Raw genomic sequence first — 57,671 nt, forward strand, 5'->3', positions numbered from 1 at the left:
CCCGTCCGGCAGATTCGCGATCAGCTGTTCGACCGCGACGGCGGTCGCAAACGGCGTACCGGGGGCGAACGTCGAAACCCATTCGCCGTCAAAGGCTTTGGACGGGCTTACCAAGACCCGGCCCGCGGTGGTGTCGACGAGGCTGACGCCGACCTCGGTGGTGGTGTGCCGACCGTCGCGGTTGCAGCCGGCCACGATTTCGACGTTCGCCCCCGGTACGCCGTTTGCGACCGCCGTCGCGGTCGAACAGCTGATCGCGAATCTGCCGGACGGGCAATGGTTCCCCGAACACCGGCTATCCCGAGACTTCTGCGCCGAACCCTCACAAGTAGCAACGAGATAGAGAAGAGAGCACGATGCACCAGCAAGGGTCCCACCCGAAATCGAGGATCCGATGACGTCGGGAACCGTCATGCCAATAGTCCGCGTCGCCATCCTCGCGGACAGCAGGTTGACGGAGATGGCCCTGCCCGCGGAGTTGCCGCTGCGCGAAATCCTGCCCGCCGTCGAGCGGTTGGCCGCCCCAACCACAGCCGACGGCGACGCGGAGATCTCCGCGGTCCAGCTGAGCCTGGCACCCATCGGTGGCGCGCCGTTCAGTTTGGACGCCAGCCTGGACACCGTGGGCGTGGTCGACGGTGATCTGCTCGCTTTGCAGCCGGTGCCCAGCGGACCGGCGGCGCCGGGCATCGTCGAAGACATCGCCGACGCGGCGATGATCTTCTCCGCCTCCCGGCAAAAGCCATGGGGTGCCCGCGACATTCGGCGCGGCGCGCTGGCCGCGGTGATCGCCGTCGCGCTGGTCGCGTCCGGGTTGGCGGTCAGTCACCGGGTCGCCACCGGTGCGCTGGCCGGACTGCTCGCGGTCAGCGCGATCGCGGTGGTCATCGCCGTGGCCGGCTTGCTGGTGGCCGCCCGCTCGCCGCGGGCCGGCCATGCGCTGACCATCGCCGCGCTGGTGCCCATCGCCGGTGCCCTGGCGCTGGCGGTACCCGGCCGGTTCGGGGCGGCGCAGGTGCTGCTGGCCGCCGCGGGTGTCACCGCCTGGGCGGTGATCGCGCTGATCGTCCCGACGGCTGAACGCGAGCGCGTCGTCGCATTCTTCACCGCGGTCGCGGTCGTCGGCGCCGCAGTGGCGCTGGCCGCCGGTGCCGAATTGCTCTGGCGGCTGTCGCTGTTGAGCATCGGCTGCGGGTTGATCGTGGCGGCGCTGCTGGTCACCATCCAGGCGGCACAGCTCTCGGCGCTGTGGGCGCGATTCCCGTTGCCCAACATTCCGGCGCCCGGGGACCCCACTCCGTCGGCTCCCTCGCTGCGGGTGCTGGAAGACCTGCCGCGGCGGGTCCGGGTCAGCGACGCCCACCAGAACGGGTTCATCGCGGCCGCCGTGTTGCTCAGCGTGCTCGGCTCGGTGGCTATCGCCTGGCGCCCGGACGTGCTCAGCGTGATCGGCTGGTACGTGGTGGCGGCGACGGCGGCCACCGCGACACTGCGGGCCCGGGTATGGGATTCGGCCACCTGCAAGGCGTGGTTGCTGGCGCAGCCGTTCCTGGTGGCCGCGATCTTGCTGGTGATCTACACCGTCACCGGGCACTACGTCGCCGCTTTCGGGGCGGTGCTGGTGCTGACCGTGCTCGCGCTGGCTTGGGTCGTGGTCGCGCTGAACCCGAACATCGCCGCACCGGACAGCTACTCGCTGCCGCTGCGCCGGCTGCTGGGCTTCGTGGCCGCCGGCCTGGACGCGTCCTTGATTCCCGTGATGGCCTATCTGGTCGGTCTGTTCGCCTGGGTTCTCAATCGATGATTCAGCGTGGCTTAGCCTGCCTCACTGCGGCTTTGGCCGTCGTGGTGTGGACTGCACCCGCCGCGTTGGCCGTCACCAAACCGGAAGTGGACCCGGGGGTGCCGCCGCCGAGCGGCAGCCCCGGACCGGTGCAGCCGATGGAGCAGCGCGGCCCGTGCAGCGTCTCGGGGATCATTCCGGGCACCGACCCCGGGGTGCCGACGCCCAGTCAGACGATGCTGAGTCTGCCTTCGGCATGGCAGTTCTCCCGCGGTGACGGCCAACTGGTCGCAATCATCGACACCGGTGTGCGACCCGGCCCGCGCCTGCCCAACGTCGACGCCGGTGGTGACTTCGTGGAATCGACCGACGGCCTCAGTGACTGCGACGGGCACGGCACCCTGGTCGCCGGAGTGATCGCCGGCCAACCAGGTGACGACGGCTTCTCCGGTGTCGCCCCCGCGGCCCGACTGTTGTCGATTCGGGTGACATCGGCCAAGTTCTCGCCGCGCTTGGCCGGTGGCGACCCGACGGTGGCGCGGGCGTCGCTGGACATTGCGGCGCTGGGCCGTGCGATCGTGCACGCCGCCGACCTCGGCGCCCGGGTCATCAACATTTCCGCCATCACCTGCCTGCCCGCTGACCGGCCGGTGGACCAGGCGGCGCTAGGCGCGGCCATCCGCTACGCCGCAGTGGACAAGGACGTGGTGATCGTCGCCGCCGCCGGCAACAGCGGACCCACCGGATCGGTCGCCGGCGGAACGTCGTGCGACTCGAACCCGCTCACCGACCTGAGTCGCCCCGACGATCCGCGCAATTGGGCCGGAGTCACCTCGGTGTCCATCCCGTCGTGGTGGCAGCCCTACGTGCTGTCCGTGGCGTCGCTGAACCCCGAAGGGCGACCGTCCGCCTTCACCATGGCCGGGCCGTGGGTAGGCATCGCCGCGCCGGGGGAAAACATCGCCTCGGTCAGCAACGCCGACGGCGGTGGCCTGGCCAACGGCCTGCCCGACGAACATCAGCAACTCGTCGCGCTCAGCGGCACCAGCTATGCCGCCGGTTATGTCTCCGGTGTCGCGGCCCTGGTGCGCAGCAAGTACCCCGCGATGTCAGCGACCGACGTGGTACGCCGCATCACGGCAACGGCGCACAACGGTGCCCGCGACCCCTCCAACGTCGTCGGCGTCGGCGCCGTCGACCCAGTGGCCGCGCTCACCTGGCAACTGTCCGCCGGCAGCCAACCCGGTGCACCGGCCACCAGGCCGGTCGCCGCGCCGCCCCCGCCGGCACCCAAGGACCCCACGCCGCGCAACGTCGCCTTCGCCGGTGTCGGCGCGCTGGCGTTGCTGGTGACGGCGGTCGCCGCCGCGGTGGCGATCACCCGTCGACGAAAGGAGCCCACCCCGTGAGCCGATCGATCGCTGCGCCCGGCACCGGGCGCATCACCCTGGCGTTGCTTGCCGTCGTGCCGGCGGTGCTCGCTTATCCGTGGCACACCACGCGGGACTATTGGTTGGTCGGCATCGCCGTGGCCGTCGTGGTCGTGTTGTTCGGTTGGTGGAAGGGTCTGCACTGGACGACTCTGCTGCGTCGCCGGCTGGCGATCATGGGCGGGCGTCGATCGGCGCCGGCGGCCGACACCCGCATCACCGCAGTGGTACGTATCGGTGCGCCCCCCTCGGGAACCGACGTGCTGCCGCTGCCGCTGCTCGCCCGCTACCTGAACTGCTACGGCGTCCGCGCCGACACGATCCGAATCACCAACCGTCACACGGGTTCTGGAGCCGTCCAGACCTGGGTCGGGCTGACCGTCGACGCCGCGGACAACCTGGCCGCGTTGCAGGCCCGTTCGCCGCGCATTCCGCTGCAGGAGACCGCGCAGGTGGCCGCCCGGCGGCTGGCCGACCATCTGCGCGAATTAGGCTGGGATGCCAACCCGGTTCCGCCCGACGAGGTGCCCGCATTACTGGCGCCCGGCGCGCACGAAAGCTGGTCAGTGGTCCGCCAGGGCGACTCGAATTACCTTGCCGCATATCGCGTTTCAATAGACGACGCACTGCCCGAGCGGTTGGCCGCCATCCGCGAGCACAAGGCGAACCAAACCTGGACGGCGCTGGAGATCGCTGCAGCGGCGCGGTCGGCAGGCCAATACACGCTCGCGGCGGCCTGCGCCTTTCGCACCGACACGCCCGGCGGTGCCCTGGCGCTGACCGGAGTGACTCCGCAACGCGGGAACCAGCTACCGGCCCTGCGGGCGTTGACCCCGCTGGCCACCCAACGACTCGACGGCCACACGGCAGTGCCCGCCGATGTGTTGACCGGCCTGGACTGGCCGACGCCGTCAGCGGGCTCGCACCGGGCGCCGCTGACCGAAGCCGCTAGTCGAACATGACGCGCTGCAGGAACGGGGTCATGCGCCGCAGGTAGTCCAGCTGACTCACGTGCAAGACGTGGTTGCCCGGAAACCAATGCAGCGCGCAGCGATCCCAATGCTCCCAGAGCAGAGTCGCCTGTTCGGGGGGTGCCATCCGGTCACCGAGTCCGGTGATGATCATCCGGCGGTCCCTCGGTAGCAGCGGTCGGTAGTTCAGCGGGCTGTGATAAGACAACCCCGCGACCATCTCCTCCCGGCTGATACCGGACAACCGCAGCCCCAGCTTGATCAGCTTGTTGGCCGGAAACCACTCGTCGAACATCGTCGTCGGCGTGACGACGGGGCAGTTGGCGATCACCGCTTGCAGCCGCGGCTCTACCGCGGCGATCAGCGCTGAGGTGTAGCCGCCCAACGAGATGCCGGTCAGCGCGATGCGCTGCACGCCACTGTGGCACAAGTAATCGACGACAGATCGAAAGTCGTGCACCGCCTGGGCCATCGCCTCGGCGAAGCCACTCAACCCGGCGGCGAAATAGCCGAATCCGCTGAACGGCGCGAACCTTCCGGCTCGCTTGCCGTGAAACGGCAACGTATACAACAGCACGTCGTACCCGGACCGGTAGTACCACGGCAACGCGAAGAAGCGTCCGTTGACTAGGTAGGACGAGCCCATGAAGCCATGGATCACGCACAGCGTCGGCCGGGGACCGTCGGCGTGACGCCAATGCTGCGCTCGCACAGTGGTGTTGGCGCGAAAGCCGCTCCAGCGTCGGCGCAACGCGGGATTGATCGCCCGGAAGCTGCTGGTGAAGAAGATGTTGTCGACGGTGCCACCGGCCACCCGTTCGGCCAGCGGGCTGGCCCGCCGCGACACGACCTCGGGTAGCGCCGTCGGCGCCGGGAACGACTGCTGGGCATCGCCGTGCGCGGCGAGTTCGGCGTAGAACTGCAGATCGCTGCGCTCGTCCCCGCCGTCAGCGCGCCGCAGTGAACCGGCCAGCACCGCCGGGGCCACTGTGACCGACAGTATCGAGGCGACCGCGGTGCGCAACGCGATGTCGCTGAGCGACGACGACTCGACCACCAGGCGCTGCCTCGGTGACAGCGCCTCGAGCGGAGGTAGACCCTCAGCGCCGGCATCGGCACCGGGCACCTCGGGGAGCGGCACGGGCAGTGTGATCGGATCCGATTGCGGCGACCGCCCGGAAGTCTCGGACATCTCGGTGATGGTAGCGCCGGGAATAGGCGTTGGGTGGGTGTACGGACGGGTCCGGTAATACGGTTGAGTTAGCACCCGCCGGGCGAGGTGTAGATCAGGAGGACCGACATGTGGGATCCCGACGTCTACCTGGCTTTCGCAGACCATCGCAGCCGTCCGTTCTACGACCTGGTGTCACGGGTAGGCGCAGAGCGCGCGCGGCGGGTGGTCGACCTGGGCTGCGGACCGGGCCACTTGACCAAATACCTGGCGCGTCGGTGGCCCGGCGCGGTGATCGAGGCGCTGGACAGCTCACCGGAGATGGTCGCGGCCGCGCGGGAACGCGGTATCGAGGCGACCACCGGAGACTTGCGGGACTGGAAGCCGCAACCCGACACCGACGTGGTGGTCAGCAACGCCGCGCTGCACTGGGTTCCCGAACACGCCGACCTGCTGCTGCGCTGGGTCAGCCAGCTGCCGGCCGGATCCTGGATCGGAGCTCAGCTGCCCGGAAACTTCGACACCCCGTCGCATGCCGCGGTGCGCGCCCTGGCCCGTCGGGAACCGTACGCAAAGATCATGCGCGACATACCGTTTCGCGTCGGGGCGGTGGTTCATCCGCCGACCCACTATGCCGATCTGCTGATGGACGCCGGCTGCCGCGTCGATGTCTGGGAGACCACCTATCTCCACCAGCTGACCGGTGCGCACCCGGTGCTGGAATGGATCACCGGCACCGCGCTGGTGCCGGTGCGGGACCGGCTCGACGACGAGGGCTGGGAACGGTTCCGCAGCGAGCTCATCCCGCTGCTCGACGACGCCTACCCGCCCCGGCCGGACGGGACGACGATCTTCCCGTTCCGGCGGGTGTTCATCGTGGCCGAGGTAGGCGGCGGTCACCGATCCTGACTCGGCGGCGCGGCCTCTTCCTCGATGCCGCGGTCGACGGCAATCGCCGACCTGCTGGTCGGTGCGGTGCGGTGAATCCGCAAATAGGTCTCGGTATAGCGCTCGGCAATCCGGGTTCCGGCGAAGTCTGACGGTATGACGTCGCCGGTGCGTTGCCGCCAGTCGTAGAGCTGATCGGCCAGATCCGCGGCGATCGCATTGGCCTGTTGGGTGGTCTCACCGGCGAGCAGGTTGTTGGTTTCGGTGGGATCGGCTTGTAGGTCGTACAGTTCGCGTTGCGGCCGCGGCGTCTTGACGAACGGGGCGACGGCCACTCCGGACGGGCTGGCCTCGATATCCCACGGCAAGTCCAACATCGGGCGGGGGACATAGTTTTCGATGTAGCTGAATTCCGTTGTGCGAATTGCCCGGATCGGGTCGAAGGAGTCGTGGTAGGTCTTGGCGGAGTACACGTGGTGGCGCACCGGCCCGCCGGGATACTCCGGCGTCAACAAGGCCTGGGCGTGGGACACACCGTCGATGTCGGCCGGCAGGTGCACCCCGAGTAAGCCCAGCAGCGTGGGAACCAGGTCGACGCCGCTGAACAGTTGGTCGTAGACGCGGGGGGCCAGCGACCGGCCGGTGGGCGGCCGCATGATCATGGCGATACCGGTTCCGGCGTCGTACAGCGTGGATTTCGCACGGGGGAACGCCGGGCCGTGATCGGTGAAGAACACCACCCAGGTGTTATCGGCCAGCCCCGTCTCGGTCAGAGTGTCCAGTATTTCGCCGACGGCTGCGTCCGCGGTGGCGATCGAACCGTAGAAGTCGGCGAGGTCTTGCCGCACCTCGGGCGTATCGGGCAGGTAGTCGGGCAGGTCCACCGCCGCGCTGTCGGCCGGTTCGTACCGGTCGTGCGGGTAGGGGCGGTGGGTCTCGAAGAATCCGGCGGTGAGCAGGAACGGTCGGCGACCGCGGGCGACGTCGCTGTGCCGCAACCAATTCCGCACCTTGTCCACCACGTACTCGCAGTAGGAGTTGGACACGTCGAACTCGTTGAAGCCCAGCCGCTTGGGGTAGGACGTCTCGTGCTGCATGCCGAAAAGCGCGGAGTGCCAACCGAAGTCGGACAGTATCTGCGGCAGGGTGCGGACTCCGCTGCGATATTCCCAGCCGTGGTGGGCCAAGCCCAGCAGCCCGTTGCTCTGCGGGTAGCGGCCGGTGAACAGCGAACCTCGCGATGGAGAACACAGCGGCGCGGTGGCGTGAGCCCGGGTGAACAAGATCCCCTCGGCAGCAAGCTGGTCCAGTCGGGGGCTGTCGACGTCAGCGTGACCGTAGGCGCCCAGGTACCGCCCGAGATCGTGCCAGTGCACGATCAGCACGTTGGCGGGGGTGTGCGCCGCCGTCTCAGCCGTCAAAGTCGGTTACCTTTCCCCATTGATTCTCCGAGACGAACTCCGTCAGGGGCCGCCCGAACGCCCAGCCGTCCAGTTCCAATGCCGGTCGGTCCGGAAAGTCGGGCACCGGGCCGATACACAGGATGGCCACCGGTTCGGCGGTGGGGGGCATCTGCAGCAGGGCCGCCAACCGCCCAGGGTCGAACAGCGACACCCACCCCATGCCGAGCCCCTCGGAGCGGGCCGCCAGCCACAGGTTCTGGATGGCGCACGACACCGACGCCAGGTCCATCTGAGGCAGCGTGCGTCGCCCGAAGACGTGCCGGTCGCGGTCGTCGCCCAGCGCCACCACCAGAAGCTCGGCGCATTCCCGGATTCCCTCGACCTTCAAGGCCAGGAATTCGTCGCCGCGGGGACCCAGGGCTTGGGCGGTCAGCGCGCGTTCTTCGTCGACCAGTGCGTGAATACGCAGGCGAAGCTGCTCATCGGTGATGCGGATGAACCGCCACGGCTGCATCAGGCCGACGCTGGGTGCGGCGTGTGCCGCGCGCAGCAAACGCGTCAGCACCTCCTCGGAGACGACGCCGCCGGGGACGAAGCGGCGCATGTCTCGGCGCTGCGAGATCACGCGATAGACGGCCTGCCGCTCTTGGGCAGTGAACGCGTGACCCACGATCACGGACTATAGGTGACGCCCACCGCCCGGAAGACGTACTCCGGCGGCACGTCGAAGGCCAGCGACCGGCGCGGCAGGCGCGCGAGTACCTCCTCGGGCAGCGTGGCCTTGAAGTGCATCGACAGATGACCGTGGAACCGCTCGTCCACCTCGGCGATGTCGAGTTCGAGCTGCAGACCGGTCGCCGAGATCTCCGCGCGGGCCGCCCCGGTCTGTGCCTGGTCCCACCGAACGTCGACGGCACGACCGGCCAGCTTGGGCACCACCGACAGCGTCGCCAGCACGCGCTGGGAGCTGAACGCCAAGCAGCCGACGTAACTGGCGATGCTGCCCTGCGAGCGCAGCCCGGGAATGGCGCCGCTGAACCGCCTGGTGACCGCCACATGCTCGGCGAGGTAGATCAGTCCTTCCGCCTCGACCTGGTCGCGCAGATCCGCGGGCAATTTGCCCAGGCCGATTAACCTCCGAAGAATCACCGCCATGAGGCCAGTATGTAGTGATTTGGTGCTGCGCGCACCGATGCTGGTAACGGTGGAGCGATGACACGACCGCAAAAGGTGGCGGTGCTCTGCGTGGTGGCCGCCCTGGCCGGCTATGCCGCGCTGTGGGTCGGGCACCGCCAGAACTGGGGCTGGCTGCACACCGTCGACTGGTCGTTACTGACGCCGGCGCACGACGTCGGGATCAAACACCCGGGGTGGGTGCAATTCTGGTCGGTGGTCTCCTTCGTGTTCGGCCCAATCCCATTGCGGCTGCTGGGTTTGGCCGCCGCGTTGTTCGCGCTGGTGAAGCGCCAGGTGCGAATCGGGTTGTTGCTGTTGGCCTGTGCGCCGCTCAACGGATTCGTCACGACGGCGGCCAAGGGACTGGCCGGCCGGCCGCGACCGGCCACCGCGCTGGTCTACGCGTCCTCCACGTCGTTCCCTTCCGGACATGCCCTCGAGGCGACGGCCAGCCTGCTGGCACTGCTGACTTTTGCGCTGCCCCTGATGAAAGGCCCGCGGCTGCGCGGCGCCGTGATCGCGGTGTCCGGCCTGGCCGCGGTGCTGGTCGGCATCGCCCGGGTGGCGTTGAACGTGCATCACCCTTCCGACGTGGTCGCCGGCTGGGCGCTGGGTTACGTCTATTTCATGTTGTGTCTGTGGATCTTTCGGCCGGCTGCGACCCGGCGTGCCTTGGTCACGGCGCAGTGACCTAATCGGGTCTCAAGCTTTACTTGACCTCACGGGCAACGGCTTTGACGATGAATTAATGCGCCGACTGGTAGCTCTACTGTGTGCTGCGGTCTGCATCGCCGGTGCGACCGTGGCGCTCGCGCCGGTGACGATGGCGGCCGGCAGTCCGTGGTTCGCGAACTCGGTTGGCAATGCCACACAAGTGGTTTCGGTGGTCAGCACCGGCGGCTCGAACGCCAAGATGGACATTTATCAGCGCACCGCCGCGGGCTGGCAGCCGCTCAAGACCGGCATCACCACCCACGTCGGATCCGCGGGTATGGCACCGCAAGCCAAGAGCGGCTACCCCGCCACCCCGATGGGCGTGTACAGCCTGGACTCCGCATTCGGCACCGCCCCCAATCCTGGCGGTGGGCTGCCGTACACCCAAGTGGGGCCCAATCATTGGTGGAGCGGCGACGACCACAGCCCGACCTTCAACAGCATGCAGGTATGCCAGAAGGCGCAATGCCCGTTCGACACCGCCGAGAGCGAGAATCTGCAGATCCCGCAGTACAAGCACTCGGTGGTGATGGGAGTCAACAAGAACAAGACCCCGGGCGGCGGTTCGGCGTTCTTCTTTCACACCACCGACGGTGGTCCCACCGCGGGCTGCGTGGCGATCGACGACGCCCAATTGGTGCAGATCATCCGCTGGTTGCGCCCCGGCGCGGTCATCGCGATCGCGAAGTAACGCCGGCTACAGGGCTACGGCGCGGCCGGGTTTCAGCTTGAAGTTCAGCCCCTGCAACGACATGGTGGCGTCATAGGTTCGGTCGTAGCCGGTGCCGCTGATCTTCCAGCCCTCATCGGTGCGCCGGTATTCGTCGCGATAGAACGCCGCGCCGATCAGCATGAAATCGAACTCCGCGGCGATCACCCGGTCCTGCAGGTACCAATTGCCCGTCGCAGTGTCACCGGTGACGGTGATCTCCGGGTGGGTGACTCGATGCTCGGTGATGATCCCCGGGCCCAGCGAGTTGCGCATGTAGTCGACCAGGTCGGTCCGATTGGTGAAGTGCAGTTCGTTGCCCAGCGAGGGTCCGTAGTCGCCGCGGACATCCTCGGTCAACGTCTCGGCGAAGTCGTCCCAGTGCTTGGTATCCAGAGCGCGCAGGTAGCGGTACTTGACCCGTTTGATCGCTTCAACATCCTCGACAAGGCTCATCCCGTCATTGCAACACACCCCGTGTCGACTCGATCAGCCGATCCCGGAATCGCCGCCACTTGTCAAGTCGGCATAGGTACCTTTTCGGTGACGACACGGCATCGAGGCGATACCAATAACATTGCTGCCGAATCGGATTCGGGACTGTCGCGGCTATGGTTGACGCTGGCCTTTGACCGATTTCGACGAAGGTAATCGCACTATGTACGACCCGCTGGGGTTGTCGATCGGGTCCACCAACCTGGTCGCGGCAGGTAACGGACGAGCTCCGGTTATACGTCGCGCGGTGCTGACGCTTTACCCGCATTGCGCGCCGAAAGTCGGTGTGTATCCGCAGGATTCGGACTCGACTCAGTCCGGCATGTTGATGAGCGGCTTCGTCGAGCGCATCGGTGACTCGGTGGCGCTGGTGTCACCCGACGGATCCGCGCACGACCCCGACCTGCTGATGGTCGAAGCGCTGGACGCGATGGTGGTGTCGGTCGGCGCCGACGCGAGTTGCTCGGAAATCGTCATCGGGATTCCGGCGCACTGGAAGCCCGCGACGATTCAGGCGCTTCGTAACGGGCTGCGCACGCACGTCGGCTTCGTACGCAGCGGCATGGCGCCTCGATTGGTGCCGGACTCGGTGACGGCGGTGACCGCAGCCCACGCGGAGTTGACCCTGCCGCAGGACGGCATCATCGGGCTCCTCGATTTCGGTGGTACCGGCACCTCGGTCACCCTGTTGGCGCACAAGACCGACTTCGAACCCATCAGCGCCACCGTCCGGTACCGGGATTTCTCCGGCGAGGAGATCGACCAGGCCCTGCTGCAGCATGTGTTCGAGGAGATCGGACACGGCGGCGACCTCGACTCGGCCAGCACCACCGCGCTGGGACGCCTGGCTCAACTCAAGGAGAACTGCCGAGAAGCCAAAGAGCGGCTGTCGACCGACGCCGTTACCGAGCTGGCGGTCGACTTGCCCGGGCGCAACCGCACATTGCAGCTCAGCCGCGACCAGTTGCAGGACCTCATCCAGGACCGGTTGACCGGTTTCATCTACGCGTTCGACGACATGCTGGCACGCAACAACGCGTCCTTCGGTGACCTCGCGGCCGTGGTCACCGTCGGTGGCGGTGCCAACATTCCCCTTGTCACCGAGCGGCTTTCGGTGCACACCCGCCGACCGGTCCTGACTGTGGCGCAGCCCGCCTGCGCGGCCGCGGCGGGCGCACTGGTGCTCGCCGGCCGCGGACGCGAGCTGAGCTTCCGCACTCGAACCTCCATCGGCCTGGCCGTGGCGGCCGCGGGCGCTCCGCGCGCCGACATCCTCGACGTGCCCGCCGGTGACGTCATGGTCATCGACCAGGACGCCCTCACCGACCGCGAATTGGCCTGGTCGCAAACCGAATTCCCGGTCGCACCTCCGGCGCCGTTCGTGGGCGACGCCTTCAGCGAAGAGGGCCCCTGCTTCTCGATGCGGCTGAACTTGATCGAGCCGCCCAAGGACCCACCCTGGCGGCGGTTCCGGTTGTCGCAGCTGCTGATCGGGGCCTGCGCCGTGGTGGCGGTCACCGCCATTGGCGGGGTGGCCATCACACTGACTTCCCTAGAACGGCAACAGGCCCCGCATACTCCTACCGTTCCCACGGTGGCGCCGCTACCCGCGCCGCCCAGCTCCATACCGCCCAGTCCGGTCGCGCCCAGTGCCCTGCTGCCCAGCCCGGCGCCACCCAGCCCGGTCCCGCCGCCCCCGACCGAAGTGCCCGCGCCCAGTGTCGCGCCACCGCCCTCGGTAGAGACGCCACCACCACCACCTCCACCACCATCGCCGCCTCCGCCGCCGCGCACGACCACCAGGCCGCCGGTGGCAACCACGACCCCGCCGCCGGTTCGGGCCACCACCACAGCGCCGACGACCACCGAACCGACGACCACCGAGCCGACGACCACCGAGCCCCCGCCGACCACCACCTCGACGGTCCAGATGACTACCCAGTGGTTGCACCTGCCGCTGGTTCCGGTGCCCATTCCGGTTCCGGTGCCGGCTACTCAGGCCCCCGCGCCGCCACCTGCGGCCCCGGTCATGCCGGCTCCGGTGCCGCAGAATCCGTACTACTACCCCGGGGTTCAGTAGGGCCGTTCGGCCGCCTTGCGACGAGCCGAAAATCGCGTTAAAACTCCAGCAAGCGATGCGCTGGAGGGGTTATGGACATCGTGCTTGGCGTCTCCATGGAGGCCACGGCGGTCCGGCTGGTGTTGATCGAGGGGCAAAACGCCGACGGGGTCACTGTCGAAGAAGAGAATTTCGAGGTGGCGCGGGATGCGGGGGCCTCCGGTGCGGCCGGTGCGGTGCTTGCCGCCATCGTCGGCACCCGGGAAGGGGCCAGCGAAGGTGGCTACCAGCTGACCTCCGTCGGGGTGACCTGGACCCGACCCGACCAGCTGGCGCCGTTGCGCGAGCAACTGGCCCAGCAAGAGGTCGGCAATGTCATGCTGGTCTCCCCGCTGCTGGCGGCGGCCGCGTTGGCGCAGACAGTCGGAGCGGCGCTGGCATACGACCACATCGCGCTGGTGCTCGTGGAGTCCGGTGGTGCGACCCTGGCCGTCGTCGACACCGCCGACGGGTCCATCGTCGACCTGCACCGCCGGTCGGTGGGCGCCGCGCCGAGCGCGCTGGCCGCCGAACTGGCGACCATGGTGGCCGGGCTGGATGCACCCGGGTCGCGCGCCAAAGGTGTTCTTCTGGTCGGTTGCGGAGTCGACATCATGGGCGTCAAGCCCGCGCTGGAGGCCGCCACATCGCTGGTGGTGTCCGTGCCAGAGGAGCCGCACCTGGCCCTGGCCCGAGGTGCGGCGCTGGCATCGGCCAACGCGCCGCTGTTCGCGGCCTCCACCGCCGCGTTGGCCTATGCACTCGACCCCGGCACCGGCGAGGTCAGTACCCGCGGGCTCAGCACCTACCTCGACGTCTGTGCCACCGCCCAACCCGGTGCGCTCGCCTACAGCGCCGTCGACGACGACACCGACCTCTACCAGCCGGAACCGGCGCGGCGCCGGCCGTTGGCGCTGGCGGCGGGCGCCATGGGCGGCATCGCAGCGGTCGTGGCCGGCGCCCTGGTGGTGTCGCTGGCCTCCGATGTCCGGCCCGCCGCTACGCACCCCAGCCAGCATGAAAGCGTCCAGCTGCCGCCGGCCAGTCCCAGCCCCGCAGCGCCCAGCCCAGTTGCTCCCCCAGTTGCTCCTCCCGTTGCTGAGGCGGCCGCACCCCCGGCACCGCCGCCCATCCAGCCGCCCCCGCCGCAAACGGTTACCCAGCCAGCGCCGCAGACGGTGGTCAACATGGCGCCCCCGGCACCTCAACCACGCCGCGCGCCGACCCGCCAGGCGCCGGCACCGGCTCCGGTTCAGCAGGCCCCGCCGGCGGCCACCGCACCACCGGCCGCACCGCCGGCACCACCCCCACCGACGGTGGCGCCGCCGCCGTCACCGGTCATGACGATGTACCTACACCTGCCCTTCGTCAGCGTGCCGATTCCGATCAATCCGCCGCCGCCCCCCGCGCCGCCAGAGCCGTAGCGTGGCGAACCCGGCCGACCAGAGCGCACACTGTGCAGTAACGGTTGGCAACGGCAAGGAGGCCGGTGTGGGTGAGAACGGTCCGTTCGGATTCGATCCCGACGAATTCGATCGAGTGATCAGGGAAGGCAGCGAAAGCCTGCGCGACGTCTTCGAACGAGTCAGCAGGTTCGTCGGCGCGCCCGGCGGTCGCGGCGGGTGGTCGTTCTTGTTCGACGATCCGGGCCGGCGCGCCCGGCCCGAACCGGAGACCACCGGCGAGACCGGTGACGGTGTGTGGGCCATCTTCACCGTCGACGACGACGGCAGCGCGCGAGTCGAACAGGTGTATGCGACCGAACTCGATGCGTTGCGGGCGAACAAGAACAACACCGACCCCAAGCGCAAGGTTCGCTTCCTGCCCTACGGGATCGCGGTCAGCGTCTTGGACGATCCGCCCGGTGAAACGTCCGACGAGCCCACATAACGGCGCCAGCGGCCTATCCTCTGTTGATTGTGGCCGCAACGTCGTCGGTATGTCGTTCCTGCGGCGCTGAACCGCGCAAGGGTGCGCGGTTCTGTGATGCCTGCGGATCGCCCCTGACGGTCGTCGTCGACCCGGCCGAATACAAACAGGTGACGGTGCTGTTCGCCGACGTGGTGCGATCGATGGACATCGCCGCGATGCTGGGGCCGGAGCGGCTGCGCGAGGTGATGACCCAGCTGGTCGACCGGTCGGCGGCCGTCGTACAGCGCTACGGCGGCACCGTCGACAAATTCACCGGCGACGGCATCATGGCGTTGTTCGGAGCGCCGATCACGTTGGAAGATCACGCTTTTCGCGCCTGTCTGGCGGCGCTGGACATTCAGCAGGTGGCTCAGGAGCTGGCCGTTGAAGTGGGGCGCCGCGACGGGATCGATCTGCGCCTGCGGATCGGTCTGAATTCCGGGCAGGTCATCGCCGGTGAAGTCGGCGCCACCCACCTGGGCTACACCGCGGTCGGTGCCCAGGTCGGGATGGCCCAGCGGATGGAGTCGGTGGCACCGGCGGGTGGTGTGATGCTCAGTGAGTCGACGGCCCGGCTGGTGGAGCCCCGCGCGCTGCTCAGTGAGCCCGAGACGGTCCGCATCAAGGGCTCGGACGCCGGTGTCCCGGCGCGCCGGCTGCTGGCCGTCGACCAGGAGTGCCGGCGCAAACCGCGCCACGAATCCCGACTCGTCGGGCGCCAGCGCGAGACCGATGCGATCGCCGAGTTGCTCCGCCAAGCCGTCGACGGCAGTGGAACCATCATCACGGTCGCCGGTCCTCCCGGCGTCGGTAAGACCCGGCTGGCGCGGGAGTCGATCGCCCGAGCGACCAGCCTCGGCTTCGACGTTTTCGTCACCTACTGCGAGTCCCACACCCGTGACATCCCGTTCCACGTCCTGTCGCGGCTGCTGCGCTCCGCCTTCGCCGTCGGCGACCTGACGGCCGAGCAGGCGCGCACGCGCGTGCACGGCAAGATGCTGCAAGCCAGTGCCGAGCACCTGGCCTCCCTCGACGACGTGCTCGGCATCCGCGACACCAACGAGCCGCTGCCCGACATCAGTCCCGATGCCCGCCGCCGCCACCTCATGACGCTGGTCAACACCGTCGCGCTGGCCCGTCCGCAGCCCGCCCTCTACATCATCGAGGATGTGCAGTGGATCGACTGCGTCAGTGAGTCATTGCTCGTCGACTTCGCGGCGGCGGTTCCCCGGATGCGGGCGACGCTGCTCATCATCCATCGACCCGAGTATTCGGGTGTTCTGTCGAAATTGCCCGGCGCACAACATTTCACTCTTGCGCCGCTGAGCGATTCGCACGTCACCGAGTTGCTCACCGAACTGCTGGGCGCGGATCCTTCCGTTCGCAATCTGACGACAGTGATCACCGAACGAGCTGCCGGCATCCCCTTCGCCGCCGAGGAGATCGTGCGGGACCTGGTGGAGCGCGGCGAACTGCAGGGCGCTCCGGGCGAATACCGCTGCCCGCGTGAAGTGCGCGACATCCACGTGCCGGCCAGCTTGCAAGCCATCATCGGTGCCCGCATCGACCGCCTGAGCGCCACGGCCAAACGCACCCTCAACGCGGCAGCGGTGATAGGCGCCCGGTTCGATGTACATCTCCTCGAATCACTCTTGGAGACAATCGATATCGCCCCACTGGTGGAGGCGGAGCTCGTCGAGCAGGTCGGCTTCACCCCACACGCCACCTACGCCTTCTGCCATCCGCTGATCCAAGCGGTGGCCTACGAATCACAGCTGAAGTCCGGACGCTCCGACCTGCATCGGCGGGTCGCGGCCGTGATGCAGCGCACCCGCGGCCATTTCACCGGTCCGGAGGCGGCCATCGTAGCCACCCAGTACGCCGCGGCCGGTGAACTGCGCGACGCATTCGACTGGCACATGCAGGCGGCGACCTGGTACGGCGCGCGCGACATCCAGGCCGCTCGGGACAGCTGGCAACAAGCGCTGCGGGTGGCCGACCAGCTGCCCGACGACGAGCCGGACCGGCTCGCCATGCGCATCGCTCCGCGAGCACTGTTGTGTGGCAGCGCGTTCCAGGTCGGCGGCACACCGGCGGACACCGGCTTCGAGGAGTTGCGCGACCTGACCACGGCCGCCGGTGACAAGAGGTCGCTGGCGTTGGGCATGGCCGGCTATCTGACCACCCTGGCGTTCAACTCTCAACACCGCAAGGCGGCGCAGAAAGCGTCGGAGTTCGCCACACTCGTCGACTCGATCGGTGACCCGGCGATGACGGTCGGGCTGCTTTACGCTGCGGCACAAGCCAAATGGGAGGCCGGTGAAGCCAGCGAAAGTCTGCGGTTGACCCAACACATCATCGATACCGCCGGCGGCGACCCGACCATGGGCGATTTCATCATCGACTCCCCGCTGGCCTGGGCGTTGACCGTCAAGGGCGCCTCCCGCATGTTCCTGGGGCAGCCGGGGTGGCGCGAGGACTTGGAAGCGGGCATCGCCATGGCGTTGTCGGTGCATCCGGCCGCGCCGCCGTTCGTGCACCTGTACAAATACGCTGCCGCGGTGCAGAACTGCGCCGTGCTGCCCGACGAGCGCGATGTCGCCGAGGCTGCGGAGTCGCTCGCAGCCGCACAAAGGTCCGGCAACAACGTCGGGCTGGCCTACGCGCTGCTCAACCGCGCCACCACGCTCATCCACAGCGGCGGTGACCGGGAAGCCGGTTTCGGCTTCCTGCAACAGGCCCGGCAGATCTTCGTCGATCAGAAGCTGATCGTGACGTTGCAGCGCATGTGTGACATCGAAGTGGCTCGGGAGCGCGCCAGGGTCGGGGATCTCAATGGTGCCATCGCCTTGGGCGCAAGGGTTCTCGACGACCAATTCGAGACCGGGGAGATGATCTTCCGCGGCCCTGCCATGACGGTGTTCGTCGAGGCGCTGCTGGCCCGAGGAGCCGAGGGTGACCTCGAGCGCGCGCAGCGGGCGGTCGACCGGCTGGCGGCCGTGCCCACCGAGCCGGGGTTCGTGCTGCACGAATTGCCGGTGCTGCGGCTGCAGGCGCTGCTGTGCCGGGCGCGTGGCGACGATGCCGGTTACGCCGAATCCCTGCAACGCTTCCGGGCCGCGGCGCTCGCGGCCGAATTCCAAGGGGCGTGCGCGCAGGCCGATTCGATGGCGTGACGCGCGAATGTCAGCCTTGCTCGACGACGTTGTTATTACCCGACTTGTTGATCTTCGGTGAACCGGAGTGGTAAGTGATCTTGTTGTTCAGGCCGGACGCCGAGATGGTGTCGGCGGCGTCGACCGTGACGGAGTTGTTCATACCCGTCACAGCGACTTTGGCGCAATGACCGCTGATCACAACGGTATTCGACATCCCACTGATGGTCACCACGTTGTCGTTGCAGGCCAGCGTCCGGTTCTCGTTCATCCCGCTGACGGTCACGCTGGCACCGGGCGCCGCGGTGGGTGAGGTGGTCTGGCTGGGCTCGGCACTGCCCGGTGGGCTGTTGAGCGCCGAGGTGCTCTCGCTTGGGGGAGTGACGACGATGTCGGCACGGTGCAACTGTCGCGAGGCATACAGGGCGATGGCCCCAACCCCAACCAGAACGCCAATGATGAAGAGCGCAGCCAGAATCCAGAACACTCGGGAGCCCGAGGAGGACCGCGGTGTCGCCGCCGGGTATGGGCTGCCGTAGCCGTACGAGGGCCCAGACGTCTGTCCCAGTGGGGGCGGCACCGGGCCCGGCGGCGGAGGAACCGCCCCCGGCGGGGGTCGATAGCCGCCCAGACCACCCATCTCCGACGCGTGCGCCGCGTCGGCCAGCGGCTGTTCCAGCTGCCGAATGCGAGCTTCCGGGTCATCCTCGGGATTCATGAACAGATGCTCCCATACCGGTATCGCTGCCGAATAGGCTTCGCAGCGTGCCTGAATTGTTGAACCGCCAGATCCTGCTGCGTCGTCGCCCCACCGGGCTGGTCGCCCCCGATGACACGGAATTGGTCACCACGCCAGCGCCCGAGCCCGCCGACGGGGAGGCGTTGCTGCGGACCACCTATGTCGGCATCGACGCCGCCGCGCGCACCTGGCTGGACGACCAGCCCAGTTACCTTCCCCCGGTCGGCCTGGGCGAGGTTATCCGCGCGGCGGGGATCGGCGAGGTCGTCGCCTCCCGGTGTGATGCCTACGCGGTGGGCGACATCGTCACCACATTGACCGGATTCCAGGAGTACGTCCTCATCCGCGATGACGTGTTCAGCACGCCGATTCCCGGTGCGGACGATCAGCTGGCCATCATGTCGGTGTATGGACCGACCGGAGCCACCGCGTACTTCGGGATGACCGACATCGGCCGGCCGCAGCCCGGTGAGACGGTGGTGGTGTCGGCGGCCGCCGGCGCCACCGGGTCGGTGGCCGGACAGATCGCCAAGATCGCCGGTGCACGCGTGGTGGGCATCGCGGGTGGTCCGCGCAAATGCCGAGCAGTGGTGGAAGATTTCGGCTTTGACGCGTGCATCGACTACAAGACCGGCGACCTGGCCGCCGCGCTCAAGGAGCATTGCCCCAAGCGGGTCGACGTCTACTTCGACAATGTCGGCGGCCCCATCCTGGACGCGGTGCTGGGCCGGCTGGCGCACAAGGCGCGGGTGGTGCTGTGCGGCGTCATCTCCAGCTACCTGACCGGCGAACATCCCGGACCGGCCAACTATGTGAATCTGCTCGCCAAAACAGCTCTGATGCAAGGGTTTAACGCGCTGGATCAATGGGGCCGCTTCGACGAAGCGTTCGCCAACCTGCGCCAATGGGAGTCCGACGGTCGGCTCAAGCACCGGCAGACCATCTTCGAGGGCATCGAATCCTGCGTCGACGCGCTCAACGGGTTGTTCACCGGCGCCAACATCGGCAAGACGCTGGTCAAGCTCAGCGAACCCAGCTGATATCGTCTGCTGCTTATGCCGCAGATCGATCGTCGCCAGATGATCATGATGGCCGGATTCGGCGCGCTGGCGGCCGCCCTCCCGACGCCGCACGCGGGCGCCCATCCCGTCCCGGCCGCACCGGCTACCGGTGCCGCGGGCGGATTTCTGTGGCACGACGAGTTCGACGGCCCCGCGGGCTCGGCGCCCGACCCGTCGAAGTGGCAGGTCTCCAACTTCCGCACCCCAATCCGAAACCCCGTCGGATTCGACCGGCCCGAGTTCTGGGGCCAGTACCGCGACAACCGGCAGAACGTGTTCCTCGACGGCAAGTCCAATCTGGTGTTGCGGGCCACCAAGGACGGCAACAACTACTTCGGCGGCCTGGTGCACGGGTTGTGGCGCGGCGGGGTGGGGACCACCTGGGAAGCGCGGGTCAAGTTCAACTGCCTGGCACCGGGCATGTGGCCGGCATGGTGGCTGTCCAACGACGACCCCGGGCGCAGCGGCGAAGTCGACCTCATCGAGTGGTACGGCAACGGAACCTGGCCCTCGGGAACCACCGTCCACGCCAACCCCGACGGCACGGCGTTCGAGACCTGCCCGTTCGGTGTGGACAGCGGCTGGCACAACTGGCGCGTGCGCTGGGACCCGGCGGGCATGTACTTCTGGATGGACTACGCCGACGGCGCGCAGCCCTATTTCTCGGTTCCCGCGACCGGCATTGAAGACCTGAACGAGCCCATCCGCGAATGGCCGTTCAACGACCCGGGCTACACCATGTTCCCGGTTCTCAATCTCGCGGTCGGTGGTTCGGGGGGCGGTGATCCTGCGACGGGCAGTTACCCGCAGGAGATGCTCGTCGACTGGGTGCGCGTCTTCTAAAGTCGGTCAACCGTGTCCGCTGACGGCCCTTCGCCCGAACAGATCGACGCTGTGCTGCGGGCGACCCGCGCAATGGTCGGCATCGCCGCGGCGTCCATCGCCGAAGTAGACGACACGGTCACCGTGCCGCAATTGCGGGTGCTGGTGATGGTGGACACCCGGGGGCCGCTCAACCTGGCCGGCGTCGCGGCCGGTTTGAATGTCAACCCGTCCAACGCCAGCCGCATCTGCGACCGCCTGATCAAGGCGGGCCTGCTCAACCGGCAAGAATCCGCCGACGATCGACGCAACATCACATTGACGCTCTCCCCGGCGGGGCGGCAATTGGTGGACAAGGTGATTGAGCATCGACGCACCGCCATCGTGCGGGTGCTCGGCGACATGGAGCCCGACGACCGAGAGGCGCTCAGGACGGCTTTCGACCGGTTCGCCAACGCTGCGGGCGAGCCGATGGCCACCGACGCGGCGACCATGATCTGGCCGGGCGAACCGTCATGACCGAGTTCTTGGTGGTCATGAGCACTCAGGTGCCCGACGGCACCACCGAGGACGAGGTCGCCGAGGTGCGGGCGCGGGAGGCCGCGAACTCGCGCCGGCTCGCGGCGCAGGGGCATCTGCTGCGGTTGTGGCGCCCACCGCTGGAACCCGGCCAGTGGCGCACCCTCGGGTTGTTCGCCGCTGCCGACGCGGATCAACTCGAAGAGCTCCTGGCGGCGATGCCGCTGCGGATCTGGCGCACCGACGAGGTCACGCCGCTGGCCGACCACCCGAACGACCCCACCAGCGCGGGCATCCCGATCCGGCCGGGCCGAGGGCCGGAATTCCTGATCACCATGACGATCACGGTGCCGCCCGACACCCCCGACGACGTGGTGCAGGACACCACCCAGCGCGAGGCAGGGCGCGCCCGCGACCTGGCCGGGCGCGGGCACCTGGTGCGGCTGTGGGCGTTGCCTACGGGGCCGGACGGGCGGCGCAGCCTGGGCTTGTGGCGAGCTCGCGATCCTGGCGAACTCATGGCCATCCTGGAATCGCTACCGCTTTCCGGGTGGATGACCATCGAGACGACGCCGCTGAGCCCGCATCCCAACGACCCGATCCGGCTGGGCTGACCGTCAGTTGGTCAGGTACAGGTACCAGAGCCCGTCGTCGTGTTGCCGACAATCGAAGTGGGTGTAGGCCCCGTCGTTGTGGGTGATCTCGACGTGGGGGCCGTCGGCCTGACAGGCGCCCAACGTGGCGTAGTTGCCCTCCACCTGCACTTCGTCGGCGTTGGCGACCCCCACCCCGGCGGTCAGCAACCCGCCCAGTGCCAGCAACCCTGCCGCAATTACCGTCCTCACCTGCGTCTCCTTTCGTTGGCGACGAAATGCCCAAGTCCTCGCTGAGATAAACCCATCGAACGTATGATCGAACGATGGGCGAGCTCGCCGCGATCGGTTACAACGGGCAGCCGGTGCGCGGGCCGTTTCGCCTGGTGCGCCCGCCGATCCCGGTGCTGGTCGACCTGACCGTGCTCTTCCCGCGTGAGCCGCACCGAACGGGTCGGTACCAGCCCAACGGTCTGCAGCTGCACAAGGTCGTCGAGGGCCGGTTGAGTTGCTGGGGAATCTGCGAACAAGGTGATTGGTGGGGTCTGGTGACCTATCCGGTGCAGTTCGGCGCCAAGCGGAAAACCGTCACCCATTGGGTTCCAGCCTGGACGCTGCGCCGAAAACGCTAGTCGCCGTCGCCCGGGCAGCCGGGGCCCTTAGGGTGGTGCGGGTGAATCGTCGGCCGTGGCAGCGTGCGCGCAGCATCAAACAGATCACGCGGGGCCTTGGGGCCCTGGACCGCGAGCTCTTCGAGGCGATCGCCGAGACGCCCACCCCGCTGCTCGACCGGGTGATGCCCCCGCTGACGCGCGCGGCCGACCATTCCAAGCTGTGGTTCGTCTTTGCCGGGCTGTTGTTCGCCTCGCGGAACAAGTCCGCGCAACGCGGCGCCGTTCGCGGCGTCGCCACCCTCGCGGTGACCAGTTTGTTCGCCAATCAGGTCGCCAAGCGGGTGCGCCCGCGAGCCCGGCCGCTCTACGACACCGTCCCGCTGATCCGACAGGTGCGTCGCCGGCCGACGTCGAATTCCTTCCCGTCCGGACACTCCGCCAGCGCCGCCGCGTTCGCCGTCGGCGTCGGGCTGGAGAACCCACCAATCGGGTTCGGGCTGGCGTTGCTGGCGGGCCTGGTCGGCCTGTCCCGGGTGGCGGTCGGGGCGCACTACCCCGGCGACGTGCTGGCCGGCTTCGGCCTCGGTGCGGGAGTCGCGGTGCTGGGCGGCCGGCTGGTGCCGCCGGTGGTGGAGACGCAATTGCCGAAAACCGAGCCGCTGTGGGTCGATTCGCCCGAACGGCCCGACGGCTCCGGGGTGGTGCTGGTGGTCAACCCGGCCTCGGGCAGCGGCACCGGCGCCCGGGTCGCCGACGAGGTGCGCGCCGAACTGCCCCGAGCCGAAATCATCGAACTGGGTGAGGACGACGAGCCGTTGGACGTCCTGCGCAGCGCCGCCCAACGTGCCGAAGTGCTCGGGGTGGCCGGTGGCGACGGCACGGTATCGACGGCGGCGGCCGTCGCGATCGACGCGGGCCTGCCCTTGGCGGTCTTCCCGGCGGGCACGTTCAACCACTTCGCCAAAGACATCGGCTGCGACACCGTCGCCAAGACCATCAAGGCGATCCGGCGCGGCACGGTGTCGTGTGTGGATCTGGTGTGCCTCAATGAGAGTCGCATGGTCGTCAACACGGCCAGCATCGGCGCCTACCCGTTGTTCGTGCAGAAACGCGAAAAGCTCGAGAAGCGGATCGGCAAACCGCTGGCCGGCCTGTACGCGATGCTGCAGACGCTGCGGCACGACCAGCCGGTGCGAATCACCTACGACAACAAGACCTTACAGACGTCGCTGTTCTTCGTCGGGAATTCGCTTTATCTGCCAACGGGTTTCGCGCCGTCTCGGCGCACCCGCATGGACGACGGCCTGATCGATGTGCGGATCTTGGAGACGGGTCGCCGGTTGGCGCGCACCAGGATCGTGGCGGCGTTGATGTTCGGCCGGCTGGAGCGCAGCCCGCTGTACCACGAGATGCAGGTGCCGCAGTTCACCTTCAAGGTCGTCGACGCGCCGACGGTGATCGCCCGCGACGGCGAGGTCGGCGAGGAATATGACCAGGCCACGTTCGCTGCGATGTACCGGGCGTTGTCGGTGTACCGTCCGCGGGCCTGACCCTCAGTTGCCCTCGGTCAAGTAACGCACTTCGGCGTAGCGCTGCCAGACGGCCGGGGCCGGGTCGGCGGTGTATTCGTCGGTCGCCGGGGGCTGCCAAGGTGGCGGGTGCGGCGATCGGGCCAGTGCCCACGCGGCTTGGCGCGCCGCGCCCAATGCGACGTATTCGGCTGGGGTGGGCACCGACACCGGCATGCCGAACACTGTCGGGGCTATTCGGCGCACGGCCGCAGACTGGGCGCCACCGCCGATCAGCAGGATTCGGCGCACCACGACGCCGTGAGTGGTGAGTTGGGCCAGCCCGTCGGCCAGCGCGCACAGCAGGCCTTCCACCGCGGCGCGGGCCAGGTTCTGCGGTGTGGCGTTGGCTAGACGCAGGCCGTGTAACGCCCCGGAGGCGTTGGGGCGGTTGGGAGTTCGTTCGCCTTCCAGGTACGGCACCAGGACCAGGCCGGCGGCGCCCGGCGCTGCCGCAAGGGCGAGCGTGGACAATTCGTCATGGTCGACCCGCAGCATGGTCGCGGCGGCATCCAGCACGCGGGCGGCGTTGAGCGTGCAGACCAGCGGCAGGTAGCGGCCGGTGCCGTCGGCGAATCCGGCGACGAACCCGGCTTCGTCGCGAATCGGGTCGGCGACCACGGCGGCCACCACACCCGAGGTCCCTATCGAGACGATCACGTCACCCTCTGCGGCGCCCAGCCCGAGCGCCGCGGCGGCGTTGTCGCCCAGTCCGGCACCGAAAGTCGTCGACCCCGCCGTGATTGGGTCCGACGGGCCGAGAACTTCCGGCAGGTGCGGTCGGCGTCCCCGCATGCCCAGCTCGAGTAAGTCGAGGCGGTAGTTGCCGGTTGCGGCGTCGTAGTAGCCGGTGCCACTGGCATCGCTGCGGTCGGTGGTCAGGGCCGCGATGTCGGCGTCACCGCGCAGCCGCCAGGTGAGCCAGTCGTGCGGCAGGCAGACGGCCGCCGTCTGGTCGGCGTGCTCAGGCTCATGGTCGGCGAGCCAACGCAACTTGGCCACCGTGACGGCGGCCAGCGGCACCACACCGACGGCTTGTGCCCAGGCGCGGGCTCCGCCGAACTCCTCGACCAGGGCGCGGGCCGCGTCGGCCGATCGGACATCGTTCCAGAGCAGCGCGGGCCGGACCACTTGACCGGCCGTGTCGAGGCACACCATGCCGTGCTGCTGCGCGCCGACGGCGACCGCGGCGACGTCGTCGAGTCCGCCCGCGGCGACGATCGCGCCGCTCGTGGCGGATTCCCAAGCGTGCGGGTCGATTTCGGTGCCGCCGGGGTGAGGGGCACGCCCGGTACGTACCACCGCGCCGGTGTCGGCGTCACAGATGAGCACCTTGCAGGACTGGGTGGAGGAGTCGATGCCGGCGACCAGCGTCACGGCTGTTCCTCGAGAAGTGCGCGCAGCGTGGCTCGGGCACCGGCGCGGTGCAGTAAGTCGAGCGTCTCGAGATAGGGCGCCACGAAGCGGGGTTGGTCGACGAGGTCACCGAAGATGGACCGGTTCGCCAGGAACGCGGTCGGGTTGTCGCGCTGGGAGCGCGCAATCGGGATCAGCGCCTCGGCCTGCTCGTCCACCACGTCGATCGGATCGCCGTGCTCGTCGATGCCCTCGGCGTAGCGCGCCCAACTGGCGACTATCGCCGCCGAGAACCGGACCGGGCCGTCCGACCGTAGATTGTCGTGAACCACTGGTAGCAACCACTTCACGATGCGGTTGGAAGAGTCGGCACACAACCGGGCGACGGTGTCGCGGACATACGGGTTGGTGAAGCGGCCCAACAGACCGTCCCGGAACTCGGCCAGACCCGGTACCGGCTTGAGAGTCGGCGCGGCCTCCAAATCCAGGTAACGGCGCAGGAATTCGGCGATGGCCGGGTCCTGGGCGGCCTCGTGCACCAAGCGGTACCCGGCCAGGTACGCGAAGTAGCACAGGCCCTGGTGGCTGCCGTTGAGCAGTCGCAACTTCATCCGCTCGTAGGGCGATACGTCGTCGACCACGCGCACCCCCGCCTCATCCAGCGGCGGACGGCCGTCGGCGAAATCGTCTTCCAGTGCCCACATGACGAACGGCTCGGTGATCACCGGCCAGGCATCGTCGATGTGGTGTGTCGAGGCCAGGTGCTCGATCACCTGCGCGGTGGTGACCGGGGTGATCCGGTCGACCATCGAACTGGGGAACTTGACTCGATCTTGGATCCACTGCGCCGCTTGCGGATTCACTCGCTCGGCATAGGAGACGAACGCTCGCCGCGCCACCTGGCCGTTGGCGACGATGTTGTCGCACGACATGATCGTCGGAGCGGGAAGACCTCGTTCGCGCCGCCGGTTCATCGCTGCGGTCACCAGCGGGAACACCGGACTCAACGGCGGTTGGTAGCCGCCCTCGGTGATGGTCAGGGAGATGATCCGGGTGCTCGGCGTGGCGAGCAGTTCGATCACCGCCTCCGGGTCGTCGGGCGCATAGCGGAAGTCGACGATAGAGCCGATGACGCGCGGTTCCTCGGTGCCGTCGGGATGTTTGACGATCAGCGTGTAGAGGTGGTCCTGGCGATCCAGGGCCGCACGCATGCGCTTGTTGTCGGGCAGGACGCCGATACCGCAGATTCCCCAATCGAGGGCCAGGCCGTTGTTCATCAGGTGGTCGAGGTAGTACGCCTGATGCGAGCGATGGAAATTGCCGACGCCGAAATGCACGATGCCGACGGTGACGCGCTCGCGGTCATAACGCGGAACCGGAACCGAGAGGTCACCCAGAATTCCCCGGTTGAGCCGCACCGGTTTGCCGCCTCGTAGGGTCATACCGCGACGATTCTCGCAATCTTTACAACAAAAGGTTTGGCGAAGAGTAATTTAGGGAACTGCCTGCGTGGTTTTCATCGATAGCTAAGGGAAGGACCCCCCGTGAAACTGAGCCTGCAAATCGTTGCCCCCGCCCTGGCCGCGTTGGCCACGGGCGCTGTGGTCTGTGCGCCCGGCGCGTCGGCCGACCCCAATAGTTTCCTCGATGAGTTGCGCACCAACAATGCTCAACCGCCCAACATGACGCCGGCGCAGGTCATCAATGCCGGCTACCAGACGTGCGGCGACATCCGGGGCGGTACCTCCATCCTCGACGAGATGAGCAAGGTCGAGCAGCGGTACCACTTCAGTCAGGGCACGTTGTTCGTCAGCGCCGCGACGACCAACCTGTGTCCCGACGCTCCGCACTAGCCGCTCAGGGATTGCGCACGCAGTCGTAGGTGAGGTTGATGTCGGGGCCCAGTTCGACGACTTCGAACTGGTCGACGCCGATATTGCTGAACGACGCCGGGCTGATTCCGAGGTTTGACCACTTCGCGGTGCTCGTCCGGTCGTCGGCGAAGGTCAGGGGGATTTCGCCGCCGTCGGACAGCAGCATGCCGTAGGTCTTGAGCGCCTTGATGATCACCTTTTCCGACGTGGAGTATTTCGACTCGTCGAAGTCGGCCTTGAGCCGGAATCGCACACCGTACGGCGGGGCGTTCGGGTCGGAGTTCTGCGGGCCACCGGCGTGGGTCGCCGGACGCACGTAAACGCCTTCCTTCATGTGGCTGTTGGGCAGGATGAAGCGCAGCGGGTGGTTCACGGCGCCCGCCGCAACCTCGTCCGCGGTCGGCAGCAGCGCGGCGATCGGGAATCCGGCGGCGTCGGCGCTGGTGCACTGATCGCCCCGCAGCGTCGCGGGATAGGCCTTGCGCAGGTCCCACACGAAAAAGCCTTGCGCGGCAATGGAATCGCCCTTCTTCGAGCCTTGGTAGATTTCGTAGAGTTTGTGCTCGTCGCGCTCGACGACGAGCAGGTGACAGTCACCCTGTCCTTCGGTGTTGCCGGACGGGTCGCACGTCAGGTCCTTCGAACCCTCGATGTAGGCGTTGGCCGGCACCGGCATGCGGGCTGGGACGCGGTCGCAGTCCGGGCCGTTGAAACAGTATTCGTCGGCGCCGACGACTTGCATGCGCGGTGTGTGGCCGTCGGCGTAGAAGACGGGTATGGAGAAGTCGATTTGGAAAGCGTTGCCGTTGCCCCAGCCGCCCGCGGTGGTGAGCGCCTGGATGATCGCTTCGCTGCGTTGCGCGACGGGTGAACCGCTGACGTTGCCGCTGAACGGCTCGGCCACTTCGAACAACGCTCCCGGCGCGGCCGCGGTCGGCCCCGTGCTCGGTTTTGCGCTGCCGGTGCCTCCCGACTTGCTGGTAGCGCCACTGTGGCAGCTGGTGCACACGATGACGACGGTGCAGAGTGTGACGACTACTTTGCTGATACCGCGGCGTAGCATGCGCGCAGATTAGCTGGAAGAGGCGGCGCCGCTACCCGGAATTCGTCGGATTCATATTTCGCGGCTATCCCGGCGTCATCGACACCAACGTGAACGTGCGGACCCGGCCCGGGGTCGAGGCGCGACACATCGACAGCAGCGGCTCGGACATCTGCTCGGCGAGCACCACCTCGGTGGGCTGCTTAGCGCCCGCCAGTACGACGCGGATGGTGTGGTCTTCGTGGCTGACCTCGAGCGGGGACAAGGCGGCGATGTGGTCCTCGCCGGTGGCCTTACGGACGAAGTACTGCGCCGCTTGCACCGCATGGGGAAGCGAAGTGCGCCCCCGCAGGAAGTCGTTGTGCAGCCGGCCGTCCAGATACAACCGCACCAGTTCGGCCGAGTCGGTGGCGTCGACCCGGCCGTAGCACAGCCCTTCGGGCAGGATCAGCATGGTGGCGGCGAATCGATCGCCGCCCAAATGCGAGCATTCCCAGGTGAATTCGGGATATTGCGCCGCGATGGCCTTGGTTGCGCTGCGACCTCGCACGGCGCAGCACTGGTCGTGTTTACCATGGGCGCAGACGGCGATGAGGGGCGCGTCGTGGCGTTGCCCGTCCGATCCGTCCAGCGCGACGTCGAGGAAGTCGGTGGGGGCGGCTACCTCACCGGCCATGAGTGACTCGGTGCCTTCGCGCGCGTCGGCCAGGAACCACCGCCATCGCGGCACGGCGGAGCGGCGGCCGGGGCGACGGATGGCGGTGATCCGCATGCCGGCCGCTTCGACCCGGCGACAGATCGCGCGGCCGAGTGCGGGATCGATGACCGAGGGGGATTGCAGAAACGCCGAAGGTCCCCAGCCGCCGGACAATTCGACCAGCATCCACCGGGCGCCGGCCGACCCGGTGCCGTACATGGGGTCGTTGCGGGCCAGCGACTGGTCACTGCACGGGGTGCGCCTGGCCTCGCTCATCGAGCGACTGGGCCTGCCGGGACGACGACGGCTTCCCGCAGCAGTCGTCGGATCAATACCGTCGCGTCGGCGTGGTCGAGGCCGGGCAGCGAGTCGGCGTCGGCGACGGCGCCCCGATGCAACACGTTGACCGCCGGAGCGCAGAAGGTCGGGAAGGTCATGGTGCGATCGGGGAGGCGCAGAACCAGCTTGCCGTCCTGCTCGTCGAGCGTCGCGATCAGCCCGTGGCGCCACTGCACCGTGGTTGTGCCTGCCTGTTCGGCGGCGGCGAGCATGGCCAGCGGACGCACGGCGACGGGCCGGGTCCGGTTGGCGTGGCGTCCCGACAACCGGGCCGCGGTGCTTTCACCGACTTCGGCAGCGCGGTAGCGCAGGGTGTCGACGACCTCGGCGGCGATTTTGGTGGTCAGCGACGCCATCTCGTCCGGGTCGGCGGGGTCGATGCCCATCGGCAGCGATTTGCGGAACTCGGGCATGGTGGCGAGCACGTCAGCAATGGCGCGTACCACGTCGACCGCGGTCAGCGCGGACACGCCGATGGTCAGATGGATGGACGTGGTGTCCAGTGCTTCGGCCGCGTGCAGCCACCCGCGGGGCAGATACAGCGAATCGCCCGGGGACAGCACGGTGTCGATGACGGGCTCGTTGCGCACCTGCTCGGTGATGGCGTCGCGGTGATCGGTCCACGGCTGTGACGGCAGCGGGTCGACATGGACGGGGTCGTGCACGATCCACCGCTTGCTGCCGGCGATCTGCAACACGAACACGTCGTGGACGTCGTAGTGCGGGTCGAAGCCGCGGTTATCCGGCGGAGTGATGTAGGCATTGGCCTGGGTGGGGTGGCCGAGGTCGTCGACCATGGCGCGGACGAAGTCGATCAGCGGCGGCCACAGGCGGTGCAAGCCCTGCAGCACAATTGTTGCGCCCGAAGAGAATTGGGCGAGAACTTTGGCCGAGTCGACCTGGTCCGGGATCTCCGCGCCGAAGCCGGCTGGGCCGAGGAAGCAGTCTTTGGCCAGCAGTTCACCGTGCTTGGCCATGCGGATGAACGGGGCGCGCACGCCTCGTTCGGCGATCAGCTCGTCGACGGTCGCTGGCGAGAGCAGGTCGTCGAAGTCGCGGGGGAGTTCTTCGGCGCGGCTGAGCAGGGGCCGACGCCCCCAATACCGGGTCGCGAACGACCCGGCATCGGTGGCGATACAGCGGCTCAGCATTGCTGGGCGGTCACGCCGTTCCGTCGGCCCCGCCGTCGTGGCCCTCGGGGTTCGAGCCACCGTCGGCCGTTCCTTCACCGCCTGCGGTGCCGTCGGCGCCGCCGTCGTGGCCCTGCGGGTTCGAGCCGCCGTCAGCGGGTCCTTCGCCGCCTGCGGTGCCGTCGGCGCCGCCGTCGTGGCCTTCGGGGTTCGAGCCGCCGTCGGCGGTGCCTTCGCCGCCTCCGCTGCTGGTGGTGATGTCGTCGTCATCGAGTGCCATGGAGCCTCTCCTTTGTTAGTGGGCTTGCGTCGGCAGGACGTCGGGCTTGGGGTGCCCTGCGGCGGCGGCGCACGCCACGCGGCGCGCGCCATGACGTGTTCCCCGCCGGATGTGCAGATCAAACCGGGCGGGGGAGGGGTGGCTGGAAAACCCTCGGAGAGTCCGATGGCCGGGGTATCAAGTGGAGCCGATGACGGGAATCGAACCCGCGTATTCAGCTTGGGAAGCTGAGTCGAGCCGTCCGCACGGGCCCGACGATGATTGCTGAGCCCCCGAACTGCGGAATCCCAGCCATGTAAGTCCACAGAGATCCGCCGAAGTCGTTCCGAATTGTGTCACCGATGTGTCATCGAGTGCCACCGATATCCGTTTGCTGGACATCGCGGCCGCTGCGACTTACGCAGTGCCGCGACGTCCCCCTAAACGGATCCTTGGTGCGGATGCGGCAGATGCCGGCGGCAGTTAGCTCCTGACCGGGGTGGGTGTCACCACGATCTTTGGAATGAATGCTCCCGTTGTGCAGCCTCGATGGGATGCCACGTCAGCAGGTTCGAATCCTGCCGGGGGCACAGGCTTGACGGGAGGTCAGAGCCTATTGCTGACCATCCTACTGAGTCGCTGGCGATCTAGTGGCTATTACTTGGCGAGGCAAACTACTCGCGAGCCAGCAACGCCGTCTGCTGCCAGGCTAGATCGCGGGCGTCAGGGCGACCACTGGCGTTCCAAGATTGCATTAGCCATGCCTAGCCGTGACTGGTTCAATCCCAGTATCGCGCACCACGTTCCATACAGGTCACATGAGCTTTTCTGACTACGCATCGAACCGCACCACGGCGTCGGCTGGCAGGTGATCTGATGACCGATGTCGCCATGCCTGCCGGAGCCGTGGACGTGTCCAACTGGGCTGATGTCGAAACCACTGCGGAACTTCACCGACCGAGATCCGCCGTGTGGATCCAAGGGACACAGCTTCGAGACGGGACATTCGAAAGTCGGTGTATCAGGGTCGGCGGATTGCACGGGACGACGTGCTCAACAGCGAGAATGCTCGGACGCTCGCGAAAGCACTGCTCGAGGCCGCCGACTGCCTCGACCGGATTGCAGCCGCTAGGAACCAAACCGCCAGCTATACCCGCGTCCTATCTACGGTTCGGCCCGCCACCAACTGCCACTGGTGGAGGGGCCGATCTTCTCTACTTTGGGCTGGATGCAGGGGGACCGGGCGCTTCAGACGTAGCGGTGGTAGCGGTCTCTTTTTCCTGGTCTTGACGATTCCTCTGGAGCATTTCCCTGATCGCACCGTAAACGGCCACAACCGCACCTGAGGAAGCCAAGATTGCGGTGACGGGTTCCACTAGCTGGCCTCCTCGGTCCGACCTCTGCCATCGGCCGATCTAAACATCAGGGTAGCCCACCCGACGACTATCGCAAGGGACCCTAAAAGGAACGACATGCCAGCGACCGACCCTGCGTTCTTCTCACCCCACGTCGCGTCTCCGTCCGGCGACGTCGCCGAAAAGTACTCGACGACTGCGCACGCGAAAACTATCGCTTGGCCGAGAATGATCGCTCCGATGCGGCGACCTTTCACTTTACCCTCGGTCCATGCGTATATGAGATCGCCGAAGGATGCCGCGATCAACACAATCGCGATCAGCAGCAACTCACCCTTCATCAGAAACTTGTTATTGAACATGTGAGCGACGGCGCCCAGTCCAGGGTGGTCATGCATCGCGAGGAAGAACAACGGGACCGTAGATCCGATGCCTGTGCAAAGGAACCAAACGAGGGTCATCCACGCTATGGTTCCTACCTTGCTCCAAAAGCCCTTGTTCTTCGGAGGAGCCGGGTGCCCCGTCTCATCTCCGGGGACGCTGCTCACACCTGGATCCCCTTACCTCGAATTGACTTAGCGCACTAACCGTATGTGAACTAGATCTCACGTGTAACACTTTCCACTCTCTTACGCTGGGCGCATGTAAGTCGTCGGAGATACGTCCGGGCCACGGACGGCAAGTGGATGAGCTGGGCCCGACTCATTGCCCGAACGGCCATCCGCTCGGCCCGAATGAGGTACTGGTCGGTCACGTCGCCTGCCTCGGCCACGGCGGCGGCCACACGTTGTGGCATTGCAGAACCTGCGAAGGCACGGTGTACGGGCCACCGCTCAACAACGCACTGCACGAAGCTCGAAGGGCCAGCGACGGTCAGGATCTCTCTACCCAACCAACTTGATCCCTTCGAGGCTGCCAGCCGGTCATTAAGCCGCCAGGGATTAGAGGCCGCCCGGGTTTGTAATCTTTGGCTATGTACATCAGTGGCGTCGATGTGCCAGCGCCTCTCATTGAGGCTCATGCGGAAGGCAGATTAGTGATTTTCGTCGGCGCGGGCGCGTCGATGGGTCCACCCTCCGCTCTCCCCGGCTTCAAGGACCTTGTGAAGCTAATCCGCGACACGAGCAACCTTGCGGATGTCTTCACAGACGACGACCTGAACGAACAGCCCCTTGACGAAATCCTCGGCAGGATCAACGATGATTACGGAGTCGACGTCCACAGACGCGTACAGGAACTCATCTCAAAAGCGACCTCGCGCCCCACTCCGCTGCACAAGGCGGTAGTCGATCTAGCCTCCGCAGTCAGGGTGCGAATAGTGACGACGAACTACGACCATCACCTATCCACGTTGTTGGAAGGGCAAAACGTCGCCGAGTACCTCGCGCCGGCTCTGCCTATGGGTGATGACTTCGCCGGCATCGCGTACATCCACGGTCGCGTCGACCAGGAGCCCCATCGACTGATAGCTACCGACGAAGACTTCGGCAAAGCGTACTTGAACGACGCCTGGGCGGCCCGGTTCCTGGACCGCATGTTTGGAAAATACCCGGTCCTGTTTGTGGGGTACAGCCACAACGACACGATCATGAAGTACTTGGCACGCGGACTCGGTGGCCGATCCGAGAAGCGTTACGCGTTGACTGACGACCCGGACCCTTCTTTCTGGCGCCGACTGGGTATAACGCCAATCCAATGCGCGCGCAATGACCAACCCAAGTTGCTGAGCGAGTGGGCCACTCGACCTTCCGAGGGACTTCTCGGCAATCGCAGCCGCATCAAAAGCCTTGTTGCCGAACAGGATCCGTCTCCTGTACCAGAAACTACGTCCTACTTGGAGACGGTGGTCGGCGATAAGGACACCCTCAGATTTTTCTGCGAATACGCGCGCGGCGCGGCTTGGTTACAGTGGACTGCCGGAAGACCGGAATTCGCAACGTTGTTTTATCCGTCGCCCCACGTAGATGAGGACGTTCCTCGTCAACTCGCGAACTGGTTCGCCGAAAACTTCGTCACCGACGGTGATTTGACAGACGCCGCGTTTCAAATCGTTGCAGACGCTGGAGCGCCGCCAAGTAGCGATCTGTTGTTCGCCATTAGTCGACAGTTGGCCCGCAATGAATTGCCGTTGTCCGAACGCATGCGACGGTGGCTCCTCATCGTCATCAACAGCCCAGCAAACCGCTTTACGGCCAGTCTTCTCGGCTCGATGCTCGAAAATTCAGCACTAGAAGCCGATCCTGACACAGCGTAGTGTCTACTCGACTACCTGGTCGAGCCACGAATCCTCCCTTCCCGCATGTATTCTCCGAATTTCGGAGCTGCTTTTGAAGCAGTGATGCGAGACAGTGACGTGACCCTGCGCGACGCGTGGCAGATTGCCTTTCGGCCCTTTATCGGCGAGTACGCGAGTCGATTGATCGACATCGCCGAGCGCCACATTCGTCGCGCTGATCTCCAGCTGACCCTCGCAGGTGAATCCGACAGACAACGACCGAGTACTTGGCGCACTTGGATCGTCGCGGACGACCGCGACCTAAGCAGCCCACTAGGACTTCTCGTCGACATGGCCCGCGAGAGCCTGGAATCACTACTCGAAACAGCAAGTTTAAACGCCGATGCACGCCTACGGGCATGGGCTGCAAGCGATGTCACGCTCCTGCGCCGGTTGGCTGTATATGGATGGACGATACGCTCTGACAAAACGGCCGAAGAAAAGATCACCTGGTTGATTTCCACCGGATGGTTGCATAACTACGAACTGCGTGGCGAAGCTACCCGCCTGATCCTAGCCACATGCGGTACTGCCGACGAGGACGCCATTGCTGCACTTGTCGAAGACATCCGTCAACACTGGAACGACGACCAGTACGCGCCTCACCGAGCCTACGAATTGCTGATGTCGCTAGAGAAGGTCCTCAAAGATGAAGCATGAGATCGTCTCAGAGGCACTAGCTGCGCTAGCCGCGGCCCATCCCGAAGTCATAGATCGTCAGCCAAAACGACCAAGCGAAGAGTCAGCGTGGTCCGCAGCGCCGCCTACGGATAAGACAGAGTTGCATCGCAGCCTCACCGAGGACCTCGCAGCAACTGCAGAGGCTTTGATCGCATGCGAAGCTACGGTCACCAATTGGGACGATGAACGCCGATGGGACCAACTTGCTGGCGCAGTCACCGCAGTAGTACAAACGTGGCCCAAAGTCGGCCTCGACCTACTTGAAGCCGTAGGTTCCGGCCATGCGGCGATCGATCAAGCAGTCGTCAGAGGGTGGACGACATCGGATCCCGACACGGAGCTAGTTCCTCGAATACTTCGCCAGATTGCGGCGTTAGAGCTCGAACCGATATTGGGATCAGTGACGGCGATGCTAGGCGGGTTCGCAAACTCAGGTTCAAAGCCAGTGGAATGGTATTCGTTTGCAGAGAGTGACGAACTGGCCAAAAAATGCTGGGACAGCATCCCGCCAACAGCCCACAGCACTTCCCCGTCAACGGGTGACTACACGATGATGGCGATCAACCATCCCGCGGGTCATCTTGAGGAGTTCTGGGTCGAGAAAGTTGGTCATCTATGGCGCTCCGCGAGCGAGAGTTGGAAAGGCATTCCGCCTGACGTCGCCGACTACCTTGCCGAATTGATCGCCGAGGAAGGTACGAGAAGCGAGGTAGTCAAGATCGCTTTTTGCCGCTACTTAGATTTCTTTTATCGATCTGACGCCGAGTGGTGCAAGCAATACTTGTATCCTCTTCTCGACTGGGACAACAGCTCTCATGCAAGGCAAGCGTGGAGCGGTTTCCTACGACATGGTGGTTGGTCGAATAAGCTTCTGGCTGACGGGTTCCTCGAGATGCTCGTACCGGCGACGTCCCATACCGACGACCTCGACACGCATGGGCAACGCAACTTGCCGAGACTGCTGGCCGCTATCGCTATACAGTCGGACATCGAACCACGTTCCTGGATAAGGGGTCTCATCACCAAGAGCTCGGTGCCCAACCGAGTTGTCTGGGCCCAGGCCATCAGATTCCAGATCGACGCTCTCGGCCCCAAAGCGGTGGAGAAGCAATGGGAACGTTGGATGCGCGATTACTTCAGCGATCGGGTGAGCAGCGTCCCCCGCACCCTTGACCCAACCGAAGCAACTGCAATGGCCGGCTGGATCCCATTCTTGACTGACTCGATGCCCGCTGCCATCGACATGGTGCTTCAAGTCGACACTGCAGGATTCAGTCTCCACGACCTGTTTTTTCGCGACCTTTCTGATGACCGCATAGCCCGCGCCCCAGAGAAAGTTGCCGAGCTAGTACATCACCTATTGAAGTCGACCGACGGCCAATTCTTCGGCGGCCACGAGATTCAGCGGGTCTACGAAGTTTTCAAGTCGGCCAGCGTATCCAGCCACATCCTCCACAAGGTCGCTGAGGAAGCCATCCGTCTGGGCTTTACGTTGGAGTAGTCATCCTCTCGTGTCTGGCTGATTCCTTGTGTGGCGAGCGGAGAACGGGTGTTTCCGCTGCAGCCGGGAGACAAGGGCAGGGGCGTCATCGCGGGGGGAACGGCAGAACCTACCCAATCCCGCACTGGGACAAGATAAACCATCCGCAGGACATTGCATGGACCGTTGACATTGGGTGGGAACACGTCCTCCGTCGAGGAAGGTATATCGACAGATGATCTGGAGCAGACGATTCCTGAGTTCTACTGGTCAACCCGGCCAGCGGAAGGTCCATTAAGGATGAGCCTGCCGACCGATTAGAGGAGCTGTGGTCTAACCACCTCGCCGGTCTTGGCCTCAGCGCGTCTCCAGAGGTCGAGGATGCCATCGCTGTCGTCGATCGGAGAGTAATCCGCGACGGCAATTCGGTAGGTGCTTCACCGCAGAGGAGAACGCGGCCATCGAAGCGCGGGCCGTGCTTGTGACGCGCGAGCACTTCGAGAAAAAGTTGGGTTTTACGACTGAGGATGTCGGAGCGACGTTGTCCTACGACGTGCACGCGACCAAGAGGCGAAAGGTCGTCAAGGTTGAGGTGAAGGGCACCACCACGGACGGCGCAGCGGTTGTTTTGACCAGGAACGAGGTGAACCTCCACCGGCTGGAGTATCCGAACAACGCCCTCGCGGTTGTTCGCAACATCACCCTCAATCGAAGTGGTGATCGACCAGTTGCCAGCGGCGGAGAACTGGTCTAGTGATGCCATGGGAGATCAACGAGGGCCGATTGTCACCCATTGCATATGACTACAGCACCGGCATCTAAACCCAAACTCCTAAGAGGACCGCCATTCCTACGCCCCAACGCAATTCAGCCAGGTGAGAACCGACCACGCTTCCCTACCGGTGTACTGATGCGAAACGCATCATCTCGCTCGTCAATCTCGCCCCGCGGGGTCGATCATATCGTCGGCGGTGACCCGCAATCGCCTTGGCGCATCCGCCGCGCGGCCCACTTTGTCCAGTGGAGGCGGCAATGGCAACGGCAACCAGTACCACCACGCGATCACCGGCTTACCGACACCAACACGCTGCGCGAATAGCCGCTCGGCTTGTGCTGCAACGTCACGCTCATGCTGCGCCATCTGCACCGGATCGTCACTAGCCTCTAGCCACGTACCTGAGGCGCGCCGTGACTCGTCAAGACAGGCCTGGCGCAGCACCGACTCGTATACCCCCGGCACACGCAAACTTTCGGAGCCATCAGATTCCTTGCCCTGCAGATAAATTGGCATTGCCCCTCATCCTTTCGCGAGTCCAGCGAGCATTGGCCGCACGTTGCGCCTTCTGGCTCACCACGGACATCGGGGCCGGAGCGGCAGTCGACACCTGCCGGTAGAGCCTCGCGATAGCCTGTTCCGTCAGCCGCAATTCGGTCGCGATCTTCAACTTCGTCGCAAGAGGTGTGCGAGACCGTTCGTACGCCGCTGACAGCTCCACACGCCGATCCACCGCAGCGCCAATCATTCCCAGAATGTCGCGTTCAGCTGCTGACCACACCAGGTCACGCCCATAGCGCTCTGCCGACGCGGCCAGCTCCCCGTCCAACGCGGCCAGAAGCGCTTGCGCCTCTGGGGATTTGCTCATGATCAGGTATTCTAGTCGCTCCCGGCGACAACCACAGCGGAAGAAGGTACGTGGCTAACTCGGAGGTCGAACGCATCGCCATCGAATACGTAATGGCGCTTGAGCGGGCTGCAGGCCGGCGGCCCGAAGACGTCCATCTCCAGGGTGAGCCGTATGACATCGCAAGTCCGCCACGAAAGATTGAGGTAAAGGCATTCGGTGGCTCTGCACGAGGAGCGGCCATCCCCCTCGAAGATCGACAATTCCAGGCCGCTCGCGAAGACCCAGACAACTACTATGTTTACGTGGTGGACAACGTCGCAAGGGAACAGAACGCCACAGAGATACGCGTTCTGCACGGCCGGGCGCTGCAAGACCTGCTGGACCGCGCCCGACCCCACATCACCTATTGGCCGACATTCCGCACAGGCGACTACGACCGCATCAACCACGGCATCGACTGACCCCTTCAGGCCTGCGTTTCTGCGTGCCCCCCCGAATCATCCTGTTTGGCCAGGTGCCCGCTGCCAGGCGGGAGGGGGTGGACCCCCCTCGGGGCTCGGGCAGCGGCGTCCATCCTCGGCGGGTGTGGTATGGGGACGTCCTCATCAGTGTGATGGGGTGGTAAGCGGATTACATTGCAGTAAAGCATCTATCGGGATGGGTGGACGGGCGTCAGATCCCTCACGCTAACAAACGCGACTGCAGTTGCCAGCCAATACCATTGCACCCTAAGGCTGCCGAAGAAGTCACGCGGCGGATCAGCAGCTTGTCTAACCCTCTATCGATCATCTATCAGCGCTTGGATAGCGATTGCTATCTCGCCGATAGTGAATAGCGTGTCATGCATGGTGGCAACGTCGAACTTGAACTCTGGCTCTTCCGTCGCCCAGTAGGAGCCAGTCAGTGTGTGTGCAAAGGCATTTCGGCGCTTACCCACCTTCGACACCATCGCCATGATCTTGTCTTCTTCATCGGAAGTAGCGTCGTGTCGAAGCACGAATGCCTTCGCAAGCTGGTTAAGTCCGCCTCGCAACTCCCCGCCATCCTGTGTTAAGTCCCTTAGCAGGCTTTCTAGCGCCGCCGTCGCGGTAAGCATGGTCGCGCCAATTGAGATTTCCTGGGCGTTCTCAACTATGGACAGCTTCTCGTCAAGGCTCATGTCAGATTCACCCTCCCACCCAGGAACTCGGTGAGAGCCATCTGTCTTTTCTTGCTCGAACTGGGCCTTCAGTTTATCGACCGATTGCCGGGTCGAGTTGGCGACGAGGATCGCCGCACTCAACCTGTCCTTAAAGATCATGAACTCAACTTGGTCGAACTCGTAGAAGTTCACGTAGAGGTCAGCGAGCATGTCAGGGTTGTAATCCGCAGTCTCCCAATAGACCTGCACCATTTCGGGGTGCGTCATTGGGCGGGAGAAATCCGGCCCATCCTCGTCGCCGTGATATCCGGCGCCCTCCTTCCAGAGCTTCCGGATATCAGTCCATTCATTCCCTTCCCCGACGTCATTCACATTACGAGCATATCAATTTCGAGTTGGCCTTCTCTCGCGACGTTTCACGGTTAAGCGCGAACTAGCTGCAAGCTGCAGTGTCCAAGTCGCCACCGAAGAGACCGAGAAAAACAGTTCGCTTGAAGCTTGCAAAGCGCTACACCACGGGTCCACGCGTCGCAGGAGGCCAGCGTTTTATTGTCGGCATGAAAGTCGAGGGAAGGTTCGCTGATGGAGGCCTTGCGTGGCGGGTCGGGTGGGAGGCGAGGGGTGGGCGGTCTTCGCCGTCGCGGAATCGTCGGTGCTGATCGGATGGTCATGCACTCCTCTGAGACGCACCGGCCAGGACGGCCGCCTTCTGTCTCAGGTACCAAGGTGGAACCAAGTAACGCGATGAGTTGAGGCCCCCGGCAGACAGAGACCGACGCAGAAATAATCGCGGAGGGCCGCTACTACTTCTACAAAGGGACGGATCGCCGCCGCGTCGATCCCGTTGCCGTGCCGGCAAACCCTTGCAGCGTCCGAGTAGACCCGAAAAGATGACCGCCACGGGATAGCCGCTGGCATCCCATTTGGCGTCCGCGGACTTCGCCAAGGACGGAATCTGCGACCTTGGACGGCTCGTCGTGTTCCCAGAATCTGAGAACCAGCCACCCTTGCTCTATCAGGTTGTGAGTGGTCTCGAGATCTCGGGCGCTGTTGGCTGCGATCTTGGATGTCCACCATTCGCCGTTGGCGCGAGGACTCGTACCGTGGTCGGGACAACCATGCCAAAAGCAGCCATCGATGAAAACAGCTATCTTTGATCGGGTGAAAGCGATGTCAATCGTCCGTCTTCGATTACCCGGCACCGGGTAATTGACTCGGTAGCGGGCTCCACGAGCAAACAACGCGCGCCGTACCAGAACCTCCGGAAGAGTGTCGCGCCGCCGCTGAACCTTCATCTGCGCAGTAACACGAGTCGAAGATGCTGGCGGCCGGTATGACCCCATAACGCTCGCCATGCTTCGAATTATCGCAGGAGAGTATGGACATGCCGAGCGATCGCGGTAGCGAGTAGCGGAGGGACTGCATTGCCGATCTGCCGAGCGATCTCGATCTTTGTGCCTTCGAACTCGAACGAGTCTGGGAATGACTGCAGGCGGCTGGCCTCGCGATGCGTGATGGGGCGGTCGTGGACCGGGTGCAGATAACGACCTTTCTCGGGTTTGTAGAACTCAGTCCGGATGGTTAACGACGGACGATCCCACCACAGGCGCCCCATGACATCCGCGGTCCCGGTCGGCTTTTCCGCCCAGCAGCGCGGGAGCAGATCAGGTCTGTTACGAGCAAGATCAAATCGGTTGCCGCCCTCCGGAATTGCCCTGTAGCGTTCCAGGCTCATCGGTCTTGGGTTCCTACCGAAATGAAGGTCCTGCTTGCCGTCCGGGCCAGGTGAGACATCGCGGCCACTCGGATAGGCTGCCAAATCGGAGATGGCATCACGCACCGTGACGTAAGTCAGTCCCTTTGGTGAGTCCGGCCCGTGCGTCGGTGTGGGTGGCCAAGGAACTTTGTCGTGGCCCTTTACCGCGATCAGGATTCCTCGGCGTCGGGTCTGAGGTACTCCGTAGTCTGCCGCATTCAACACACCGAATGCGTAGGCGTATTGTGCCAGCTTCGGGTCCTCATCAAGCAAGGCGAGCAGGCGGAGGAACTGCGCACTGCGCTGGAACTCGGGAACATTTTCAATCACGAACGCGCGGGGCTGCACCTCCCGGACGGCCCGGAGATAATGCCGCCACAACTCATTAAGGGCCGCTCGAGAAACATTGTCGCGGTCTCGGCCGAGCGGCGAGAAGCCCTGGCAGGGAGGACCTCCAAGGATCAGGTCTGCGGGCTCGAATCTGTCAACGTCTTCAATGTCGCCATCATGAACGGAGCAATCGAAGTTCCGCTTGTAGGTACGCGCGGCGGCGGAATCATGCTCGACAGCAAAGACAGGAACGAATCCTAAGCCCGACATCTCGAAACCGAGGCTAAGTCCACCAGCACCGGCGAACAGGTCAAGCGTTCGGATTGTCGTCATCCCACCTCCGCCCGCGATCGCGCCTATCGTACGTCGGCCGTACGACACCGGGGGTCAGGACACGCACCTAGTCCGCAGCGGGCACCCCCAGGTCCAGTCGTTCGGAAAATCTGATCCGGATTGTGGAAAATCGTCGGCGGTGGTGGCGATAATCGAGCGCGTGCCGAGTGATTACGGCTGGGGGAAAGCCGACGCAGGCCTCCAGGGGTGGATATCCAGTCATCGAAAACGAGCGATGGACGCCTACAAGGCGAATCCCCTCCTCGTCGGCGAGCATGGCAGGCAGGAGGACAGCTTCCGCACCGGCGGGTACGCCCACCGGCAGGTTCTGGAGCTTGTGCAGAATGCGGCGGACGCGCTGCGTCGGTCGGATACCCGCGGTCGTGTGGAGTTAGTTCTACAGGGTGGGAGCCTCTACTGCGCCAACGAGGGTGCGCCCTTCACGCGCAACGGCCTCGAGGCGGTCTGCCACGCGTACCTGAGCGACAAGCGCGGCGATGATATGGGCCGGTTTGGTCTGGGGTTCAAGTCGGTTCTGGGCGTCACAGATGCTCCCCTGGTACTCAGCCGTTCGATCTCATTTTCATTCGACGCAGAGCAAAGTCGGCGAGCATTGACCTCGGTGGCTCCCAAGACCACCAAATACCCAGTTCTTCGTCTGCCAATCCTCGTCGATGCGCCGGCGGTGCTTGAAGGCGATCCAGTGCTCGAGCAACTCGGCCGGTGGGCGCAGACGATCGTCAAGCTGCCGCTCACCCGCGACATCGACAGGCTGGCCCAAGACCTAACCGACTTTCCGCACGAGTTTCTTTTGTTCGCTCCCTTCGTGAATACGTTGAACATCAATGTCGAGGGCGTTGGCGAGCGCGAGTTCAGATGCGACAGCTGCGGACAAAACCGTTACCAGCTTGTTGGGGCGGACGGAAAGTCGTCTGACTGGATGGTTTGGCATCAAACGCACCGACCATCAGACACAGCACTGGCCGAAGTAAGCGAGGCAATCCGGCGGCCCGAGGTTACAGTCACCTATGCGGCCCCACAGGACGAGACGCAGAAGTTGGGACGCTTCTGGGCCTATTTCCCCCTCATGGATTTCACCTCGGCACGCGGCATCCACAATGCACCGTGGCACATCAGTGACGACCGCACGAACCTGCTGCCCGGTCAATTCAACGATGAACTCCTTGAAGTCCTCGCCGCCCTGGTCGTAAGTGCACTGCCCCACCTTGTTACCGATGAAGATCCGGCCCGCCACCTGGACTACATGCCAGCACGCGATAAGGAGGCCGACAATTTCGGCGACCTGAAGCTAATCGAACGAGTCCCCGCACTTGCTGTTGCCACGGCGTGTGTTCCGGATGCGAACGGAATACTTCGCCAACCGACAAAGCTCGACTACGCCAACACCGACCTGAAGATCGAGGTGGCCTCGTTCATCCAGTGGCACAACGCCCCAGCTCGACCAGTGAGATCGCCCCATTGGACCTGCTACACGACTCACACGCGGCGCGCGCGGTTGCGTCGACTTGTACGGGGCGATTTAACACGGCCGTCCTCCGCGGAACTCAGCGCGTCGGAGTGGTTAGAGGAGCTGGTGCCCGACGGCACCGATGCACAGTGCGACTCCGCCTTGGGCGTGTACTTCTCTGTAACGGATGAATATGCCCGAAACGAGATGGCGCGTGCCGAGGTAATTCCGGATGTCGACGGAATGCTTGCGCGCCTCAACCAGACGTCTGACTTGTTTCTGCGTGGAAATCCGTTGAGTACCGCCGCGGGCATTCGCCTCGTGCGGCCTAGTTTTCTCGCCCGCCAGGATGTGGAAGCACGTCTACGGTCCATTGGCTTCGCCGACGTGGACCCCGCGAACGAACTTCGCAGACTGGCAACGACAGCGGCCAACCGATGGGCCCCAGAGCAGTGGGAGGAATTCTGGCAACTCGTACTTGAGGTGAGCGTGAACGACGCAGAACAAATCCTGCTGGACCACATCAAATCAAGTGCTGTCCTCAAAGTGCGTTGCCAAGACGGGTCGTGGCAGCACGTTGGCGGCGTCGTGGTGCCTGGTGTTGTTGCACCGTTGGCGTCCAACCTTGCGGTCGACGACCAATATCACGAGCTTCACCTGGGCCTACTGGCAGCGATCGGCGTCGGATCCAGACCCGTCATCACGCCGGCGGCAATGCAGGATCTGACTCTTCTCGAATACCGGCGTCTCATAAGAGAAGCAGTTCTTGCGACACTGCCACGTCGCGGTAGACCCAGTCCCGAAACACTTGATTTCGTTGAGAACGCTGGGCCGGCCCCACTCCACGTTCTACGCAGATTTGCGGACACAGGTGACGTAAGGGCTCGCACCGTTTGGACGCGTGAACTTCTGGAGATACGCGCCCATCCCACGTGGACGCTTTGGACTTATGCTTCGAGCAGAGTGGACCCAACGACGGTTACTGCACCGCATCTATGGGCGGCTCAGCACTATGGCCTCATTGACACAGCATGGGGGCCACGCGAACCCGACCAGGCGCTACACCCAGACCAGACCGACCTGGCACCGATGCTTCCTGTTGCAACCTGGGCAGTTGCCAGCAAGTTGGACACCATCGAAAGTAGCGACGATGTACCCCTCGACATGTGGCGGGAGTTTCTATCCCGCATGCCGACCGGCGGAAGCCCGGTGCAGCTTGGCGAGCTCATCGCCGACGCGTTCGTGCGACTGCCGTCCGATGAGACCCCCCAGCGCCTTCCTGCGGTCGAGGGATCAGCCTTCAACTCAGTACCGCCAACGTCACTGATCATTGCCCACGAGGACGATGAGATCCGGGCGTTGACACAGGAAGGCCTGGCCTTCGTAGCGGTCAAAGATGCGGATGCTGCCGAAGCTCTCATCGAAGCTTGGGGATGCAAGCGGGCTTCCGAAACGCTGAGGGTCGAGGTTGTGCCCGACACACCCAGCGAGCCGGTAATAGTCCTGGACCGCTTCCGACGGCTTCGTGACTATGCCAGCGGAAAACTCGATGGGTGGGACATGGTCAGCTGTTCGGCTCTGCAGCTCGTCGTGTCCCAGCCGACAGGCACTGAAAGCCGTTCGTACGAATTCGCCGCTCACGCGAAGACGATCTACTTCGAGAACGCTATGGACAATGAGGATCTCCTCGAACGGATCTCCGATGAGTTCGCGCTCGACCTCGATCTCGCCTCGATCGACCGAATCCTCAAAGACGCCCAGAGTGAGCAAGTGCAGGCTGCGATGGCAGCTTCGCGCGTGCAGCCGGACGCCCCGAGCCGGCTGCTCGCGCTCCTGCCAGCGGCGACACTCGAAGCAAAGCTTCCCATAGGCCTGCTGGAAATCGTTCGTTCAGTGTCAGGCGACGAAGGTGACCGACAGATCGCAGAACTACTGCTTCACGTCCACGGCTACAACGTGCTTGGTGAGCTGCGCCACGAGCTCAAGGCGGCCGGTTACCCGGTCCCCGACAAATGGGCTGGCGCAGGACCTGCAGTTGCCTTCGTGCGTGCGCTCGGGTTCCCGGCCGAGTACGGCGGAGAAGGAGGACAACAACTCGAATCGGATCTCACCATTTTGGGACCGCCCAACCTTGAGTCGCTTCATCCCTATCAGAAGGAGTTGGCAGCCCAGATCCGGGAGCTTCTCCGCCCCACGGACAGTCCGGGCCGAGCGCTGCTCTTTCTCCCGACAGGAGCTGGCAAGACACGAGTCACTGTCGAGGCAATCAGTCGTTCTTTCCTCGATCGCGAACTAATTGGACCGGTGCTCTGGATAGCTCAGACGGAGGAACTGTGCGAACAAGCGGTGCAGACGTGGTCCACGGTTTGGAGAGAATTCGGCGATCGACCCCTCAACCTATCCAGACTGTGGAGCACCAATGAGGTCGCCGCAAGCGATACAGACGCCCATGTGGTCGTGGCGACCGACGCGAAGCTCGATAAGGTTCGCGAGAAAGACGATTACGAGTGGCTGCGCAACGCCGCCGCAGTCGTTATTGACGAGGCCCACGGCGCAACCGCAGTGGGTATCACCGCGACGCTTCGTTGGCTCGGAATAGATCAACGACAAACGAAGAGGCCGTTATTGGGCCTCACAGCGACACCTTTCAAAGGATCGGCAGACGAGTCGCATCGCCTCGCGACCCGTTTCGGCAGCCGCCTACTCAATGTTCTGGGAGACGATCCGTACGGAACGCTTCAGCAGTTTGGCGTGCTGGCCAGAGTCGAGCACAGGGTGCTGCGCGGATCTTCGTATGCGCTCAACGTGGCAGAGCGTGAGAAGTTCGAGACATTTCGCGACGTCCCCCAGTCAGTGCTCGACCGCATCGGTCGCGACCGCGACCGTACGCTCACGCTGCTCCGCGACATTGCTGAACAGCCCGACGACTGGCCCATTCTTGTATTCACTTCGTCGGTCCTGGCCGCGCAGACGCTTTCCGCACTTCTTCGAGTGCGCGGCATCAAGTCGAGCAGCGTCAGTGGTTCGACGCCCCAGCGTGAGCGACGACGCACCATTGATGCATTTCGATCCAACGAGATTCGTGTCTTGACGAATTGCAATGTCTTGACCCAAGGCTTTGATGCACCCGCCGTCAGGGCTCTATACATTGCACGGCCAACCTTCAGTCCAAACGCCTACATACAGATGGTGGGTCGAGGCCTTCGCGGTCCGCTCAACGGAGGTAAGCCCGATTGCCAAGTAGTCAACATGGCTGACACCTTCGAGGCTTTCGGGGAGCAGTTGGCCTACACGCAGTTTGACTACATCTGGGAGCGCCAAGGAGCCGGGCGGTCGTGAAGATCGTCCCCCCCATAGATAGATTCGGAACGATCCAGTCCGCCGCCGAGGCGCGCGTCGCCAAGCTTCTTCATCAGGTCGACCTCGGGGAGCCGGCAACATGCTTTTACTCCGTGCACATGCCACGCCACGAGTACAAGCGGATGGCTGAGATCGATTTCCTGGTCGTGATGAAGGGCGTGATGCTGGTTATCGAAGTCAAGGGAGGTCGAATTTCCCGTCGTGACGGCCTTTGGGTTTTCACGGACCGATACGGCGATAGCCACGAGAAACGAGAAGGGCCGTTCGAACAAGCCAGGACTGCGATGTACGCCCTGAAGAATACGCTCCAACATCGGATCCGTGGGCTTGCAAGCGCTTTCGGCGCTGTGGTGATTACACCCGATCAAGTGCTCGACCCGGACATCGAATGGGACCCAGTCGAGTACATTGGCCCGACGGCCATGACAGTTGGCCACCTCCAAACATCGCTTCGCGCTGCTGCGCGCCACTGGCGAGCCCAAAACCGGCAACGTCCGGCTGAAAACGAGTATCAGCAGATCCTGAAGGTGGTCCGACCCGACTTTGATCGGATTCCACGGCTCTCGCTTCTGGCGCATACCTTCGAAGCCGATTATGTAGCTCTGGCCCGTGAGCAGTACGACATGCTGCGGGGCTGCGAAACGAATACTCGGATCTTCTGCACCGGTGGCGCTGGCTCGGGAAAGACTCTTCTCGCGGTGGAGACTGCGCGCCGAGCCTCCGCCGACGGTGCGAAGGTGCTGCTGACTTGCCGTTCTACCGGAGTAATTGATGTCATGCGGAAGTCACTGTCCGGGAGCGAGGTTACTTGTCTGCCGTGGTCGCAGATTTCGGGTTCTCCTCCCTTCGACGTGATCGTCGTCGACGAGGCTCAGGATATTATGTCGGTTGATGATTGTCTGAAGCTCGATCAACTCGTGGTCGGCGGTCTTGCTGACGGTCGTTGGCGAATATTCTGCGATCCGAACAACCAGGCCAACGTGGACGGGTCATTCGACCAATCCATTTTCGAAGAGCTAAAAAGCCAAGGTGTTCAATACACGCTGCCGTACAACTGCCGTAACACCTCCGCGGTTGTTCAGCAGACACAGCTTTTGACCGGGGCAGACCTCGGAGTCGCCAAGGCCGGCCACGGCCCGGCTGTGGAATACGTCAAGCCCGCTTCTGACGAGGACGCGGCAGCGCTCCTTGACGCACGGCTGAAGCAATTTCGGCAACAGGACGTCGACTTGTCTGACATCGTCGTTGTCACGCTGCGCGACGATGTCAAATCGAGCTCGGCGGTGAAGAGCAAAGCATTTGCGCGCCGGCAGCTGATAGTGGCAGACCCCACCCATGACACCACTAGCGCTGGGATAGCGAAACTGACTACGGCACAACAGATCAAGGGTTTGGAAGCGCCGCACGTCCTGGTTGTCGACGTGGATGACGTCGCCAATGCGACCGGAATGGCGCGGTTCTATGTCGCCATGACAAGACCTCGAATCTCGTTGTGGCTTGCGGTTAACCCCCGCGCATGGCATCAGTTGATTGGCGATCAGAGGTGACTCAGGGATGATTCCAACGCGCACGTTCGCACAGCTCCGCGATGATGTCGCGACGTTTCTGCGCGGCCAATATCTGGGCCCGGCGGGGGGCGACGAGGAAATTGTCCGCGACCGCCCGGACCGGGTCTACCTGGTCGGCACCCTATATCCGCGGGGTGAGGCGGCCCAAAACCTGGATGGTGATGTCCTCGGCGACGACGGCTACGATGACGGACTCGACGAGCCGATCGAACTCGCCAACGCGTGGTACCCGGCATCAGCAGCTGTTTCATTCCTGCACGACGCACCCGAAATTTCATGCGACGTGTCCGCGGCGCGTTACCGACGGCTGCCCGACCGTTCCGGGTGGCAACGGCAGCCGATGACTGAAAGCGATTTGCAGATCGGGCCCGGCACCCAACCGGTCCCGGTCCTCGACCGTGCGGCGCGAATTGTGGCCGCCTGGAGACGGTTGGGCGATGCCTGGCTGGTGACGGTAGCTATCGAGAACACAGCAGTCCACCGCGATGCGCAATCGCCCCCACCGACGGAGCAGTGCCTGTTCCAGGTCCAAATGCGCTGCACAGTCGAAGGCGGTCAAATTCGTCCGTACCCGTCTGTTTCATTGCTCAGCGACGATCAGGAGGACCAGGAACTCAAGCTGCTGTACCGTAACCGGAACGTCTACGGCGTAGGTCACGGATGTTCGGTCACGTGGGACGATTCGGGAACCGCTAAATCCTGGGTCGCGACCGAAATGCTTCCGCGGGTGACGGTGCCCGGCGTATACCCAGGCGACCGAGACCGCAAAGTTCTGGGGCTTAAATTCCTGTCCAACGACACTATCCAGACCAACGACTTGGTCACCGAGCTGACCTCATTCGTCGATGGATACGCCGACTGGATCGATGCGCGCAAAAACGAGGCCGAATCGTTAGGGGCTAACTTCACACCCGCGGCAGGGCGGCTCACAGGGCGCATGGATGTCGCACTGAAACGGATGCGTGAGGGAATCTCCATCTTGGGGTCAGAACCTCAGGTCAGAACTGCGTTCCGACTGGCAAATCGGTCGATGCGCGAGCAAATTCTTCAGTCGAGCCACGTCAAGAGCGCGGCCGGGCGGCGGGGTAGGCCGCTTGAACCGCGGTCGTCGGACTTGCCGGAACCAGCGTGGTACCCGTTCCAGCTAGCCTTTCAACTCCTCACGATCGCCTCGACCGCAAGCGCGTCGCATCCCGACCGCTCCACTGTGGACCTGATCTGGTTTCCCACCGGAGGCGGAAAAACGGAGGCCTATTTAGCCGTTGCGGCGTTCGAGATGATCTATCGCCGCCTAACCCGAGGCTCCCGCGGCGGCGGCACTGCGGTTCTTACTCGCTACACCCTCCGCATGCTGACGGCACAGCAATTTCAACGTGCCGCAACTTTGATCTGTGCACTGCAGCAGCTCAGGGAACTCGATGACCGCTTGGCGGGAACGCCTGCATTCTCGATTGGCTTGTGGGTGGGCGCTGACACCACACCCAATGACTATCGGTCCGCGCGTTCCCTAACGCAGGAGCTTTTCAACGCATCGGAACCCGAGAGCCCATTCCAGATAACCAATTGTCCGTGGTGCGGTACTGAGTTGCTCCCGAAGAAGCGAACGACCGACAAGTCTGCGTATGGCGTCACATCCACCAATTACAGCTTCGACCTCAACTGTCCGCACCCAGAGTGCCCATTCCGCGAAGAACTTCCCATAAAAGTAATCGACGAGCAGATGTTTGCCGATCCTCCGACGTTGATTGTCGCGACGGTTGATAAGTTCGCCAGGCTGCCCTGGCAGGCTGAAGCGGGCGCTATCCTTGGCCAAGGAAATGTGCCTTACGACCCGCCTGGCCTTATCATCCAAGACGAGTTACACCTCCTGTCAGGACCGCTGGGCACGACGGTCGCGCTCTACGAGGCAGCGGTTTTGGGCCTAATCGGCTGGGAGGGCAGCCGCCCCAAGGTGGTTGCGTCTACCGCGACTATCCGGTCTGCACCCGAACAGGTGCAGCGGCTATACGGCTCACAGGTCGCGCTGTTCCCACCGAGCGGACTCGAAGCCGACAACAGTTACTTCGCTCAGGTAGACAAAAATTCCCCCGGCCGTATGTATTTGGGCCTCATGCCACAAGCGCACACCCAGTCATTCGCTACAGTTCTTGCCAGCGCGGCACTCCTGGAGGCACCCCTGGCAGTGGAGTCCGAGCTGTCACAGCTCGACGCGTACTGGACGGTCGTGGCGTACCACAATTCATTGCGTGAACTTGGGCGCACCGTGACCATCGCGCGCGACGATGTCGAAAGCATGCTGACCGCTCGCGCAGCGGTGAAGGGCGTCAATGCCAGGCGAATCCAGCGCGATGGCGTTATCGAACTAACCAGCAACGTCAGCCCCAACCTCGCGGTGAAGTACATGAATCGGCTGGCACGCCGCGTCGACGAGGGAGGCGCCGTAGACCTGGTCGCGACAACCAACCTTTTGTCGGTCGGAATCGATATCAGCCGGCTTGGCCTCATGCTCGTCAACGGCCAACCGAAAACCACCTCCGAGTACATCCAAGCGACCAGTCGCGTGGGTCGCTCAACTGTGCCAGGCCTGGTCGTCACGTTGCTGCGTCCCAGCAAGCCGCGCGACCGCTCTCACTACGAGTCATTCAGGGCCTACCACGAATCCATTTATAGGTACGTTGAACCGACGAGCGTTACGCCGTGGGCGGCCGCCTCGCGCGACCGATCGCTGCGTGCGGCGCTGGTAATGCTGGTCCGACACGGCGCTGGACTACGGGCCAATGAAGACGCCGGGAGATTCAGAGCCGACGACCGAAGCGTTCGCCGCGCCGTAGAGACCTTATTGAGCGCGGTCAACGAAGCCGAACCGGAAGCTCGAGCTCAGACCGAGGTTGAATTGCGCCGGCTCGTCGCTGAGTGGGAACGACGTGCCCTTGAAGCGGAAGCGACAGGGACACCGTTACGTTATCGGAGCAGCGATAGCGACTACCCTGCGTTATTGCGAGACTTCGGCGAGCGAAAGGACGGCTGGCCGGCAATGCATTCGATGCGCTCGGTTGATCGATCCGTCCGCGTTATTGCCATCGGGGAGTCGTTGTGAGAAAGACCCGGCTGAGCCAGACGGTCAGCCCGTTCGGAGTAGGCGCCATCCTCGATGTCGAGGGTGAGTCTTTGATGGCGGCTGACATCAGTCAATGGCAAGTTGCGCGAACCACCATAATTCGTTCGCCGCGCCTGGAACTCAGTCTTGGCGTGTCTGAGCTGCGGACACCGCCAAGCGTGCCGTCGTGGCCGTCGGCACGAACGCCCGGTCTCCCATACAAACGATTTCCATCCTGGCTTTTTTGCCAAAACTGCCGTCGCATGCACCGCATGACACTTCGTGAGGAAACCGGTGAGCCGCCCCGTTGCCAGTACTGCACCGGCCCAATGGTCCCGATGCGTTTCATCGCGGTTGGCACACAATTCGGCCACGCGATGGACGTTCCGTGGGTCTGGTGGGCACATTCGGAACCGGAGGGAGAAGATCAAGCGCGTTGCCGCGAGGAGGATCTACTGTTTCAGACTCGAGGCGGCGGCACAGAGGGTTTGGCCAGCCTCGTGGTTCGCTGCGCAACGTGCTCGGCCAACCGAGACCTGGGAGACCTCACCTCCCGGGAATCCCTGCAAAGGATCGGCTTTCGATGCAGCGGGACTCAACCCTGGCAGGCCTACAACGCCGCCGGGTGCGATGAGCGTGTCGAAGTGCTGCAACGTGGAGCAACGAATGTGACCATAAGCGAGACTACGACCGCTTTGGACGTCCCAGAACCGACTGTCCCGGTGCGGAACGTGGAGGCGGAGATTCGGCAACACCGCAATTTCGAAGACGTGCGGTCCGCGCCAAGCGGGCCCCGGGCCGAAGTCCTCATTGGGCTAATCGCCGAGGACCTGGCGGTGGCACCAGAATTGGTGCTCAGGGTTGCTACGTCGAGCGCGAGCCAGAACGACGAGGTAATGGCTGCGCGTGAGGGCCTGCTCGCCGATGAGTGGATGGCATTTCAGCAGGCGATTGACAACCCGGGGGAGCCGACGGGCACGCCAACGTTCAATGTGTCGGTTACGCCATTTCTGGCTGACAAAGCCAACGCGTCCATGCTGGCGCTGGCAGATCTCATCGGGGATGTGGTCTTGGCGCATCGCCTTCGAGAAGTGCGGGTACTGCACGGGTTTCGCCGCTACGACCTCGAGGCTAACCTCGTCGATGTTGACCTCGGGCCGCGAAGCCGTAGCAGGTGGCTCCCAGCTGTCGAATCCTTTGGCGAGGGAATCCTCTTGACACTAAGAGAATCTCGTCTTACCCAATGGGAGGCTCGTGAGCCCGTCATCGAGCGGGTGCGCGAGATCGAGCGACGGCGTCGGGATTCGCTGATCGGATCTCGGCTTCCCGAGGCAACTCCGCGCCTGGTGCTGTTGCACACCCTTGCGCACATTTTGATGAGGCAACTGGCGTTTTCGTGCGGGTATTCAGCCGCATCGCTGCGCGAAAGGGTCTATGCGTCAACCGGCCCTTCGCCGCAAAGCGGTCTGCTCATCTACACCGCTGCCGGCGATTCAGAGGGAACCCTGGGAGGCCTTGTCCGCCAAGGCGAGGCACCCCGACTTGCCCGGACAGTGTCGTCGGCATTGGAGAGTGCAGCGTGGTGCTCGTCGGATCCCTTATGTCGAGAGAGCCGCGGACAGGGCCTCGGCAGCATGAACCTGGCCGCATGCCATGGTTGCGCCTTGGTTTCGGAGACCTCATGCGAGCGAAGCAATTTGCTGCTAGACCGAGCGCTCCTCGTCGGTGATGGCGACGAAACACCCGGATACTTTGAGCCGGTTATCCAGCTGATGCAGGAGGACGCTGCTCGGAGGATCAACGTGTGAGCCGGTCAGGGCTCTAGTCGAATCGAGACGGCGACCTGAATCAGCATCCGCTAACTGGTAGCACATCGATTGCAGGATGTAGCAAGGCGCGTCAGATCGGATAGACGATCGACGGAGACGTCAACCAGCCGATCGGGGGGCACGTCGAGGTGCCGAACGACCAAGAAGAACGGACTTTCGGCGAGGTGCTTCGCCGTGTACCGATCTTTGTGGCAGGACCAGCACGTATATCGGTCGCGAGAAAACACCTGACGCCGTATGTCCTCCGGGAAGAGTCGTTGCGACGTGCCCAGATGGTCGCGTTCATACGGGGATGCCAATCGATACTGACCTGCAATCAAATCGGGTGCGTCAGCTGAAGATTCGATAGGGAGTAGTTCGCGCTCTCGTAGCTCCCGTGCAAGACGGACCCCGTCTTGCGCCCGAGCGACGCGATCGAGCTCATCAACGTTGACGACCTGTTGAGGTAGCTTCTCGAATAATAATCGAACGCGATCGATTGCCTCACCCGGTGCCTCCCGGAGCGCTGTCACAGTTCGCCACCGTTCGCGACTTTCGGCGTCGGGGTCGGGAGAGCAAAGCCGATATCGGCCAGCGTCCTCTTCGATCTCGTAGCCCTCCTCGACGCGTAGCTCCCGAACGCGCCGTGCCCACTCGCCAATGCCAGAAATCGCCGCAAGTTCCTCGCCGTAGACGAACTCACCGAGATGCTCCAGGAGGTATTCGAGGATGAGTCCACGGGCCCCCCTGCCGTGCGGGTGCCGTGGACGTCTGCCGCCGTAGGCGCGGATGACCGCGAGCCGGAGGCGGACGATGGCGTCGAGTACCTCCTCCTGGGACTGCTGTGCTGCCACTGCTGAGCTCAGATCGCTCAGCCGGTCGATTGCGTGTAAGTAGTCTTCGACCGGGTCCGACTCCACCATGTGCCCAGCCTACGGACCGAGCCAGCGATTGCGGCTAACGTTTAGAAGACGGGCTACGGGCTACCGGCTAAGGCGGTGCAGCATGACGACGCCCCTCAGGCTCGGCGCGCGCCTGTTGACGAAACCAGCGCGTCATCGCTTGCGCGATCTGACCCACTGAAGTCCGTCCCGCTTGGAGAAGTAGTTGCCGTTACCCAGCCGCGTAGGCACGATTTCCCGGCGCATCACGGCGTAGTGGATCATTCGCCGGGTCACCGGCAGGTCCTGCTCATGGTGAAGGTATTCAAATAGCTGCTGTTCAGTCATGTTGGGGCGGTCCAGCTTTCCCATGCCCATGCCGTTGGTGACGGCGTCGTTGATCAGGTCGCGGAGGATGTGCGCGAGCTGATTGGCCGTGTCAGTCATGGTGATCGCCATTTCGTTGCATTGTGTTGCGGTCCAACCATTCAGAGGAGCATCTAGCCGCAGTTGTCGCAGATGCCAGTCGCCGGGAGAACCGTGTTGCATCCCACACAAATCTTCGGCAGCTGATCCCGCTTGGCTTGCGCCCGCTTGTAGTCCCGAGTCGCCCTTACTCGGGGCGTCAGTGTCGGCTTTCCACCGTCGGGCGGGAGTTCCGCGCCGAAGAATTTGTAGCATTCAAGGCGGGCTAGTGCGGCGTGATCGTCCAGAGTGTCAAGATCGTCCGGTATCGGCTCGCCGGCGACTTCGAGAACTTCACGGTAGCCGGCGCCGACTGTCCCTTCCGCGTGCACGACTAGGGACGTGAGGGGTGGCAAACCTTCCTTCGCACACTGCGCCACGAGCGGACCAAGCAACCTCCCAAGCCAATAGAGCTGGGCGTCATACCGAATGCCTGTGGCTTCCTTGACTTTCTGAGCCAACTCTTTGTAAGTGATGACGGCGTTGTAGACCTTTGCCGTCCTGACTAGCTCGTCGAATGCGACAGGCAGAAACACATCAATCGCCGCGTCGAGCGACAGGTAGTTACCGTCTTTGTCATAAGGCACAAGTTTCCCCTCCCCTGCCCGGGCTCAACCATTGCACAGCAATTCAACAACTGATTCGCAGACTGCCGCCTGAGCCTTTATGCTGCTGCAGAGAGGGTGCCCAACCATGCAACCCGCTATGCAATGCCGACCTCGTCGCCGAAGACTGCGGCGGACTGCTGTGGCTGCTAAGAAGAGTAATCGCCCTTTACTCGGCAGCTGCGTCCTCTTGTCGGATGCCGTCAAGCCAGCGGTCAAGTGCTGCCCCCTCGAGTTCCCTGGCAATCAGAATCCGCGCTATGTCGCCGCCAGAAACCAGAACAACTGGATGACCGTCTTCGATGAGTTCCTTCTGCACGCCTATATCGAAATGCGATGTGGTGACGAAGATTCCGAAGTCTCGATGTTTGATGCGGGAAATCAGGCGCATCATTTCCCTGACCCCGATAGCCTTTTTCCAGTGCTTGGCCTCGGCGCAAATGTCCAGCGAAATCAAATGATCGTCGTGGCCCACTCTGTACTTACCTACAACATCTCGCCCCCCGTCAACCACCTTGCGGGTCACTTCAAGATCGAAGAATTTTGGATCCATCAGTCGCAGCAGCGCCTTGGTGAAATATTCGAACTGGCGGTCGCTGAGAGATCGCACCGCCTCCAGCGCCTTTTCCTCCCGTTCCTTGCGTGGCAGCTTGGGAAGCTGGTCGGCTTTCTTGCGGGGTACGCGAGCAGGTGGTGTTGTCAACGGATCGTACTTGCCTGTGTCGACCCACTTTGCGAACGCAGGAGGACAACTCTTGGCCTTGGCTGGCGAGGCGCCTGACACGATCTCTTCTAGCCAGGAATACGGCACCGATTCCGCCTTCAAAATTGTGAACACGGCCCGATAGTTCTGGAACCGTTCGTGGCCTTTGCGCCGCCATACTGCCACGAGGTCTTCCAAGTTTGAGAGGCCCTCTGCACCGGGAACGGCGAGGCCCAAGAAACGCATATAGCTGCCACCAGCACCCACGTAACTTTCGAAGCAGAGGAAGGGGCAGATGGCTTCGCGGTCGCCGTCGTGCCGCAGCTCGAACGCCTTCTCAAGTAACCGGTTGCCGCCGACAGGGGTTTTGTTGATTCTGTTGCCCGGTTTGCGATTATCGCCGTAGTAGGTGAACAGACCTGTCTCGCTATCCAGTGAATCCGGCCACTCTGGCTCACCGAAGTTTGTTACCAGCAGACAGAATCCACAATCTTCGATCGCAGTCGAGCCGTTCTTGAGGCTCTTAGGTCTGAAGCCCTGAGCGTTCGCTATGCCAACCCCGTCTGAGAAACGGAAGAAGCGGTTGAACTCATCGCGCTTGTCCTTCCAGTTGCTCAGGTTGCGATAGGAACCGTCGACGCGCAACTCGTCAGGGCGCTGTACTAGCCCGGCGTCCCCCGAGGTGTTCATGCGACGGAGCCTATCCCTGGTTCGTGCAGGCACCACACTGAAGTCAGGCTGCTGAATGCGCCACTCTAACCGAGCCGCTCACAAATAGATTAGTGGCGACAAGCGAGCTTTATCGTCGTTCACACCGGTGGCTCGGTACAGCGTCGAGCCGCTAATTGCCGAATCGCTCTCCGGTTCAAAAACTGTCGTGTTTGTTGGGCCTACTGGGGTCTCTGGCCGCGTCGGCCCGCTCGCGGAGGCAGCTTATGCAGACCCTGGTGCCGTCGCCTCGGATGAAAATGTTGTCGCCCACAAGTCGGTGGCGGCCGCTCGAGCACAGGCGTTTCGGACGCCGTGCCGGTGGGCATCACGCAGATTGTCGCTGTGGCTGCCGTACCGCAGGTTGGCGATCCAGAGGTTGGTCTTGTCGTCGTCGTCGTGCAGCACCACCTGGCCGGACCGCGCGCCACCCAAGTAGGTCTCGCCCATCAGCCGGTGGACGGCGACGGTCCGCCCGCCCAAGCGCACGGAAGGGTATCGCCCCGACGCGACCAGGATGCGGCCGGTACGGCGGTTGCGGACCCGGCCGAACGTGGAGACGTCGTAAGAGTCCTCGAAACCGCGCGCCGGGAGCCACAGCTCCGCGTCGAAATGCTCCTCCCCTACGCCGCTGTAGAAAAGGATCGACCACCCCGCGGCGTGGCATCGATCACAGCAGCACTGCCCGGCAGGGACCGGCTGGCGGCACATGCCGCACCGCTGGGCTGCCGTCTCCGGCCGGCTAAGTCTTTGGGCCTGGAAAGGGAGCTGGGCCATCAGGTCGCCGGCTCTGGGTCGGTGCGCTCGGCAATGTCCGGCGTCGCGGCGAGATGGCAGCGCTCGCAGAGTCCGCGGTCGATGGATGCCGCCGCCCACAAAGGCTCATCGCACACGGAGCAGTTCCCGGGCGTCGGTGTGTTTGGTCGGGCAGAGGCGAGCACACGCTTGACGTTGTCGGTGTAGCCGGGTGTCTCCGGCGTGGGCGCGTCAGGAGGCAGGTCCGGTTGCACATGCCTCTCGACGCGAGTTGGGGGTTGGAGTTCGTTTGCTGGCGGGTTGGAATTGGCGTGCGTCGGGTCCATCCCGTTGATCGGTGGGGTGAAACCCGTGGGGCGGTGAAGATTCGACGTTTCCCCAGGTCGGGTCTCGGCGTCCGGTGGTGTTGGGGTGGACGGCGTCCACCCTCGTCCACCCTTAGAATCCGCAGGTCGGGTGGGCTGGACAAGGGTGGATGGGGTGGACGCGGTATACCCCTCTCCGCGTTGCGTTGGCACCTTGAAGGCAGCGCCCTCGTCAATCAATTCGCTCATTGCTGGACCGAAGTAATCGCGGCGCAGATCCCCGCGCAGCTTGCCGTACAGATCGCTCTTGGTGATCACCTCGCCCGGGGACAACTTGGCGAGGTACCCCGCGAGCGAACGCTTAACCCGATTGAGTTTGCCGTCCGACACGTATTCGTCGTGCGCGACTGCGTCCGCGGCCCTGGCCAGCCGCTGCTGGCGGCGCTGCTCATCG

The 57,671-nt window shown here is 64.3% G+C and carries 51 protein-coding genes, 1 tRNA gene and 1 pseudogene (1 of these 53 running past the window's edge); 26 read left to right on the forward strand and 27 right to left on the reverse strand.

Annotation, left to right across the window (positions count from 1 at the left end):
* A pseudogene (locus A9W95_RS11685) lies at positions 1–216 on the reverse strand (ESX secretion-associated protein EspG); the annotation flags it as partial.
* Positions 217–394: 178 nt separating this feature from the next.
* Between A9W95_RS11685 and eccD the strand changes: the two are divergent.
* Genes eccD through eccE form a run of 3 tightly spaced genes read left to right on the forward strand, consistent with a single transcriptional unit; the run spans position 395 to position 4,175 of the window.
* The gene (gene eccD / locus A9W95_RS11690; protein WP_067412386.1) at positions 395–1,804 is read left to right on the forward strand and encodes a type VII secretion integral membrane protein EccD; all 1,410 of its coding nucleotides are present in this window, start codon (positions 395–397) and stop codon (positions 1,802–1,804) included.
* Positions 1,801–3,192 (forward strand): type VII secretion-associated serine protease mycosin, encoded by a 1,392-nt coding sequence (gene mycP, locus A9W95_RS11695; RefSeq protein ID WP_067412389.1) that lies wholly within the window; start codon positions 1,801–1,803, stop codon positions 3,190–3,192. Before eccD ends, mycP begins: the two co-directional genes overlap by 4 nt.
* A complete protein-coding gene (eccE, locus tag A9W95_RS11700; protein ID WP_067412392.1) occupies positions 3,189–4,175 on the forward strand; it encodes a type VII secretion protein EccE in 987 nt (328 codons plus the stop codon). Before mycP ends, eccE begins: the two co-directional genes overlap by 4 nt.
* Here eccE and A9W95_RS11705 read toward each other — a convergent pair.
* Positions 4,162–5,376 carry a S9 family peptidase gene (locus tag A9W95_RS11705; protein ID WP_067412395.1) on the reverse strand — a complete coding sequence of 405 codons (1,215 nt, stop codon included), beginning with the start codon at positions 5,374–5,376 and terminating at the stop codon, positions 4,162–4,164. The genes eccE and A9W95_RS11705 overlap by 14 nt on opposite strands.
* A 108-nt stretch (positions 5,377–5,484) precedes the next feature.
* Between A9W95_RS11705 and A9W95_RS11710 the strand changes: the two genes are divergently transcribed.
* Positions 5,485–6,264 (forward strand): trans-aconitate 2-methyltransferase, encoded by a 780-nt coding sequence (locus A9W95_RS11710; protein ID WP_067412398.1) that lies wholly within the window; start codon positions 5,485–5,487, stop codon positions 6,262–6,264.
* Here A9W95_RS11710 and A9W95_RS11715 read toward each other — a convergent pair.
* From A9W95_RS11715 to A9W95_RS11725, 3 genes are read right to left on the reverse strand one after another with little or no spacing between them, the layout of a single operon-like run.
* Positions 6,252–7,664, reverse strand: coding sequence for a sulfatase (locus A9W95_RS11715; protein WP_067412401.1), 1,413 nt, complete (start codon positions 7,662–7,664; stop codon positions 6,252–6,254). The genes A9W95_RS11710 and A9W95_RS11715 overlap by 13 nt on opposite strands.
* Positions 7,654–8,319 carry a 5,6-dimethylbenzimidazole synthase gene (bluB, locus tag A9W95_RS11720; RefSeq protein ID WP_067412534.1) on the reverse strand — a complete coding sequence of 222 codons (666 nt, stop codon included), beginning with the start codon at positions 8,317–8,319 and terminating at the stop codon, positions 7,654–7,656. The genes A9W95_RS11715 and bluB overlap by 11 nt, the downstream gene beginning before the upstream one ends.
* Positions 8,319–8,801: a hypothetical protein gene (locus A9W95_RS11725; RefSeq protein ID WP_067412403.1), complete on the reverse strand. Its 483-nt coding sequence runs from the start codon at positions 8,799–8,801 to the stop codon at positions 8,319–8,321. Before A9W95_RS11725 ends, bluB begins: the two co-directional genes overlap by 1 nt.
* 57 nt (positions 8,802–8,858) lie before the next feature.
* On the opposite strand from A9W95_RS11725, the gene A9W95_RS11730 reads away from it, so the two are divergent.
* Together A9W95_RS11730 and A9W95_RS11735 are read left to right on the forward strand one after the other, a co-directional pair.
* On the forward strand, positions 8,859–9,512 hold the full coding sequence (locus A9W95_RS11730; protein ID WP_067412406.1) for a phosphatase PAP2 family protein: 654 nt from the start codon (positions 8,859–8,861) through the stop codon (positions 9,510–9,512).
* 58 nt (positions 9,513–9,570) lie between these two features.
* Positions 9,571–10,227, forward strand: coding sequence for a L,D-transpeptidase (locus A9W95_RS11735; RefSeq protein WP_067412409.1), 657 nt, complete (start codon positions 9,571–9,573; stop codon positions 10,225–10,227).
* Between the two features lie 6 nt (positions 10,228–10,233).
* On the opposite strand, the gene A9W95_RS11740 is transcribed toward A9W95_RS11735, so the two are convergent.
* Complete coding sequence (locus A9W95_RS11740; RefSeq protein WP_371328059.1) at positions 10,234–10,701, reverse strand: nuclear transport factor 2 family protein; 468 nt, start codon at positions 10,699–10,701, stop codon at positions 10,234–10,236.
* Positions 10,702–10,903: 202 nt separating this feature from the next.
* On the opposite strand from A9W95_RS11740, the gene A9W95_RS11745 reads away from it, so the two are divergent.
* From A9W95_RS11745 to A9W95_RS11760, 4 genes are all read left to right on the forward strand, one after another.
* The gene (locus A9W95_RS11745; protein ID WP_067412414.1) at positions 10,904–12,820 is read left to right on the forward strand and encodes an Hsp70 family protein; all 1,917 of its coding nucleotides are present in this window, start codon (positions 10,904–10,906) and stop codon (positions 12,818–12,820) included.
* A gap of 71 nt (positions 12,821–12,891) precedes the next feature.
* A complete protein-coding gene (locus A9W95_RS11750) occupies positions 12,892–14,262 on the forward strand; it encodes a hypothetical protein (RefSeq protein WP_067412417.1) in 1,371 nt (456 codons plus the stop codon).
* 67 nt (positions 14,263–14,329) lie between these two features.
* On the forward strand, positions 14,330–14,728 hold the full coding sequence (locus A9W95_RS11755; RefSeq protein ID WP_067412536.1) for a hypothetical protein: 399 nt from the start codon (positions 14,330–14,332) through the stop codon (positions 14,726–14,728).
* Between the two features lie 29 nt (positions 14,729–14,757).
* On the forward strand, positions 14,758–17,925 hold the full coding sequence (locus A9W95_RS11760; RefSeq protein ID WP_082983038.1) for an adenylate/guanylate cyclase domain-containing protein: 3,168 nt from the start codon (positions 14,758–14,760) through the stop codon (positions 17,923–17,925).
* A gap of 10 nt (positions 17,926–17,935) precedes the next feature.
* Here the strand turns inward: A9W95_RS11760 and A9W95_RS11765 are convergent, their stop codons facing one another.
* The gene (locus tag A9W95_RS11765) at positions 17,936–18,622 is read right to left on the reverse strand and encodes a DUF3060 domain-containing protein (RefSeq protein WP_067412420.1); all 687 of its coding nucleotides are present in this window, start codon (positions 18,620–18,622) and stop codon (positions 17,936–17,938) included.
* A 47-nt stretch (positions 18,623–18,669) separates the two neighbouring features.
* On the opposite strand from A9W95_RS11765, the gene A9W95_RS11770 reads away from it, so the two are divergent.
* The 4 genes from A9W95_RS11770 to A9W95_RS11785 all read left to right on the forward strand — a co-directional run bounded on the left by A9W95_RS11770 (position 18,670) and on the right by A9W95_RS11785 (position 21,659).
* Positions 18,670–19,683, forward strand: a complete 1,014-nt coding sequence (locus tag A9W95_RS11770; RefSeq protein WP_067412423.1) for an NADP-dependent oxidoreductase — start codon at positions 18,670–18,672, stop codon at positions 19,681–19,683.
* 9 nt (positions 19,684–19,692) lie between these two features.
* On the forward strand, positions 19,693–20,547 hold the full coding sequence (locus A9W95_RS11775; protein WP_067412426.1) for a family 16 glycosylhydrolase: 855 nt from the start codon (positions 19,693–19,695) through the stop codon (positions 20,545–20,547).
* Between the two features lie 72 nt (positions 20,548–20,619).
* Positions 20,620–21,045, forward strand: coding sequence for a MarR family winged helix-turn-helix transcriptional regulator (locus A9W95_RS11780; protein WP_082983047.1), 426 nt, complete (start codon positions 20,620–20,622; stop codon positions 21,043–21,045).
* Positions 21,042–21,659, forward strand: coding sequence for a muconolactone Delta-isomerase family protein (locus tag A9W95_RS11785; RefSeq protein WP_067412431.1), 618 nt, complete (start codon positions 21,042–21,044; stop codon positions 21,657–21,659). The genes A9W95_RS11780 and A9W95_RS11785 overlap by 4 nt, the downstream gene beginning before the upstream one ends.
* Before the next feature lie 3 nt (positions 21,660–21,662).
* Here the strand turns inward: A9W95_RS11785 and A9W95_RS11790 are convergent, their stop codons facing one another.
* Complete coding sequence (locus tag A9W95_RS11790; RefSeq protein ID WP_067412434.1) at positions 21,663–21,890, reverse strand: hypothetical protein; 228 nt, start codon at positions 21,888–21,890, stop codon at positions 21,663–21,665.
* A 74-nt stretch (positions 21,891–21,964) separates the two neighbouring features.
* Here A9W95_RS11790 and A9W95_RS11795 point away from each other — a divergent pair, with 74 nt between their 5' ends.
* Together A9W95_RS11795 and A9W95_RS11800 are read left to right on the forward strand one after the other, a co-directional pair.
* Positions 21,965–22,270 carry a hypothetical protein gene (locus A9W95_RS11795; RefSeq protein ID WP_067412436.1) on the forward strand — a complete coding sequence of 102 codons (306 nt, stop codon included), beginning with the start codon at positions 21,965–21,967 and terminating at the stop codon, positions 22,268–22,270.
* A gap of 41 nt (positions 22,271–22,311) precedes the next feature.
* Positions 22,312–23,802 carry a bifunctional phosphatase PAP2/diacylglycerol kinase family protein gene (locus A9W95_RS11800; protein ID WP_067412542.1) on the forward strand — a complete coding sequence of 497 codons (1,491 nt, stop codon included), beginning with the start codon at positions 22,312–22,314 and terminating at the stop codon, positions 23,800–23,802.
* A gap of 3 nt (positions 23,803–23,805) precedes the next feature.
* On the opposite strand, the gene xylB is transcribed toward A9W95_RS11800, so the two are convergent.
* Together xylB and A9W95_RS11810 are read right to left on the reverse strand one after the other, a co-directional pair.
* Positions 23,806–25,197 (reverse strand): xylulokinase, encoded by a 1,392-nt coding sequence (gene xylB / locus A9W95_RS11805; protein WP_067412438.1) that lies wholly within the window; start codon positions 25,195–25,197, stop codon positions 23,806–23,808.
* Positions 25,194–26,618: a mannitol dehydrogenase family protein gene (locus A9W95_RS11810; protein ID WP_371328060.1), complete on the reverse strand. Its 1,425-nt coding sequence runs from the start codon at positions 26,616–26,618 to the stop codon at positions 25,194–25,196. Before A9W95_RS11810 ends, xylB begins: the two co-directional genes overlap by 4 nt.
* A 102-nt stretch (positions 26,619–26,720) precedes the next feature.
* Between A9W95_RS11810 and A9W95_RS11815 the strand changes: the two genes are divergently transcribed.
* Positions 26,721–27,029, forward strand: a complete 309-nt coding sequence (locus A9W95_RS11815; RefSeq protein ID WP_067412441.1) for a DUF732 domain-containing protein — start codon at positions 26,721–26,723, stop codon at positions 27,027–27,029.
* 4 nt (positions 27,030–27,033) lie between these two features.
* On the opposite strand, the gene A9W95_RS11820 is transcribed toward A9W95_RS11815, so the two are convergent.
* The 6 genes from A9W95_RS11820 to A9W95_RS11840 form a co-directional block, all read right to left on the reverse strand.
* The gene (locus A9W95_RS11820; RefSeq protein WP_067412444.1) at positions 27,034–28,113 is read right to left on the reverse strand and encodes a hypothetical protein; all 1,080 of its coding nucleotides are present in this window, start codon (positions 28,111–28,113) and stop codon (positions 27,034–27,036) included.
* Between the two features lie 64 nt (positions 28,114–28,177).
* A complete protein-coding gene (locus A9W95_RS11825) occupies positions 28,178–29,065 on the reverse strand; it encodes a sucrase ferredoxin (protein WP_067412447.1) in 888 nt (295 codons plus the stop codon).
* Positions 29,062–30,279, reverse strand: a complete 1,218-nt coding sequence (locus A9W95_RS11830) for a cupin domain-containing protein (protein WP_067412449.1) — start codon at positions 30,277–30,279, stop codon at positions 29,062–29,064. The genes A9W95_RS11825 and A9W95_RS11830 overlap by 4 nt, the downstream gene beginning before the upstream one ends.
* Positions 30,280–30,289: 10 nt before the next feature.
* Positions 30,290–30,538, reverse strand: coding sequence for a BatC protein (locus tag A9W95_RS11835; RefSeq protein WP_067412452.1), 249 nt, complete (start codon positions 30,536–30,538; stop codon positions 30,290–30,292).
* 182 nt (positions 30,539–30,720) lie between these two features.
* A tRNA-Ser gene (locus tag A9W95_RS26860) sits at positions 30,721–30,789 on the reverse strand.
* Between the two features lie 1,103 nt (positions 30,790–31,892).
* Complete coding sequence (locus A9W95_RS11840; RefSeq protein ID WP_156746151.1) at positions 31,893–32,420, reverse strand: hypothetical protein; 528 nt, start codon at positions 32,418–32,420, stop codon at positions 31,893–31,895.
* Positions 32,421–32,845: 425 nt separating this feature from the next.
* On the opposite strand from A9W95_RS11840, the gene A9W95_RS11850 reads away from it, so the two are divergent.
* The 4 genes from A9W95_RS11850 (at position 32,846) to A9W95_RS11865 (ending at position 37,062) form a co-directional block, all read left to right on the forward strand.
* A complete protein-coding gene (locus tag A9W95_RS11850) occupies positions 32,846–34,126 on the forward strand; it encodes an SIR2 family protein (protein ID WP_067412460.1) in 1,281 nt (426 codons plus the stop codon).
* A gap of 45 nt (positions 34,127–34,171) precedes the next feature.
* Positions 34,172–34,807 carry a hypothetical protein gene (locus A9W95_RS11855; protein WP_156746152.1) on the forward strand — a complete coding sequence of 212 codons (636 nt, stop codon included), beginning with the start codon at positions 34,172–34,174 and terminating at the stop codon, positions 34,805–34,807.
* Positions 34,797–36,329 carry a DUF4020 domain-containing protein gene (locus A9W95_RS26210; protein ID WP_082983039.1) on the forward strand — a complete coding sequence of 511 codons (1,533 nt, stop codon included), beginning with the start codon at positions 34,797–34,799 and terminating at the stop codon, positions 36,327–36,329. Before A9W95_RS11855 ends, A9W95_RS26210 begins: the two co-directional genes overlap by 11 nt.
* Positions 36,330–36,783: 454 nt before the next feature.
* Positions 36,784–37,062 (forward strand): protein NO VEIN domain-containing protein, encoded by a 279-nt coding sequence (locus A9W95_RS11865; RefSeq protein WP_371328061.1) that lies wholly within the window; start codon positions 36,784–36,786, stop codon positions 37,060–37,062.
* 180 nt (positions 37,063–37,242) lie between these two features.
* On the opposite strand, the gene A9W95_RS26865 is transcribed toward A9W95_RS11865, so the two are convergent.
* Both A9W95_RS26865 and A9W95_RS11875 read right to left on the reverse strand, forming a co-directional pair.
* Positions 37,243–37,599 (reverse strand): hypothetical protein, encoded by a 357-nt coding sequence (locus A9W95_RS26865; RefSeq protein ID WP_156746153.1) that lies wholly within the window; start codon positions 37,597–37,599, stop codon positions 37,243–37,245.
* Complete coding sequence (locus A9W95_RS11875) at positions 37,568–37,951, reverse strand: hypothetical protein (RefSeq protein WP_067412474.1); 384 nt, start codon at positions 37,949–37,951, stop codon at positions 37,568–37,570. The genes A9W95_RS26865 and A9W95_RS11875 overlap by 32 nt, the downstream gene beginning before the upstream one ends.
* 50 nt (positions 37,952–38,001) lie before the next feature.
* Here A9W95_RS11875 and A9W95_RS11880 point away from each other — a divergent pair, with 50 nt between their 5' ends.
* Positions 38,002–38,394 (forward strand): DUF3883 domain-containing protein, encoded by a 393-nt coding sequence (locus tag A9W95_RS11880; RefSeq protein WP_067412477.1) that lies wholly within the window; start codon positions 38,002–38,004, stop codon positions 38,392–38,394.
* 317 nt (positions 38,395–38,711) lie between these two features.
* Here the strand turns inward: A9W95_RS11880 and A9W95_RS11885 are convergent, their stop codons facing one another.
* From A9W95_RS11885 to A9W95_RS11890, 3 genes are all read right to left on the reverse strand, one after another.
* On the reverse strand, positions 38,712–39,446 hold the full coding sequence (locus tag A9W95_RS11885) for a hypothetical protein (RefSeq protein WP_067412479.1): 735 nt from the start codon (positions 39,444–39,446) through the stop codon (positions 38,712–38,714).
* A 437-nt stretch (positions 39,447–39,883) separates the two neighbouring features.
* A complete protein-coding gene (locus tag A9W95_RS26215) occupies positions 39,884–40,429 on the reverse strand; it encodes a very short patch repair endonuclease (RefSeq protein WP_371328062.1) in 546 nt (181 codons plus the stop codon).
* Between the two features lie 8 nt (positions 40,430–40,437).
* Entirely contained in the window at positions 40,438–41,493 is a 1,056-nt protein-coding gene (locus A9W95_RS11890; RefSeq protein ID WP_067412482.1) for a DNA cytosine methyltransferase, read from the reverse strand.
* 235 nt (positions 41,494–41,728) lie between these two features.
* Between A9W95_RS11890 and A9W95_RS11895 the strand changes: the two genes are divergently transcribed.
* The 4 genes from A9W95_RS11895 to drmB are packed head-to-tail and all read left to right on the forward strand — an operon-like array spanning position 41,729 to position 52,794.
* On the forward strand, positions 41,729–46,300 hold the full coding sequence (locus A9W95_RS11895; RefSeq protein WP_067412485.1) for a DEAD/DEAH box helicase: 4,572 nt from the start codon (positions 41,729–41,731) through the stop codon (positions 46,298–46,300).
* A complete protein-coding gene (locus A9W95_RS11900; protein ID WP_067412488.1) occupies positions 46,297–47,868 on the forward strand; it encodes a nuclease-related domain-containing protein in 1,572 nt (523 codons plus the stop codon). The genes A9W95_RS11895 and A9W95_RS11900 overlap by 4 nt, the downstream gene beginning before the upstream one ends.
* Before the next feature lie 7 nt (positions 47,869–47,875).
* The gene (locus tag A9W95_RS11905; RefSeq protein WP_067412491.1) at positions 47,876–50,986 is read left to right on the forward strand and encodes a helicase-related protein; all 3,111 of its coding nucleotides are present in this window, start codon (positions 47,876–47,878) and stop codon (positions 50,984–50,986) included.
* Entirely contained in the window at positions 50,983–52,794 is a 1,812-nt protein-coding gene (gene drmB / locus A9W95_RS27495) for a DUF1998 domain-containing protein (RefSeq protein ID WP_067412492.1), read from the forward strand. Before A9W95_RS11905 ends, drmB begins: the two co-directional genes overlap by 4 nt.
* A 50-nt stretch (positions 52,795–52,844) precedes the next feature.
* Here drmB and A9W95_RS11915 read toward each other — a convergent pair whose 3' ends face one another.
* The 6 genes from A9W95_RS11915 to A9W95_RS11940 form a co-directional block, all read right to left on the reverse strand.
* Positions 52,845–53,717: a hypothetical protein gene (locus tag A9W95_RS11915; protein WP_067412495.1), complete on the reverse strand. Its 873-nt coding sequence runs from the start codon at positions 53,715–53,717 to the stop codon at positions 52,845–52,847.
* 132 nt (positions 53,718–53,849) lie between these two features.
* A complete protein-coding gene (locus A9W95_RS11920) occupies positions 53,850–54,134 on the reverse strand; it encodes a hypothetical protein (protein WP_253851634.1) in 285 nt (94 codons plus the stop codon).
* A 41-nt stretch (positions 54,135–54,175) separates the two neighbouring features.
* The gene (locus A9W95_RS11925; protein ID WP_216638159.1) at positions 54,176–54,727 is read right to left on the reverse strand and encodes a hypothetical protein; all 552 of its coding nucleotides are present in this window, start codon (positions 54,725–54,727) and stop codon (positions 54,176–54,178) included.
* Between the two features lie 187 nt (positions 54,728–54,914).
* Positions 54,915–56,138, reverse strand: a complete 1,224-nt coding sequence (locus tag A9W95_RS11930; RefSeq protein WP_067412497.1) for a restriction endonuclease — start codon at positions 56,136–56,138, stop codon at positions 54,915–54,917.
* A 243-nt stretch (positions 56,139–56,381) separates the two neighbouring features.
* Positions 56,382–56,933: an HNH endonuclease gene (locus A9W95_RS11935; RefSeq protein WP_253851635.1), complete on the reverse strand. Its 552-nt coding sequence runs from the start codon at positions 56,931–56,933 to the stop codon at positions 56,382–56,384.
* A protein-coding gene (locus A9W95_RS11940; RefSeq protein ID WP_156746154.1) for a hypothetical protein crosses the window boundary here: on the reverse strand, positions 56,933–57,671 show its end. The gene runs 941 nt beyond the window's last position; the window shows 739 of its 1,680 coding nt (coding positions 942–1,680); its start codon lies off the right edge, out of view; its stop codon occupies positions 56,933–56,935. Before A9W95_RS11940 ends, A9W95_RS11935 begins: the two co-directional genes overlap by 1 nt.

This window comes from Mycobacterium sp. 1423905.2 (assembly GCF_001673155.1).
In the GTDB taxonomy this organism is placed as follows: Bacteria; Actinomycetota; Actinomycetes; order Mycobacteriales; family Mycobacteriaceae; genus Mycobacterium.

What these genes read in the sequence shown, in the direction of transcription:
- A9W95_RS11890 (WP_067412482.1), bottom strand. Translation starts at nt 41,493, where the DNA reads ATGACGACAATCCGAACGCTTGACCTGTTCGCCGGTGCTGGTGGACTT.
- A9W95_RS11905 (WP_067412491.1), top strand. Translation starts at nt 47,876, where the DNA reads ATGATTCCAACGCGCACGTTCGCACAGCTCCGCGATGATGTCGCGACG.
- A9W95_RS11875 (WP_067412474.1), bottom strand. Translation starts at nt 37,951, where the DNA reads ATGAGCAAATCCCCAGAGGCGCAAGCGCTTCTGGCCGCGTTGGACGGG.
- A9W95_RS11810 (WP_371328060.1), bottom strand. Translation starts at nt 26,618, where the DNA reads ATGACCCTACGAGGCGGCAAACCGGTGCGGCTCAACCGGGGAATTCTG.
- A9W95_RS11855 (WP_156746152.1), top strand. Translation starts at nt 34,172, where the DNA reads ATGTATTCTCCGAATTTCGGAGCTGCTTTTGAAGCAGTGATGCGAGAC.
- A9W95_RS11710 (WP_067412398.1), top strand. Translation starts at nt 5,485, where the DNA reads ATGTGGGATCCCGACGTCTACCTGGCTTTCGCAGACCATCGCAGCCGT.
- A9W95_RS11735 (WP_067412409.1), top strand. Translation starts at nt 9,571, where the DNA reads ATGCGCCGACTGGTAGCTCTACTGTGTGCTGCGGTCTGCATCGCCGGT.
- A9W95_RS11705 (WP_067412395.1), bottom strand. Translation starts at nt 5,376, where the DNA reads ATGTCCGAGACTTCCGGGCGGTCGCCGCAATCGGATCCGATCACACTG.
- mycP (WP_067412389.1), top strand. Translation starts at nt 1,801, where the DNA reads ATGATTCAGCGTGGCTTAGCCTGCCTCACTGCGGCTTTGGCCGTCGTG.
- A9W95_RS11930 (WP_067412497.1), bottom strand. Translation starts at nt 56,138, where the DNA reads ATGAACACCTCGGGGGACGCCGGGCTAGTACAGCGCCCTGACGAGTTG.
- A9W95_RS11750 (WP_067412417.1), top strand. Translation starts at nt 12,892, where the DNA reads ATGGACATCGTGCTTGGCGTCTCCATGGAGGCCACGGCGGTCCGGCTG.
- A9W95_RS11935 (WP_253851635.1), bottom strand. Translation starts at nt 56,933, where the DNA reads ATGGCCCAGCTCCCTTTCCAGGCCCAAAGACTTAGCCGGCCGGAGACG.
- eccD (WP_067412386.1), top strand. Translation starts at nt 395, where the DNA reads ATGACGTCGGGAACCGTCATGCCAATAGTCCGCGTCGCCATCCTCGCG.
- A9W95_RS11795 (WP_067412436.1), top strand. Translation starts at nt 21,965, where the DNA reads ATGGGCGAGCTCGCCGCGATCGGTTACAACGGGCAGCCGGTGCGCGGG.
- A9W95_RS11915 (WP_067412495.1), bottom strand. Translation starts at nt 53,717, where the DNA reads ATGGTGGAGTCGGACCCGGTCGAAGACTACTTACACGCAATCGACCGG.
- A9W95_RS11725 (WP_067412403.1), bottom strand. Translation starts at nt 8,801, where the DNA reads ATGGCGGTGATTCTTCGGAGGTTAATCGGCCTGGGCAAATTGCCCGCG.
- A9W95_RS11820 (WP_067412444.1), bottom strand. Translation starts at nt 28,113, where the DNA reads ATGCTACGCCGCGGTATCAGCAAAGTAGTCGTCACACTCTGCACCGTC.
- A9W95_RS11830 (WP_067412449.1), bottom strand. Translation starts at nt 30,279, where the DNA reads ATGCTGAGCCGCTGTATCGCCACCGATGCCGGGTCGTTCGCGACCCGG.
- A9W95_RS11785 (WP_067412431.1), top strand. Translation starts at nt 21,042, where the DNA reads ATGACCGAGTTCTTGGTGGTCATGAGCACTCAGGTGCCCGACGGCACC.
- A9W95_RS26215 (WP_371328062.1), bottom strand. Translation starts at nt 40,429, where the DNA reads ATGGCGAGCGTTATGGGGTCATACCGGCCGCCAGCATCTTCGACTCGT.
- A9W95_RS11835 (WP_067412452.1), bottom strand. Translation starts at nt 30,538, where the DNA reads ATGGCACTCGATGACGACGACATCACCACCAGCAGCGGAGGCGGCGAA.
- A9W95_RS11740 (WP_371328059.1), bottom strand. Translation starts at nt 10,701, where the DNA reads ATGAGCCTTGTCGAGGATGTTGAAGCGATCAAACGGGTCAAGTACCGC.
- A9W95_RS11780 (WP_082983047.1), top strand. Translation starts at nt 20,620, where the DNA reads ATGGTCGGCATCGCCGCGGCGTCCATCGCCGAAGTAGACGACACGGTC.
- A9W95_RS11825 (WP_067412447.1), bottom strand. Translation starts at nt 29,065, where the DNA reads ATGAGCGAGGCCAGGCGCACCCCGTGCAGTGACCAGTCGCTGGCCCGC.
- A9W95_RS11765 (WP_067412420.1), bottom strand. Translation starts at nt 18,622, where the DNA reads ATGAATCCCGAGGATGACCCGGAAGCTCGCATTCGGCAGCTGGAACAG.
- A9W95_RS11895 (WP_067412485.1), top strand. Translation starts at nt 41,729, where the DNA reads ATGGACGCCTACAAGGCGAATCCCCTCCTCGTCGGCGAGCATGGCAGG.
- A9W95_RS11920 (WP_253851634.1), bottom strand. Translation starts at nt 54,134, where the DNA reads ATGGCGATCACCATGACTGACACGGCCAATCAGCTCGCGCACATCCTC.
- A9W95_RS26865 (WP_156746153.1), bottom strand. Translation starts at nt 37,599, where the DNA reads ATGCCAATTTATCTGCAGGGCAAGGAATCTGATGGCTCCGAAAGTTTG.
- A9W95_RS11730 (WP_067412406.1), top strand. Translation starts at nt 8,859, where the DNA reads ATGACACGACCGCAAAAGGTGGCGGTGCTCTGCGTGGTGGCCGCCCTG.
- A9W95_RS11745 (WP_067412414.1), top strand. Translation starts at nt 10,904, where the DNA reads ATGTACGACCCGCTGGGGTTGTCGATCGGGTCCACCAACCTGGTCGCG.
- A9W95_RS11850 (WP_067412460.1), top strand. Translation starts at nt 32,846, where the DNA reads ATGTACATCAGTGGCGTCGATGTGCCAGCGCCTCTCATTGAGGCTCAT.
- A9W95_RS26210 (WP_082983039.1), top strand. Translation starts at nt 34,797, where the DNA reads ATGAAGCATGAGATCGTCTCAGAGGCACTAGCTGCGCTAGCCGCGGCC.